The organism is Beijerinckia mobilis (assembly GCF_000745425.1).
Lineage (GTDB): Bacteria > Pseudomonadota > Alphaproteobacteria > Rhizobiales > Beijerinckiaceae > Beijerinckia > Beijerinckia mobilis.
The window spans coordinates 57672-115342 of sequence record NZ_JQJH01000013.1 but is presented as its reverse complement, the minus strand read 5'-3'; the positions used below and the strand labels follow the sequence as shown (position 1 = coordinate 115342).

Sequence of the window (57671 nt, the reverse complement as noted above, 5' to 3'; positions counted from 1 at the left end):
GCGCCGCCTCCGCCGCCGGCACCAAAGCCTCGACGGCATTGGGGTCGCTGAGATCGCAGGGCAGAACATGCACATTGGTCTCGAGTTCCGCCGCGAGGCTTTCGAGCTGCTCGCGGCGGGTGCCGGACAGAGCGACAACAGCCCCCTGACGATGCAGGGCGCGCGCTATGGCCTGCCCAAGGCCGCCGCTCGCCCCTGTGACGAGGGCCGTCTTGCCGGTGAGTTCGAACATGAAGGAATGGCTCCCCAAGCGTTCCGGATGTTTCCGGAACGCTTCACCAAAATAAGATAGAGCATTGTCAATAGCTTTGAATCGCGAAGCGATTCTCTTCTAATCGAAAATGCGCTGTTTTTTTGAGTAGAGCATTTCTGGACAGATCCGAAATGCTCTGAAAGGATAGGCAGCATTGATCTGCTTCGGGAAACGAAATCAATCAGGGCTTTTGCCACAAAAGCTGCTCAGAAAACGGCTAAATGGGTGCACGACGGAGGATAAAACCCACTTTTCTCTTCCAAGGCCGCCGGATTGAAAAGTGATCCTTAGGCGTCTGATTCGCGTCCCCGGTGAATGCTCCTCGTGAAGCACACATCAAGCGCCATAGGCCCATGGGGCAGCCCCGGCACACCGAAGCCGCTTCCACCTGGATCCCGGAAAGCGCCGGATTTACGACGCTTTCCTCAAGGTGACACGCAGGGCTTCGAAATCCGCCAACTGGCCGATCGACTGACCATGGACCTTCGGCGCAATGCGTTTCAAAAGGCCAGTCAGAACCTTGCCGCTACCGCATTCGATGAAAAGATCGACGCCCTGTTCGGCCATGAACAGAATGCTTTCACGCCAGCGCACAGTGCCGGTGACCTGGGTGACGAGCAGAGACCGAATCATTTCCGGATCCGTCACCGGCGCGGCGCTGACATTAGCGACGAGCGGGACGCGTGGTGGCAGGATGATTGTTTCAGCTAAAGCCTCGGCCATCACCCGGGCCGCCGGCTCCATCAGCGGGCAGTGGAAGGGTGCCGAGACTGACAGCAGCATCGACCGTTTGGCCCCCTTGGACTTGGCAATTTCCATCGCCCGGTCGACCGAGGCCTTGGTGCCCGAGGCAACCACCTGGCCGCCGCCATTGTCATTAGCCACGGCGCAGACGGCTCCGTGGCCACTCTCTTCCTGCGCCTGGCGGGTCACCGCCAGTCCGGTTTCATAATCGAGACCCAGAAGCGCGGCCATCGCGCCGACACCAACCGGCACCGCGTTCTGCATTGCCGCGCCGCGCCGGCGCAGCAGCCGCGCCGTATCGCGCAAGGTGAGGGAACCAGCCGCCGCAAGGGCCGAATATTCGCCGAGGGAGTGGCCGGCCACGTAGCGGGCATCACGGGCAAGATCGAGCCCCGTCTCATCCTCCAGCACGCGGATAACCGCCAGGCTGACTGCCATCAATGCCGGTTGCGCATTGGCAGTAAGGGTCAGCTCCGCTTCCGGACCCTCGAACATCAGGGTCGATAGCTTTTCCCCCAGTGCATCGTCGACTTCATCGAAAACCGCGCGTGCAGACGCGAAATTTTCGTACAAAGCCTTGCCCATGCCAACCGATTGCGATCCTTGACCAGGAAACACATATGCTTTGGACACGATTGGGTCGGTCTCCCGTTGATTTGAACGGGAGCGAGTGCCATTCCCGGCCCGTGAAGTCAAGCATCATTGCAAGAAAATGACAGGGGTGAGGCACGGAAGAGACAGGGATATTTTCCTTCCCGTCTCATTGAAGCGTCCGAAATAAAAAGCCGCCCCTACCCGCGTAGCGGTTCGCAACGCTCGATCCGCTGCAGACGAATGGCGACGAACAAAGCCAGCATCAGCAGAGCGCCGAGAAGGCCACACATGCCAGCCCAGCCTGCCCCGGCATAGAACCAGCCTCCGAGCGTGCCGATGAGGCTCGATCCCATATAATAACTGAACAGATAGAGCGCAGCCGCCTGCCCCCGGCCGATTTCCGCGCGACGCCCGACCCAGCCGCTCGCCACTGCATGGGCACCGAAAAAGCCGATGGTGATGAGGCCAATGCCGAAAATATTGACGATCAGCGCAGAGGTCAGCGTCAGCGAGAGGCCGAAAAACATCGAGACGAGGCCGATAATAATCATCCGGGAACGTTCCACCCGGCTCGCCAGACGCCCAAAGGTCGCCGAGGCCGGGCCGCCGAAAAGATAGACCAGAAAAATGGTTCCCGCTGGTCCCGGCGCGAGCGAAAATGGCGGCGCGATAAGCCGGTAGCTCGCGTAATTATAGACGGTGACGAAGGATCCCATCAAAAGGAACCCGGTCAGGAACAGCCAGCAAAGGCCCGGATCGCCGAAATGGCGCAAAAACGGCCGATGCAGGCCGCGCAGAGGCGGCCGGTCAATCGGAACGAAATGACGCGATGGCGGCAAGAGAAGCGTGAACCCAAGGGCCGTGGCGACGCCGAGAGAGCCGACGACGCCGAGCGCGACGCGCCAGGATTCGGTATGATCGACGATAAAACTGGTCAAAACCCGCCCGACCATGCCGCCATAGGCATTGCCGGCAATGTAGAGGCCCATGGCGCCGCCAAGATCGGCTGGATGAATTTCCTCTGCCAGATAGGCCATGGCGACCGCGGGCACGCCGCTGAGCAAAAGCCCTTCGAGCGCGCGGATGGCGAGAAGTTGCGGCCAGCTGGCGGCAAAAGCGGATAGAACGGTCAACAGACCGACACTGAACAGGCAAAAGGCCATCATCCCTTTGCGCCCACGCACATCGGAAATCTGTCCGGCGCCGAGTAGCGCGACGGCGAGCGTCGCGCTGGTGAGCGAAAGGGCGAGACTGGCCGCGCCGGGAGTCAATCCGAAATCACGCGAAAACACGGGGAGGAGCGGCTGCACGCAATAGAGAATCGCGAAAGTGGAGAATCCGGCCGCAGCCAGCGCCAGATTGACCCGACGATAGGCCGAACCGCCACGACGCAATTGTGTCGCCGGCGCCTCCGTCGATTCCATCACCATGGCGCCCTGGGACATTTCCGTGGCGTCAATCGTCTTGCTCATGATCCAGGCCCTGGGCGCTTCGCTATCCGGATATTCACGGCTTGGCGTATTCGTTTTGGAGAAGAAACCTCGAACCGGCCCGCCCGTAAATCGCGGCCATGATCCGGTTTGATACCCCAACCTTGTCAATGGAAGAGAATTTTCCCGAGCCACCCGGATTTTCACGTGCAAGTGAAAGGAACCGGAAGAAAACATCGACGCGTCCCCAAAGGACCGATCGGTGATCCCCCAGGCTGACCGCCTGCCGAGCCTCCCGGAACGGCTTGATGCGTGCAAAACCCTCTTGTTTTCCGGAGTAAAGCCGCTATAAAGCGCGCTTCGCTTCTTCGGCTGGGGGCTGAACGGAAACCGCCTCTCGTGGCTTCCCGTGTCTCCGCCTTCGCGTCTGCTCGGGCCTTTCAACAGGCTCGAAGGGCTCTGCGCCGAAGCCGCACCTCCGCAACAAAGAAAGGCTGGTCCATGGCTCTTTACGAGCATGTCTATCTGGCTCGCCAGGATATTTCCGCCCAGCAGGTGGAAGCCCTGACAGAGCAGTTGAAAGCTGTCATCGAATCCTTCGAAGGCAAGGTGACCAAGGTCGAATATTGGGGCGTCAAATCCCTCGCCTACCGAATCAAGAAGAATCGCAAGGCGCATTTCTCTCTTCTCAATATCGAAGCTCCTTCCGCCGCTCTCACGGAAATGGAACGGCAGATGGGCATCAATGAAGATGTCCTGCGCTTCATGACCCTGCGCGTCGAGGAACACGAGGCTGGTCCCTCCGCTATGATGCGCAAACGCGATGACGACGATCGCGGCGAACGTGGCGAGCGTCCCCGTGGCCCGCGCCCCGAACGTGGTGAAAAAGGCGACCGCGGCCCGCGCCGTCCGCGTGAAGATACTGCTGGCGAAGAAGGACTCTACTGATGACGACCCCCGCAGCTCCCCGCCGGCCGTTTTTCCGCCGCCGCAAGACCTGCCCCTTCTCTGGCCCGAATGCGCCGAAGATCGATTATAAGGATACGCGGCTTCTCTCCCGCTACATTTCCGAGCGTGGCAAGATCGTACCCTCGCGTATCACCGCCGTGTCGGCGAAGAAGCAGCGTGAACTGGCGCAGGCGATCAAGCGTGCCCGTTTCCTCGGCCTGCTGCCTTATGTGATTCGCTGAGCTGATCATCCTGCGGCCGGGCGCAAGACGTCCGGCTGTCGTCGGTCTTTGCCCGGAAACACCAGCCTCCCAACCGCCTGCACGCATTTCCCTTCAGAAACGCTTCAACGGTCAGGACCTTCCTTTCCGGCTGAGACAGACCATACCATTGATCTCATTCCGAACGCGTTTCGGAATGAACCCAGACAACGCATGAATTGGTCGAGGTACCGGCACCTCGATCGCCGGCCGCAAGCACAAAACGCTGGGCGCCGGAGGTTTCAACGAACCTGGAACGTTTCTTTGAGACGTTCTTGTGCTGGGGCGGGCTGCCGCGGCCCCGTCCCTAACCGCGGCTTTGCGGGACAGCAAGGTATGACGAAAAAACACACTCTCGAATTCGGCACGCCGCATGTCCTGGCACTCGGCGCGGGAATCGCCTCGGCCTTGCTGTTCAGTCTCGCTGGGCGCGGGACCTTTGCGGCCATGCTGCTTGCCTATCTTTCCCCGCTGCCACTGATGATCGCCGCCCTCGGATTCGGCACCGGCCTCATCTCCCTCGTTACCGGGGTGCTCGGCATCGCAATGCTCGGCGCACTCGCCTCGGTGAACCCTGGAGAGGGAGTCGATGTGAGTGAGCTGCGGCAACAGACGCTGGTGAATGTGGCGCAGATCGCCGCCATCTACTTCCTCAGTCTCGGCCTCCCCTCCTTTTGTCTTGGGCTACTCGGCCGCACCGATCAGCAATCGACGCTCGCGCCTCACGGATTTGCCCATTCCCTTGCATCCCTCTGGCACGGTCCTCACCAACCGGTGGCGCGCGCCACCGCTTTCGCCCTGTTTGTGTCGGCTCTGCTCGTGACCGCCGGATCGTTCTGGATCTGGTCACGCCACGGCGGATTTCACGCGGTTGTCGACAAGACCGTGGAAGAAATCCTTCCGCTGCTCTCGCAGGTTGAGACGAGCGGCGTGAAATGGCCGGCCGATTTCAAGACAGCGGATATCGCCCGCATCATCGTCCTCGCCTTCGGCCCCTTCATCGCAGCCTCGACCTTTCTCATGCTGGTCGTCAACCTTTGGCTCGCCGGACGCGTCGTCCAAGTCTCCGGCCTGTTGCCGCAACCCTGGCCGGATATTCCGCACAATCTGCGTCTGCCGCGGATCTTTGCTCCGCTCTTCATATTGGCCTGCGTTCTCACTTTTCTTGGCGGACCCAGTGGTTTTATCGCCCTCGTCTTCGCCGTGACCTTCGGTCTCGGCTTCGCTCTTCAGGGGCTTGGAGCGATCCATGATCTCACGCGCGGCCTGAGCTATCGCGTCCCGCTGCTGATCATCGTCTATCTGGCTTTCGTGCTTCTCATGCCCTGGCCGCTGACCCTGCTCGGTCTCGTCGACACGATCTTTCCGCTCGGCAAACGCCGGGACCTGACGAAACCGCGATCGGATGCCAGTCTCGGTTCCTGATTCCCCTTTGGATTATTGCAACCCATCGCGGCACAGCCGCGATCCAGCCGCGAAGGATTTTTTCAATGGACGTCATTCTCCTCGAACGCATCACCAAGCTCGGCCACATGGGCGATATTGTGCGCGTCAAGAACGGTTATGCCCGCAATTTCCTGCTGCCGGGCGGCAAGGCGCTGCGCGCCACCGAAGCCAACAAGAAACATTTCGAAAGCCAGCGCGTGCATCTCGAAACCCGCAACCAGGAAATGCGTGATTCCGCTGCGGCGATCGGCGAGCGTCTCGATGGCCAGAGCTTCATCATCATCCGCCAGGCAGGTGAAACCGGCCAGCTCTATGGTTCCGTGTCGCCGCGCGATATCGCCGATGTCGCGATCGCTGCCGGTTTCGATATTCATCGCAACCAGATCGCCCTGACCACGCCGATCAAGACCATCGGCCTGCATGAGGTCGAGGTGCATCTGCATCCCGAAGTGACAGTCAAGATTTCCGTCAACATCGCCCGTTCGCCGGCCGAGGCCGAACGTCAGGCCAAGGGCGAAGAAATCAATGTCGTCGAAGAGACCAATCTCGACGAACTCGGCCTCGAAATAGGCGCCGCCCTGGCCGATGCCGGCGGCAGCCTCGGCGATCGCTGATCGTTTCTGACTATCTGGTGTGTCCGGCGCCGCTGCAGCCGGACACACGGTTTCCTCCGGAATGGCGAATTTCTGAAAAGAAGACTCTGTTTCCGGCATCCAGCATGCGAAAATGGGGGTTCCGTTTCCACCATCGCAGCTGACGATCTGGGATTTGGCGCGCCCTTTGGCAGTCGCCACCCTTTCGATAGGCGCGGCATTTCAAATTAGGCCCATGGCGACAATCGACGACTATGCCACGCTAGACCTTGCGCCCACGCGGGCGCCGGCCTTTCGCACAGCGCCTCACAATATCGAGGCGGAGCAGGCCTTGCTCGGGGCGATTCTCGTCAATAACGATGCGTTTGACCGCGTCTCCGATTTTCTGCGTCCGGAACATTTCGCCGAAGAACTGCATCGGCGCATTTATGATATTGCCTCGCAGCTGATCCGCGCCGGCAAAATCGCCAAGCCCATTACCCTCAAAACCTATCTCGGCGATCATGATCTCGGCGGGATGAGCGTGCCGGAATATCTCGCCCGGCTCGCCGCCGAGGCGACATCGATCATCAATGCCGAGGATTACGGACGCACCATTCACGATCTCGCGGTGCGGCGGGAACTGATCGTCATCGGCGAGGAAATCGTCAATGCCGCCTATGACGCGCCTGTCGATGCAACACCGCGCGCGCAGATCGAGGAAGCCGAGCGCAAGCTCTTCTCAATCGCCGAGACAGGCCGCTACGACGGTGGTTTCCTACGGTTTTCGGATGCGCTGACGACGGCGGTCGATATGGCCGCCAAGGCCTTCGAACGCGACGGCCATCTCTCTGGCATAGCAACCGGCCTCAGCGATCTCGACCGTATGATGGGCGGCCTGCAGGCCTCCGATCTGGTGATCGTCGCAGGGCGCCCCGGCATGGGCAAGACGGCACTCGCCACCAATATCGCCTTCAACATCGCCAAAGCCTATGAATTCCACACGCGCCCGGACGGATCGGCGGAAACGGTGAATGGCGGCGTCGTCGGCTTCTTCTCGCTCGAAATGTCGTCGGAACAGCTCGCAACCCGCATCATCGCCGAACAGGCCGCGGTCGCCTCCTACAAGATCCGGCGCGGCGATATGACCGAGCAGGAATTTCACCGTATCGTCGAAGCGGCACGGGAGATGCAGTCCATTCCGTTTTACATCGACCAGACCGGCGGTCTGTCGATCGCCCAGCTCACAGCCCGTGCGCGCCGGCTGAAACGCCAGCGTGGCTTGGATGTACTCGTCGTCGATTATCTCCAATTGCTCGGCGGCTCCAAGACGCGCGGTGACAACCGCGTTCAGGAATTGACCGAGATCACCACCGGCCTCAAGGCGCTCGCCAAGGAATTGAACGTGCCGGTCGTCGCCCTTTCGCAATTGTCGCGTCAGGTCGAGTCGCGCGACGACAAACGGCCGCAATTATCCGATCTTCGTGAATCGGGCTCGATCGAACAGGACGCCGACGTCGTGATGTTTGTGTTCCGCGAGGAATATTACCTGAAGAACAAACAGCCACGCGAAGGCACCGAGGAATTCATCACCTGGCAGACCGATATGGAGCGTGTGCATGGGAAAGCCGAGGTGATCATCGGCAAGCAGCGCCACGGCCCGACCGGCACTGTCGAACTCGCCTTCGAGGCGGAAATGACCCGTTTCGCCAATCTGGCGCGCGAGGAAAACCTGCCGGAGCGGCTATGAACGAATTGCGCGAGGCCACTATCACCCAGCTCGAATCGGGCGCGACGCTCTCCATCGATCTCGCGGCGGTGGTGCGCAATTGGCGGACGCTGCAGGCGGTCTGTGGCGACGCCGAATGCGGCGCGGTGGTGAAGGCCGATGCTTATGGCCTGGGCCTTGAACCCGTCGTCCGCGCCTTGTCGGGTGCCGGCTGCAAGACCTATTTCGTCGCCCATGTCTTCGAGGGGCGGCGGCTTCGGGCGGTGGATTCCACCGCAACCGTCTATGTCCTCAATGGCCTCGTGCCTGGCACCGCGCCGGCCTATCTCGACCATAATCTGCGCCCCGTTCTCTGTTCTCTGCCGGAAATCGAGGAATGGCTGCAATTTTGCGCCCTTTTCGGCCGCCGCGATGTCGATGGTGGGACTTTGCCCGCCGCCCTGCAGCTCGATACTGGTCTCAACCGGCTTGGCCTCAAGCCGAACCAGATCGAAACCGCGAGCGAATTGACCGAGACCTTGAACATCACGCTCGTGCTGTCGCAATTCATCTGGTCGGGACAATCCAATCTCGCCCGCTGCGAGACCCAGGTCGCCCTGTTCGACTCCATGCGGGCCCCATGGAAAGAGGTCCCCGCCTCGATCGCCAATTCCGCCGGTATTTTTCTCGAACGGACCCCTCTTTATGAGATTGTCCGTCCCGGTTACGCGCTTTATGGCGGTAATCCGACGCCGGGACGTCCCAATCCGATGCAAGGTGTCTTGCGGCTCGAAGCGCGCATTTTGCAAGTCAATCATGTCGAACCGGGCGAAACGGTCGGCTATGACGGGCGCTACAACGCCAAATCGCCGCGCCGTCTGGCGACGATCGGCATTGGCTATGGCGACGGCATTCCCCGCGCCGCGCTCGGCAGCGAGGTGCATCCAGGCGGAGAAGTCATGGTGAAGGGGGCGCGTTGTCCCTTTGCCGGGCGTGTCTCGATGGATTTGATGGTCGTCGATATTACCGGCGCGCCGGAAACCAATCGCGGCGATTATGTCGAATTGATCGGCAAGGCGATTTCGATCGATGAACTCGCCAGCCGTTCACGGACGATCGGTTATGAAATCCTGACCAATCTCGGCACGCGCTTCTATCGCCGCTATACGACGCTGTAATCGCCAGCGCGTTTCGATTGTTTCCTAAACGTTCTGACGCCGCGCAGGAAATCAGGCGTCAGACGCTTGGATCCTCCGGCCAGTGCCAGCCAGCCGATGCATAATAGTTCCTGAGCTGGCGAACGATGGCGATCGACGTGTCGTGGACCGGCTTGTCGAGCGCATCCTTGAAACCGGTGGCGACGCGAATGCCGCCGCCGACCGCCAGCGGGATGATACTCGCACTCGCCAGCGCAACGCCGCCCGGGACGACGAGACCCGGCATGTGTCCACTATCGCTCGCGGTTTCGAAAGCGGTCATCGACGCCGCATCCACCCCATCACCACTCAGCAGTTCGGCGCGTGCATGCAATTCGGCGCGGCCGACACCAAAACCGATAATCATCCGGGTGACGACATTCCCCGCATCGGCTTCGGTAATCGCGACATGCAGTATAGCGGTATGAGCATGGCTCGCGCCCGGTACATAAGGAGCGGCGACGACTTTCGCCTGCTGCAGTTTCTTCACCAGATCGGCTTCGAGTTTTGCGGCTACCGTCGCGGCCAACTGCCGCTTCGCTGCATCGGGGAGAGGCGGCGCATCCACATGCACGAGGATCACCTCGGGTTGCGGTCCACGGGTGGAGGCTGCGGCGACATGAGTGATCCGCGCCCCGGCGCATCCAGCACAGAGCATCACGACGAAGCCGATGGACATGAGCCGCCACAGAAAACCCCGCCGCAGGACTTGCGGCAAGAGCCGCCTCAATAGCCACCTCAAGCCATCGTTCGATCCTGTATGCGGCATGTCGATTCCACCGGCAATGGCCATGTGCCAAACCGTCATCTTTTCCATGATGTTTCACCAAAGACTCGAAGGATATGCCGCCTGCGACCGGGAGGGTGCCGGAGCACCGGACCGTCATCGATCCGATGCTCCGGTCTTGCAACGCATACGGTCTCACACGACGCGAAAATTCACTGGCAGCTCGACCCATCAAGCGTGGATCTGTGTTGGCGTCAGGCTCAATGATGTGTCAGACCGCATTCGTCACAATGGCCATGAGAAAGGCCGGCGCCCCATCAGCGCACGTAATAAACCGGCCTCGGCGCATAAACGACAGCAGGCGGCGCGACATAAACAACCCTCGGCGGCGGCGGCGCATAGACGACCGCCGCTGGCGGCGCTGCGGGCCTTGCCGCGGCGGCTCCGATAGCCGCCCCGGCAGCGAGTCCGGCCACGGCTCCGGCCGCGACGGCACCGCCACTATAACAGCAGCCATGGTAGCCCGGATAAGGAGCGCGATAGGGAGTGGTGTGCCCCCATGCCGTGCCGCCATTGGGCCCGTGAGCAACCCATCCCCCCGCAATTGCGGGAGAGAAGGCGGTACTGCCAGCACAAGCGGCCAGCAAGGATGTCAGAATGAGTTTACGAACCATTGGCTGAACTCCTTGGCAATCAGTAAGGGAACGCCTGACGGAATGTCAGCCCGATCGGCTGCCAACAAGGGAGGCCGATCAAGCACCACTCCTGTCATCCTTACTGTAATAGCCATCAGGACATTGGCTATGACGAAGGAGGATAGCCCGGACTTGTCAGTGCCGCTTGAACGGCATGCATCGTTTTTTGGCGTTTTGTTCCCGGTCGTAACATTATGTAAAAAGGTGGTGACAACCGCAGGCGTCCCCACACGGTTCCAACAGGATGGAGCGACACATCAAGATTACCGGGTTCAAGAAGCCGGGAACTCATACAGCCTGCATGCCCGCTCCTCAGCGAGAGTCAGAAAACACTCTAATCGCCTTCCAGGATCACGCCAGGAATGACGTAACGCTCGTTTTCACCGATGGTAACGATGGTATTATCGTTCTCATGACGGGTCGTCAGGGAAACGCCTATCTCCGCTTCCACACGGCCTTTTGAAAAGTACAATGTCCGCTGAAATCCATCTGGAAAAGTAATATCGACAACTGTCGTGCCAGGATTGGAACGCACGACGCCAAAATGGCAGGAGAGAACAGGCGCATTGGCAGTGCGGCGGCATTGGACATTGCCGGTCGCGTGATAATGCGTGCCAGGAACCAGAGCATCCTTCAAGGGCGGCGGATTAAACGATTCCCTCAGATAGCGCGCCTCCACCCATCCGGTTACATTCGGATCTTCCGGAGAGACGACACGACACCATCGCGTGCCATGCTGGTCGTTACAGCCAAGATTACGCAATATCGCCCCCTCTGAAAAGGCAAGGATGATTGTCCCATTCAAGGCAGGCCGTTCATGCATTTTGAGTGAATCATTCGGTTTCAGGCCGGTGACTTGCCAGTAATCAGGACCGCCCGTAGTGCCATCGGAGAAATCCGGCTCCCTTGTCGCTCCATTCGGACCACCGGCGATCGTCATGGTGAGTGTGTAATGCGACATTTTCTTCCGACGCGCGGCAGAACGCGTCAAATAGACCTGAACCTTATAGATGCCATCAGACGGCAAGGCGCCGTTAAATTCAGCACCATCGGCCGCACCGCGATGGAGAGCCTCCGCACCATCCGGCGCCAGAAGGTTGAAAGAGGTGCTGGGATTGCTCGCCTTGAAGATGATGTGCATCTGTTGGCCTGCCCGCGCTTCAAGCCGATATTCAATTGTATGATCGCCTCTGACACTGTCTTTGAACGAAACGGAATGCGATCCTGCCGGAAAATGAACATTGATGGATTTGACATCATCAGCCGCATGCGACAGCCGATTAAACACAAGAAGTAAAAGGAAAAAACAGAAAAGGAATTTTGCAGGCCTCCCCATATTCCATCTCCTTCGTACAAGCTTGCGACACCGGTGAGATTACAGATTGTATCCTCCGGTTCGTCAGCATGGAAAATGCGCGGCATTGCAAAAGGTGCCGCTCTCAACTCACGATACGACGCATTGGACTTGAACGATCCAGCATTCTAAAAAGGCCGCTTCCTGACCCATTGTGGCGGCCACGGGTGGCGCGAGCGCCGCGAATGCGCACAGGCGGGATCGACGCATCCGGAAAGACCAGCCGAGGAATCGCATCGTCATGGCCAAGACCCGTACCAGCTATGTCTGCCAGGCCTGCGGCGCGGTCACACAGCGCTGGCAGGGCCGTTGTGATGCCTGCGGTGAATGGAATATGATCATCGAGGAGGCTGGCGATTCCGGCATCGGCGCACGCGCCGTTCCGTCACGGCGGAAGGGACGCATTTTTGCCCTTACCGGCCTCGGCGAGAAAGAACATGTTCCACCGCCGCGGCTTCTGACCGGCATGAGCGAACTCGACCGCGTCACCGGCGGCGGCTTCGTGCCCGGCTCCGTCCTGCTGCTCGGCGGCGAGCCGGGTATCGGCAAGTCCACGCTGCTCATCCAGGCCTGCGCCGCCTTGGCCAATGCTGGACACCGGGTGGCTTATATTTCCGGTGAGGAAGCCGTTGCCCAGGTGCGCCTCAGGGCCGAGCGGCTCGGACTCGGCGGCTCGGCCGTCGAACTCGCCTCGGAGACAGGCGTCGAGGATATTGTCGCGACACTCGGCGAGGGGCGCAAACCGGCGCTCGTGGTCATCGATTCGATCCAGACCATGTGGAGCGATGCAATCGAGGCGGCGCCCGGCACCGTAAGCCAGGTGCGTGGTTCGGCGCAGACGCTGATCCGCTTCGCCAAAACGCTCGGGGCGGTGGTGATCCTCGTCGGCCATGTCACTAAGGATGGGCAGATCGCCGGCCCCCGCGTCGTCGAACATATGGTCGATGCGGTGATCTCCTTCGAGGGCGAGAGCGGACGCGCCTTCCGCATTTTGCGCGCGGTGAAGAACCGCTTCGGCCCGACCGATGAAATCGGCGTGTTCGAAATGACCGGACGTGGTCTTGCCGAAGTCGCGAACCCTTCCGCTCTGTTTCTTTCCGGCCGCGACGCCGCAACGCCCGGGGCCGCCGTCTTCGCCGGCATGGAAGGCACGCGGCCGCTTCTTGTCGAAATCCAGGCGCTTGTCGCTCCGAGTTCGCTCGGCACGCCGCGTCGCGCCGTTGTTGGCTGGGATACGAGCCGCCTCGCCATGATCGTCGCCGTGCTTGAGGCCCATGCCAATGTGCGGCTCGGCCAATATGATCTTTATCTCAATGTCGCGGGCGGCTTGCGGATCAACGAGCCCGCCGCCGATCTCGCCGCCGCCGCCGCCCTCGTTTCCTCGCTCAGCGGCGTCAGCCTGCCAGTGGACCGTGTGTTTTTCGGCGAAATCGCGCTTTCTGGCGCTGTGCGGCCCGTCGCCCATGCTCTCGCCCGTCTGCGCGAGGCCGCCAAGCTCGGCTTTTCGAGCGCCGTTCTGCCGCCTTCCGCGCAGGAGAAAGCCGAGGGAACAAAGCCCCGGGAGAAAAAGCCCGTGCAGGAAGCGGCGCCCAGCGGATTGACGCTCACCCCTTGCGGCCATATCGGCGCGATCGTCGGTGCTATTTTGAAGGAGAGCCGCAATAGCGAGAAATCAACGCCGAAAAGTTCCGCACCACGGTGACGAAAGCTTAACCCTTATCTATAAGAAACGGCCAGGGGTTGCGGAACCGTCAGGAATTCCGCGCTTCCGCTTTGTCGGCTTCGCACGAGAGACCTTGAGACCATGCCATCCTATCTCGATCTGGGGCTGATCGTCGTCGTTCTCATTTCAGCCATTCTCGCCATGCTCCGCGGCTTCACCCGCGAGGTTCTGGCCATCGCCTCCTGGGGCGCGGCGGCATTGGCGGCGATCTATTTCTATCCCTTGGTCCTTCCCTATATAAAACCTTATATCGCGAAGGATGTGCTGGCCGAAGCCGCCTCCGCCGCCCTCGTCTTCTTCGTGACTTTGATTCTCGTTTCGATCGTCACGATCCAATTGTCCGATGTCATTCTCGATTCGAAGGTGGGCGCGCTCGATCGTTCCCTGGGCTTCGTTTTCGGTGCGGCGCGCGGCCTCTTGCTGTGTGTCATCGCCTTCATCTTCTTCAACTGGCTTGTTCCAGAGCAGAACCAGCCAGAATGGGTGAAGACCGCCCGTATGCGTCCGCTGCTGCAAGGCGCCGGAGCGCAATTGCTGAATGTTCTGCCCGATGATCCGGAAGGTTTCCTCGCGCGTCTGAAGAAGCCGAAAACCACGCCGGAGGAATCCGAGCCCGACAGTGATGCCCTTAAAAACGCGCCCGCGCCGGCCAATTGAGGAAGAAGAGCCAAGCCTTTGTCCCGAGGCCTGAAAAAGCAAGCGCATCGAGATTTTTCAGGCGTTCGCAGGGCGGTGGATCCAGAGCGTTTTCAAGTGGAGCAGTTCGGAAACATCCGAACATGCTCTAAGGGCATCTCATCCGCCCCGACCAATCAAACCAATTGAAATTGCACTTCTTCTTGATCGGGATCCGTTTGGAGGCGTCCAAACGGATCCCGCTTTCATTTCGAGCTCAGGAGCCACGAGACCTTCTCAGCAAGCTTCACGATAAAGTGAACAGATGCACATTCACAGCCAGCCAGCGACCCGCAACTCGGCAGGAAAAGAAGAGGCGCCGTCATGTACGCTTTTTGAGTGGATAAGCTGTTTCAACAGCGGCGTCTAAACCCATATTTAGGGTAAAATACAGCTATGGAGAGAGAAAATTGATCTCGATCATCCATGCCTCAAGAAAATAAATAGTCGATCTTTCCCGCGATTATGAATAAAAGCGCGAAAAGATCACGACCCTTTGGAAAGCCAATCCACCCCATCATGGTGAATGCTGATTCCAAGGCTATACAACTATCGTAATGCGTCAGAATGTCAGGAATATGACGCAGAAGCGGCTTAGCTTTTGCTTGAACAAACAAGACAAGCTGCGAGGAAGCGGCTTCGTGACTTCGGCGTTGTCCATCAACCCGCGAAAAAGAGAGTGGAAATCAGCCAGATGCGCTTTTTCCCGCTCCTGTTCTTGAGGAAATTCTGCTTGCCTCATGGCGTTATTCGTCGGCGTGCCTGGCCGCCGGCCGGAGGCATGCTTCTGTCTGTTGATCGGTCTGGACACAATCCAATGTCTTTTCCCCACAAACCCTTGTGGAGTTGGTTCCATGGATGAAGCAAGCTGCTCGCCGGAGAATTTCCGTTTCTCGCCTTCCGTGACGGAGCCTGACTCTACACCCGAATCCCTCGATCTTGAGGGGGATCGCCTGCGCGAGGAATGCGGCGTCTTCGGTATTTTTGGCCATCCCGATGCCGCCGCCATCACCGCGCTTGGTCTGCACGCGCTGCAACACCGCGGTCAGGAAGCCGCCGGCATCGTCACCTTTGACGGAACCCGCTTTTATTCGGAGCGCCGTCTGGGTCTCGTCGGTGATCATTTCTCCTCCGCCTCGACCATCAACCATCTGCCTGGCGCGGTCGCCATCGGACATGTCCGCTATTCGACCACCGGTGAGACGATCCTGCGCAATGTGCAGCCGCTCTTCGCCGAACTCAGTTCCGAAGATCACAATGCCGGCGGCTTTGCCGTCGCCCATAACGGCAATCTCACCAATGGATTGACGCTGCGCAGCCAACTCGTGCGCGAAGGCGCGATCTATCAGTCGACCTCCGATACTGAGGTGATCCTGCATCTCGTCGCGCGCAGCCGCAAGACCCGCCTGGTCCAGCGTTTCATCGAGGCAATCGGTACGATCGAGGGCGCTTATGCGCTTGTCGCTATCTCCAACAAGAAACTCATCGGCGCGCGCGATCCGCTCGGCATCCGGCCCCTCGTCATCGGCCAGCTCGATGGTCATTACATTCTCGCTTCGGAAACCTGCGCGCTCGACATCATCGGCGCGCGTTTCATTCGTGATGTCGAAAATGGTGAAGTGGTCGTCATTTCCGAAAAGGGAATCGAAAGTTTGAAGCCTTTCCCGGCGCGCCCAATGCGGCCCTGTATCTTCGAATATATCTATTTCGCCCGGCCGGATTCGATCGTCCAAGGCAAATCCGTCTATGCGGTACGCAAGGCCATGGGGATGGAACTTGCCCGTGAAAGCGCTGTGGATGCCGATGTCATCGTTCCGGTGCCGGATTCCGGCGTCCCGGCCGCTCTCGGCTTTTCCCAGCAGTCCGGCATTCCGTTCGAGCTCGGCATCATTCGCAATCATTATGTCGGCCGCACCTTCATTCAGCCGACCCAAACGGTGCGCGAACTCGGCGTCCGGCTCAAGCATAGTGTCAACCGCTCCGTCGTGGAGGGCAAAAGGATCGTCCTGCTCGATGACTCAATCGTGCGCGGCACGACATCAGTGAAAATCGTGCAGATGATGCGAGAGGCCGGCGCGCGCGAGGTGCATTTCCGCATTTCCTCGCCGCCGATCTCCTATCCCGATTATTACGGCATCGACACGCCGGAGCGGGAAAAGCTCCTTGCCGCCACCCATTCGCTGGAAGAAATGCGCGCCTATATCGGTTCGGATTCGCTGGCCTTCCTTTCCGTCGACGGCATCTATCGTGCCATGGGCGAACCAGGCCGCGATCCGGCACGGCCGCAATTCACCGACCATTGCTTTACCGGCGATTATCCGACGCCGCTGACCGATGTGATGGGTGAGGCCCGCAGCCAGCTTTCCCTGCTCGCCGAGGCGAGCTGAGCAAACCGCCACTTTCGTCGGAACCCGCCACCTTCCGGTTTCGGAACAGGCCTGGGAACGTTAGAAGGGAACTTCCGGGGAACCGGAGTTCCCTTTCGTTTTTGGCGAAGGCTTTCCCATGACCAAACCGCTCACCGGCCGCATTGCTCTCGTCACCGGCGCCTCGCGCGGCGTCGGCCGCGCCGTCGCGATTGATCTTGCCCGCGCGGGTGCCCATGTCATCGCTCTCGCCCGCACGCAAGGTGCGCTGGAAGATCTCGACGACGAGATTCGCGGCGCGGGAAGCGAAGCCACTCTCGTGCCCTGCGATCTCAAGGATTTTGATGCGCTTGACCGGCTTGGCCATGCGATTCACGGTCGTTGGGGCAAACTCGACATTCTCATAGGCAATGCTGGCCTTCTCGGACCGGTGAGCCCGCTCGCCCATGTTGAACCGAAGCAATGGGACGATGTCTTCGCCGTCAATGTCACCGCCAATTACCGGCTGATCCGTTCGCTTGATCCGCTCCTGCGCACATCCGATGCTGGCCGGGTCATCTTCATCACGTCAGGCGCCGGCCATCGCGCCGACTTCAAGCCCTATTGGGGTCCCTATGCAACCTCCAAGGCTGCGCTCGACGCACTAGCGCGCACTTATGCCGCCGAAACCGAGAATGTCTCTCCCGTCCGGGTAATGCTGGTCAATCCCGGTCCGCTGCGCACCGCCATGCGGGCCAAGGCCATGCCTGGCGAGGATCCAATGACGTTGCGCACACCGGAAGATTTAAGCCCGAAAATCCTCGCTTTATGCAACCCGAGCTGGACCAAGACCGGGGTGCTTTACGATTTTCCGCAAGACCGCGTCTTGAGCTTCCACAGGCCGGAATGATCCGGCCCAGTGAACCGGCCAAAGCCTATTGCCGCCCGAGCCCGAGCTCGGCAAACCATTCCTTCATATCCCTTTTCAGCCGCATGGCCGCCTGCCAGATCGCCGTCGAATGAACGAAACGCACCAGCTTGTCACGGTAATGGGTAAGCCATGACATGAGATGGTCGAACCATTCGATAAGCCGCAACTTGAAAGCCCCGGCCTGATAGATGCGGTCCACGACCAAAAGACTGATGAGATAGGCCCCGATCAGCGTCGCGACGCCCAAGACCATATGACCAGCGCCGATCAAATAGAGGGCGTAAAGTTTGGCCGGCTCGGCAATGACGAAGGGAATCGCCAGCAGAATGAGGATCGTATAGGGGGAAAGATCAGCGATCAGGCGTTCAAGGCGCTGGATCAGGGCCAATTCAGCAAACCAGCGGACGATCGGCTGGAACAGCGGCGCTAGGATGGCGTCGAGAACCAGATAGATGAAGACGACAGCTTGCGCCAGGCGCAGAAGCAGACGGCGCGGAAAGGAAAGGCCTTCGTCGGAATCGGACAATGCGGCTCTCTTTCTGATGGATTGAAGCGGCTGAAGGATCAAATTCGACGGGCCGCCGCCGCTTTATCTCCCCTGTAATAGGATCACACTCTTGGTGGCAAGGGTTTCGAAGCCTCGCTAAGCGGGCCTTGATAGAGAATTTCGCCGGACGATTTTTCCTTGAAAATCAGCGGCTGATCCTTGGCTGCCCCCCTCTCCACGCAGCGCCGGGCGACATGTTTGATAGCGGACCAGGCCTCCGCCTCGGTCGCCCAATTACGCTCCTCGCTATAATTCAGGACGGGAACCTCATAGAGATAATACGGCATGGCCTTCTCTCATTATCGATGCGTGAGGATGATCCTTTGCAAGCAACAGACGCGCCGAAATTCCAAAGGATCAATCCCGCGCATCAATCCTTTTACCCGGGATTTCGGACCTTAAGCGGGTGCCATCCTCGGCTCCCTTGAGATCGTCAAACCATGTCTTCCAAAGCGGGACCGCCGTCGCGAATGTGCCGCGGTGATTCGTGGCACCCGTCGAGACAGCCTCAACGGCATGATTACCGTTGCCCATGGCTTCCTGATAGCTCATGGCGAGTCTGCCGAGACCCACGGAAATGATTTCATCCGCCTCGCCATAATAATTGCGCACGGGCGTTTTTATAACCCAACGGTAAGCAGTCGCTTTGCCGTTCAGAAGCCGACCATAGGCCGAAGCCGCAAAGAAATAGGGCTTGAAATAATCCGCCCGGATGAGCTTGTGCAGATCGCCTGGAATCTGCGCGGCCCCGGCGGTTTGATGGTCGTAAAGCTTGCGGGACGCGTCGTAATATTCGTCATTGATGAGCGAGCGGGTAAGTCCCGGCACGTTATAATAATTCTCGAACGAAAAGGCCGAAAGGATAAACAGCGTCGAGACCCAGCTCGCGTCATTCGCACGAGGAAATTGCAAAAAACCATTCAGCCCGAGGAAAATATCGACCGGCGCGCTCGCCGTCGCGGCGCCAGCCACTGTTTCACCGGCATTTTCGAGCTTTTCAAGAAAAGCCATCGTCACGAAGCCGCCCTGCGACCATCCTCCCAGCAGCAGTTTACTGGTCGAGCGGTGCATATGCGCGAGCACCGCGCGGGCCGCGCGCAGCATGTCATAAGTGGCTTGCTGGTGGCTGGCCTTGACGAGATAGCCCTCTGGCTCCTGCGATAGTCCCATTCCGAAATAATCCGCGCCGATCACCACATAGCCTTGCCCGGCGAACTGGGCGAGAACGAGCTGGGTTTCAGGCGAGCGCTCCGGAAAGGATGGAACCTCATCTTTTCCATAGACAGTGCCATGCTGATAGGAAAGCATCGGCATCGTATCAGCAGCATTATCCGGTATGGCGAGAAGGCCAGAAGCCAGCGTCGGCTTGTTTCCCTGTTCGGGAATAACCGAAGGATAGGTGACGCGATAAAGGTTCACCGCGTTTCTCGCCGGAGCGTAGGAAGGTGAAACGCCAAAGACCTCCGGAGCATCAAGGCTGAGAATATGGTTCAGCTTTTCGACATCCCACTGGCCGATGAACCTGTAGCTTACGCCAGAGAGGACCTCATTGACGCAATCCTCGGTCGCTTCAGCCGCTGGCGCAATGCCCCATCGGCATGAGGCCAGCACCAGCACGATCCCAAAGGTGAGGAGGCGGCGAGACATTCGAACTCCTTCAGCTGTGCGGGAAAAGCCAGATGGCATAGTTACGCCGAGCATCGCACCAAATGTGTCAACACAAGACGAATGCCTTGGCTTGAAGCATTAAGTGTCAGCCCAATCCGACCACTCGGCGTCTATTTGCGTTTCCTTGTGGGAGCATAGGGATTGTCCGTAGTCTTTCGCGACAGACGGATCGGAACGCCCGGAAGGTCGAAGGTCTGGCGCAGGCCATTCACCAGAAAACGCTCATAGCTCTGCGGCAAGGCGTCCAGCTGATTGCCGAACAGAAGGAAATAGGGTGGCCGGGCGCGCAACTGGGTCATGTAACGGATCTTGATGCGGCGGCCCGACACCGCAGGCGGCGGGGTCTGTTCCAAAGCGCCTTCGAGCCAACGATTGAGCCGCGCGGTTGAAATCCGCTTGTTCCAGATAACATGCACCTTTTCGATCGCCGCCATCAGGCGATCGAGACCCTCTCCTGTCGTTGCCGACACCGGAACGACGGGCGTTCCCTTGACCTGTGGCAGAAGGCGCGCCGCTTCTTCGCGAAGGATGGCCAATCTCTCGCCGCGCTCGGCATCGTCGGCGCCGATCAGGTCCCATTTGTTGAGCGCAATCACCAGCGCCCGCCCTTCCCGTTCGACGAGATCGGCAATCGTCAAATCCTGTTTCTCGAAGGGGATTGTGGCATCAAGCAGCAGAACTACGACTTCCGCGAAACGCACGGCACGCAAGGCATCGGCGGCAGCCAGCTTTTCGAGCTTATCCTCGATTTTCGCCCGGCGGCGCAGACCCGCCGTGTCGAAAATCTTCATTTTGCGTCCGCGCCATTCGAGATCGAGCCCAATCGAATCGCGGGTCAATCCCGCCTCCGGTCCCGTCAGCAGGCGGTCCTCGCCAAGAATACGATTGAGCAAGGTGGACTTTCCCGCATTCGGTCGTCCAACGACTGCGATGCGCAAGGGCTTCGTCAGATCGAGCTCGGAGCCATCCTCGTTTTCATCGAATTGCGGACGTTTCTCGACCGCTTCATCCTCTTCGGAAAGTTCGGTTTCCGCCGGAAAAGCCTCACGCAAGGCGTCGTAAAGATCGGCCAGACCTTCGCCATGTTCCGCAGAGAAAGCGACGGGATCACCAAGCCCAAGGTCGAATCCTTCCATGGCGCCGGTCACGCCAGTGCGGCCCTCCGCCTTGTTGGCGATCAGGATCAAAGGCTTGCCTGCACGCCGGACAAGGCCGGCAAAGAAGCGATCTTCCGGCGTCAGTCCCGCACGGACATCGAACAGAAAGAATATGCCATCCGCCTGTTCGATCGCGGCTTCGGTCTGGGCTCGCATCCGGCCGGAAAGACTCGCCTCATTACCTTCCTCAAGTCCGGCGGTGTCGATGATCTTGAAGGTGAGATCACCGAGCTTAGCGTCTCCTTCACGCCGGTCACGCGTTACGCCAGGCCGATCATCGACCAGCGCGAGCTTCTTGCCGACAAGCCGGTTGAACAGCGTGGACTTACCGACGTTCGGACGTCCGATGATGGCAATGGTGAGCATCAGGGTTTAGGAGCCTCCGGATTGGTTTGTTCCTGCTGCGCGCCGGAAGCCTCCGCAGGCTTGTCGACGTTCCCCGATGGTGCTTCCGTACCCGTAGCCGGCTGCTCGCTAGAAGCCTTTGCGGCTTCGCCTTCCGGCTGCGATTGCACATCCGAGGAAGGCTCATCTTTATTGACCGGGGCGGTATTGTCCGATGCGGGCTCGGTAGCGGACTTGGTTTCGTCAACAGCTTTTGGCTCGATTGCAGCCTTGGGCTCGACGGTGGACTCCACCTTTGGAGTCGATTGAGGCTCTGCGGGAGGTTTGGTCTCTCCCGAAGGCTTCGACTGCGGAACAGGTTTAGGCTCCGGCGCAGGTTTCCCGGCTTGCACGAGGCCGAGAAAGGCGCTGGCCCGCTGGCGCATGGCCGCCGGCGCGCCGGGATCAACCACGATCTGGTCGAGCCAACGGCCCGCGGCATCAAAATCCTTGCGCTTGAGCGCGGCAAGCGCGAGCAGTTCACGCGCCGAATTGCGGAAGGCGAAATCTCCCTTTGCCAAGCTGGCCGCCCGCTCTTCAAACTGGTTCGGGTCCAGTTGATCCGCTTGCAGATACAAAGCCCGCACCCTGGCAATATCGCGCAGAGACTGCGGCAACTTTTGATCTTCGGCAAAAGCCATATAAGCGCCCGTGGCGGCGAGAGGGTCTTTGGTAACCTCCGCATCGATCGACCGCAGCTGCGCCAGTGCCTCATAACCCTTGGGGGCATTTTCGCCCAGGGCTTTGAGTGCAGCCAGAGCCTTGGTCTGATCCCCCGCCTGAGCAAGATCAAGTGCCGCCTGATAGTGCGCACCTGTCGCTTCGGCTTCGGCCAGACGATGGCTCATCGTCACACGCCAAGCCACCGCGCCGAAGATCACGAAAAGAATGACGCCCGCTAGCAGAAATCGATAGCGGCCAAGAAAATCAATGATGCGCTGGCGGCGGACATCCTCATCCACCTCACGAAAAAAATCACTCATATGTTACCTTGGCTAAGACTCTCGGGCTGACACTTTTGGGCTGAAATTCTCTGGCTGATATTCAAGAGATGAAACGTTCACGCCAAATTTTCGGGCTGCAGCTCTGATGGCGGCGGGTGGGGAATTTCGCCGCAACGACATACTGGCCATGCGAGATGGCTGGCGGCTCGCGCGAGAAATGGCAAAACCGCAGTCTGCGATTTCAGCGTACGACCAAGCCCAAACACGAAGCCTCGCTCCCACGGCTCTTCAATGGTCCTTGAGACCGATACCCGTCCCGCCTCTCGGTTTCAACCTGCCAGCAGAAAAATCGTTCTCAAGCATGAGGTGTGGCGAGCCGATGAAAAGAAAGAATTAATTAAGGTAAGCCTGTAAATTTCTCGCCACTTTTCTTGGTGAACTCCGTTTTTTCTCCACCCTTCGAAAGTCAACAAAAGCTCAGATCATTATCAATTGCTAATTTGATCCGGGCGAGCCTGTCCCATGGGTCTGTAAAATGAATTTTACAGACCCTCGTTTGCACCGGACGCTCGCTCCCCAAACGCGCCGAACATCGAAATCCTTACTTTCTTTCATCATGTTAGATTCGCATGGCTGGCTTGCACGAAGCTTTTCAGCGTCAAAGATAGCAGCAAAATACATTGACCCCTTTTTATTAGGACACTATCTAATAGCCATGGCTAGTGCTCGCTCCCTCCCCTCCGTTGCCCTATTCGGACAGATCGTCATCCGCGTCGGGCGCAACTGGCGGCGGGTTCTGGATCAGGTGCTTTCCACGGAAGGTCTTTCGCAATCGACCGCTTTGCCGCTCATCATTTTGCTGAGAAGCGGGGGTATGCGTCAGGGAGTGCTGGCAGATGAACTGGGCGTCGAGGGCCCCTCGCTCGTGCGGCTCATCGATATGCTGGAAGGCGACAAGCTCGTCACACGTCGCGAAGATTCGCGAGACCGCCGTGCCAAGCTGATCGATCTCACAGAAGCCGGACGGGAAAAGGCCGAACATATCGAGCATGTCGTGAAAAAAGTCCGGCAGGCCCTGTTAGGTAATATAGAGCCTGGCGACCTCGACGTCGCCATGCACGTTCTTGAAGTTCTCGATGCCGATCTGAGTGCGCTGCTCGCGCGCGAAGAATTGGATGCCTGACACGCAATTGCGATAGTCAATTCATCGCATTGCTCTGCGGCTTGCCGCCGAACGCCGTTGAATCCTTCCCCACCTGGTTCAATGGCGTTCAGAATAAAACAATTAATAGAGACAAATGAATAATAATCCGGAGCATCCGCTCGGTCGGATGGTCCAGACAGCCCCTTCGATCGACAATGGGACTTTTTTCAATGACTTTGAATCACATGGCGATTCCCCCCGCGAGGGATAGGCGTTAGCGCAATTTTCCTTTCAAACGAATCGCTCCCCGATTGAAGGCATCTGAAAATGCTCCACCTTATTGAGATGCCGCGTTTGGGAGGCTCAGAAGCGATCGACGCGACGAGGGTCGAGACAGCATCGCCTTGAGATCGAAGGATTCGCCTTCATACTCTTTTCCCATGGAACAGGACGGCGATCGACGCACCCTGCTCCGGGGAGGCCTCCGGCCTGAATAATCTCGCAAGTCCGGCGCTCCTGCCGGCAGGCCATCCGAATTTTCGCGGCAAGAGACGCAAGCCAAGACAAGAGCCAAGACCATGATGTCCCCATCGTTGTTGAAGGAGCTTAAAGACGCCGACTGGCTGTTTTCACTGAAAACCTTTTTCGCCGCGGTGCTCGCGCTTTATATCGCCTTCGCCTTCGATCTCGAGCGCCCCGCCTGGGCGATGGGCACGGTCTATCTCGTCTCCCAGCCGATCGCCGGTCAGGTCGCCTCGAAATCCTTTTTCCGCATCATCGGCACCCTGCTCGGCGCCGGCGTCGCCCTGTTGAGCATCCCGACGCTGCAAAGCGCGCCGGAGCTCCTCATCGTGCTGCTGGCCGGCTGGTGCGGCCTTTGTCTTTACATCTCGCTGCTCGACCGCACTCCGCGCTCCTATGTGTTCATGCTCGCAGGCTACACAGCCTCGATCATCGGCTTCTCATCCATCGACACGCCGGTAAACATCTTCGATGTTACAGTCGCGCGCGTTGAGGAAATCGTCATCGGCATCGTCTGCGGCACCATGATGAGCGAGCTCATTTTCGTGCGCCACATCGGCCCGCTTCTCGCCAAGCGAATCGACAATTGGTTTGTGATGCTGAATGAACTCAGCACTCACTCGCTGGAGAGTACTTCCCCGGAGAGCACTGCCCACGAGCAAGACCTCAAGCGGGAACGCAGCCGGCTGGCACGCGAAGTCTCGGATTCCTACGGACAGGTCACGCATCTCTATTACGAACATTCGACCTATCATACGCTGCGGCATTATATCCGCATTCTCCACCATCGCATCGTTCTACAGATCCCATTGCTGTTTAGCCTTGAACAGGCTGGCATTGCCCTGAAAGAACAAAGCGACGCCACGCAGACACCGACGGCACCCGATCTCCAGGAGATCGAGACCCGTATGGTCGAATCCCTGCATAAGGACGAGATACGGGAACAATCCGAGGCGATGAGCCGGCTCTATACCGCCGTCACGCGCCTTGAATCTCAGGAAGGGCCGATCAAAGACGTCGATGGCCTGTTGCGCAAAAACTTCCTGTCCCGCTTACGCCGCTTCCTCGACCATTTCCTGGCGAGTCTCACCTTATGGACCAATGCACGCGCGGGCCGCGCGCTGGGCCGCCCGCCGGGCAGCAACGCCTATCCACTGCACCGCGATCATGGGGCGGCTTTCCGCTCGGCACTCGGCGCCTTCTTCTCTGTGATCGTCTGCTGTATCTTCGCTATCTCCACGACTTGGCCCGGCGGCACCATCGCCGCGCAAATGGCGGCGCTCGGCGCCTCGATCGGAGCCTTGGGCGAGAATCCTACGTCGGCGATCCTTACATTCGCCAAGGCGACGATCGTTGCCGCCATAGCCGGGTTCATCGTGCTGTTCGGCTTGCTGCCGATGATCGACGGTTTCCCGCTTCTCGCCCTGTGTTTTGCGCCTTTCCTGCTGATCTTCGGCGCGATCGTCAGCATTCCGCGTCTATCGGTCTTCGGCGTTCTGTCCGCGCTTTTGCTGGGCATTCTGGTCAATCCGCAAAGCCGCTATCAAGCCGATCTCGCATCATTCACCAATAGCGTGTTGGCCATGCTCTTCGCCTTCACGATAACGCCCGCCATCGTCGGTCTCATCCGTCTGTTCGCCGTCGAGAAAACCGCGCAAAGACTGCTTGCTGCCGGCTGGACAGAAATCGCGGCCGTATCGCACAATCGTTGGATCACCAACGAACCGCTTTTCGCCTATCGCATGATGGACAGGCTTGGCCTTCTCGCACGCCGTCTCAATACATTCGGCGAGAAAATCCCGTCCTGGATCGCACCGACGCAGGAAACCGCCATCGGCCTCGATGTCGTCGAATTACGCCGCCTCGAACCCCTGCTTCCATTCGATATTGCGAGCCATCTCGCAGCGGTGCGCGAAAACATCGCCATCATCTTCGTCCACAAGGCCCATGGCGTCGATGGATCCGCGCCGCAAGCCGACTTCGATCAGCTTCTCTCGGCCATCGACATTGCCTTGCGCGAAGTCTTCGCGAGCGCTTTGTCCGATCGCCGCGACGAGACCCTGATTGCCTTGTTCGGCATCCGGCATACGTTCTTCCCGGGAAAGGCTTTGCCCGAATTGACGTTGCCCGAAACTCCGCGCGCACAAAACCCGCCCCCGGTATCATTAACGCTTTCCGCCCCCACATCCATCCCTTCAATGAAATGGAAACAGGCCGTATGAGAGTGCCTGGAGAATTCGACTTCTACGGCGTCTATGCGCCGCAATTGCTGGTGTTGGCATCGATCGCCTACATCCTCAGCAACCTTCTGTCGCGCCTTCTGAACTGGCTCGGTTTCTACCGATACGTCTGGTACCGGGCCCTGTTTGATGTCGCATTGTTTTTCATCACTCTTGGCGGCCTCAGCCAAGTTGCAAAAGGACTCTAGCTTCAATGTCGCGCTTCTTCGAATCATTCGGGCGCATTCTCATCACATTGGTCAGCGTCGTCATCGCCTTGTTCGCCGGATTCCATATCTGGGACTATTATATGGACGCGCCTTGGACACGTGATGCCCGTATCCGCGCCGATGTTGTCCAGGTCGCGCCCGACGTCTCCGGTATCGTCAGCAAGATCGAAGTGGAAGACAATGAACGCGTCAAAAAAGGCGATGTGATCTTCATCATCGATCAGGTGCGTTTCAAGATCGCCGTCGAGCAGGCCGAGGCCAATGTGAAAACCGCGAAGGCAGCACTCGACCAGGCGGAACGCGATCAAATTCGCTACTCGCAACTGACCTCGCGCGCCGTCTCGGATCAGAAGCGGGAGGAAATCCTCACGGCGCGTGATCAGGCGCTCGGCAATTACAAGCTGGCCCTCGCCAATCTGGACAAGGCAAAGCTTGACCTGGAACGCAGCGAAGTGCGCGCCAGGGTCAATGGCTATATGGCCAATTTCGAAATGCAGCCGGGCGTTTATGTCAGCGCAGGTAAGGGCGTCGCGGCCCTCGTCGACAGCGACAGTTTCTATATCATGGCCTATTTCGAGGAAACCAAATTGCCGCGCATCAATATCGGCGATGAGGCTCTCATTTATGTCATGGGTGAGACGAAGCCGATCCGTGGCGAGGTGGAAAGCATCGTCACCGGCATTGAGGACCGCGAGCGCGGCGCCAGCGAGTCACTGCTCGCCAATATCAACCCAACCTTCAACTGGGTTCGCCTCGCTCAACGCATTCCCGTTCGCATCGCGATGAAGGACATACCGGAAGGCATCAAGATCGTGTCCGGGCGTACGGCCACGGTTTATATCGAACACAAGGAAGGCAAGAATGAAAAGGAAGCGGCCTTCCCCTGGAATCTTTCGGAAAAGCTTTCCGCTTTATGGACCCGCGCGACGAACTGAAGCCTGTGTGCATGTATCCGCGCCGGTTCATCGAGCATTTCCGATACGATTGAATTGCTTCGAAAATGCTCCGATTCTTGAGTGGTGCATTTCGGACATATCCGAGATGCTTGAAAGAAGCCCTACTCCCAAAAATCGAGAGCCTTACCGTACATCCAGCGCAACCAAAGATACGCCGAGCCGGAAATCCATTCTCGCCACAGCCAACAAAAAACCTCGCTTATTCAGCGAGGTTTTTTGTTGGCCAGAAGTATGACCAAACGCCAATCCTGATGCACGTATTCCCATCAGAATCCAAACTTTGTTATTCAGCCTGCACCTTGGCATAAAAATCACGCGCATGGCGCGGCTGATGCGTCATCGATTGATCGCCGAAATCCTGCGGCGCCGGGCGCTGATAATTGAGGTTTTCTCCGCCAATCCGTTCCCGGAAGGAACGAGCAGGATCATAGACCTCACCGGCGATAGCGGTACTCGTAAGGGCAGCGAAAACGAGAAGGGCTCCAACACCAATCTTTTTCATGGCAGTACCTCCAAGATCCATGCAAGGCGTGGGAGAACCTTCATGGAAGGGTGCCGGTCATTCGAGGGTGTATTGATTTGCCCGGCTCACCGGTACATAGGCGGCTATCGGCACGATTGCAGCACCCAATTGTGCATTGCAGTAATGCATAAAGGGTATAAGTTCGGGCATACGTATTCCCTGTTGCCCATGCTCAAGCATGAACACTTTGCCAAATTCCATCGGCCAGCGTGTTGGGAAGGGCGCGATTCAGCTTGAAGGTCACCGCCTCCAAAGTGGCTTGGGGCGAGGTGAAATCCAAGTTTCAGCGGTCGATGTCTCGATGGCCGTTTTCATCAAGACCAGATATCCGACGCCGCTTGCCGATCTGAACGATTACAATGTGTTTTTAAAAATATATAGAAAGCTCATAAGTATATTGCGAGACCGTCTCGATAGGTGTCAGCGGATAAATAAAAATAGAAACTTCGAATTTTAACCTTCGGTTCAAGCTTTGAGAGCAAGCAAAACAGCGGAATATATTTCGCCTTTAAAATGCTCTCCGTTAAGCAGTACGAGTCTTGCTTATCCCAAGTCTCATTGATCCCGATCTGTTGGGCTCAATGAGGTCCGGTGGAAAACCGCCGGCCCGCATCCGCGGGGGCCAAATCGCAATGAATCATATTCATCGCTATTTGGTATTAGTCCTCTCACCGCTTTCCGCCCCAAACGAGCCTGACCGATATGGATGACATACTTGCAGCGAACGCTCTCTATTATAGCGCGTTTTCTTCCGGTGATTTTGCAAGGATGAGTGAGCTTTGGGCGGACGAGGATGTTTCCTGCGTTCATCCCGGCTGGCCGATTCTCATCGGCCGGCAAGCGGTCCTGGAATCCTATAAAAATATTCTGCGTAATCCCATGCAGGAAACAATCGTTGTGCGCGAAGAGGTCGCCATTGTTTCAGCGCGCGATGGCCGCGTCTGCTGTGTTGAAATGGCAGGTGACATGCCACTGGCAACAACCAACTGGTTTCGGCGTATTCATGGCATCTGGCGCATGATTCATCATCAAGCCAGCCCCATCGCCTCGATGGTTCAGGATAGCGAGCCGTTACGGCCGCATTCTCCCATCAAGCTCAATTGATCCACCGTGGCCCGACAGCGCACGGGCTCCTCTGGACATTCGATGAGAGTCCGTGTGTCCGGAAGCCGTCAGTCGTTCGTCCGGAAGATTCCGAACAAGCGCCCTTTAGAGCATTTTTCCATAAGCTTGAATCGCTTCGCGATTTTATTACTTTGAGAACACTCTAGTTTTTTGAGCAAAGCGTTTCGGATATATCCGAAACGCTCTCATCACACTGTCTTCTCAATCGAGCCCGATACGCTCTTCCGGAAGCGGCCCGACCACACGGTAGAGCAAGCCACCAATTATACCACCAAGCAACGGAGCCGCCCAGAACAGCCAAAGCTGTTCCAACGCCCATCCGCCGACAACCAGAGCCGGCCCGGTGCTACGCGCGGGATTGACCGAGGTATTGGTGATCGGAATGCTGATCAGGTGAATCAGCGTCAGGGCGAGGCCAATCGCCACACCGGCAAAACCCACTGGGGAGCGCGGATGGGTCGCACCCATGATGATATAGATGAAAGCGGCTGTCAGAACCGTTTCCGTAGTGAAAGCGGAAACGAGATTGTAATGCCCGGGCGAATGCGCATCATAGCCATTCGCGGCAAAGCCACCGGCAAGATCAAAACCCGGCGCTCCACTCGCAATGAAATAGAGGAGGAAAGAGCCGGCGATCGCACCCAGCACCTGGGCGATGACATAAGGAATGACGTCAGATACCGGGAAACGTCCGCCAGCCGTCAGACCCACGGTTACGGCAGGATTAAAATGGCCGAATGAAATGTGGCCAACCGCGAAAATCATCGACAGGACTGTGAGTCCAAAGGCGAAAGAGACGCCAAGAAGACCGATCCCTACATTCGGAAATGCAGCCGAAACGATGGCGGCGCCACAGCCGCCAAAGGTCAACCAGAAGGTTCCGATCAATTCAGCGAGATATCTTCTGAAATGCATTGTAAATACCCCCGATCATCAATGCGTGGATATAGCCGGAAGAATCCGCACCACCCGTTTCATAAAACGCAGTCTTGTCAATAACTTAAAAATGATGCGACGATTCTTCCAAAATCGCCGGAGAACGCGCGCGATCAGATACGCTCCATGCTTATACTTCCTGCGCGCGATCAGGCCCCAAAGGGACAATGGCCTTGATAATTTCGACCATGCCTGAGGTTAAGATCTATTTCTTGACGGTCAATCCTATTTGAGGATCTTTTCAAGATCTTCATCGCTCAAATCTACATCAAGAAAGAGATGATAGAAGCGCCGTGCTTCAGTCTTCACATCCAGGGGATAAAGATCAGGATAAAAGAGGTTGGCGAGCCATTGCACACCCAGCCCCTGCATGAAGCTCGGCGGCCGATCAATCCAGTTAAACGGCGTTTTCGGTACGACAGAGATCGCTCCCTGCCGGACAGCCTCGACTTGCCGCCATATCGGATCCTTCTGTGCTTCACGCGCGAACTCCCGCGATTGGGTAATGATGATTTCAGGCTTCCGCGCGATAATGTCTTCGATCCCAATCGCTTCCATTCCGCCGTGTGTCGATTGGTCACAATGATGGATATTGTCACCCCCGGCCAGCCGGATCGCGATTGTATGGAAGGAATGATCGCAATCCGTCGCCAGACCATCGCGTGACTCGGCGTAATAGACGCGCCGCCGTTCATCCTTGGGGACTTTCGCGACCGCAGCCCCAACCCGCTTCAGCACATCTTCAATATAGGCGGCCAAAGCCTCCGCCCGCTGCGGCTTGTCGAGCAGGCCTCCGAGGAAACGCAGGGTTTCCGGATAATCCTCTATACTGTCGGCCTTCACGAAGACGACAGGCAGACCAACCTTGCCGAATTGGCCGATGATCCGTTCATTATCGGTGAAACGGTCGAGCCAGACGAGAATGACATCGGGATGCAGGCCAAGAATCTCTTCCGGGTTCATCGCCGCGCCGTGCCCCATAATGGCGCCAATGACGGGCAGATCGAAGAGGGCTTTGGGCAGAAACGGGCGATCCTTCTCCGGCATTGGAAGATTGATGCCGACGAGACGTTCCGGCGCAAAAGCGTAGAGCAGGAAAGTAACAGGATGCGATACCGAATAAATCTTTCCGATGTGGTCGGGCACAGTGACTTTGCGGCCTGCCATATCGGTGATCTCTCGCGCCATGACCGGCGCAAGAGACAGGCAAAAAGCCAACGCATAAAGAATGAGACTACGCCGCGTGGGAAGAGACATCATCAGAAATCCATCGAAAGCCGGACAATGGCGGTCAAAGGCTGACCGGGATAGACGTAATTATAGCTGGCGGCCGTTGCCCAATAACGGGCATTGAACAGATTTTTGATGTTGACGCTGACCTTGGCCGGTCCGAACCGGTATGACGCCATCGCATCGAAGGTCGTGTAACCGCCGAGATAGGCGACAAGATTGGGATTGGCCTGGCTGATGAGATTTGTCGTGCGGCCGGAGGAAGTGGTCAGCCCCCCACCAATGGTAAAGCCTTGTGCCGGACCATCCTGGAATTCATACGTGCTCCAGAAACGGAACGTATCCTTGGGAACATTTGGAATCGGAGAACCGATGAGATAGCTGTTATCTTCTGAAATCCGCGCATTAATATGGGAATAAGAGGCCAGCAGGTTCCAACCCGGCAGAGGTTGAAGGGTCGCCTCGATCTCGCCCCCGCTCGAGCGCTGCTTGCCGGTCTGCACATCATAACCGAGCAGCGCCTTGGCCGGGTCCGGATCGGTTTCCGGGACATTCGACAAATTGATGTCGTAAAGCGCGGCGGAGACGCTCGCAAAATCAGCAATACTATACTTCAGACCGATCTCCTTCTGATCTCCTGTCTCGGGATCAAACGTCTGAATGATACCGTCGCTTGTCAAATTCGGGGCTTGTGGTGAGAAGGTCGTCGTATAGGATGCAAAAGCCGTCAATTCTGGCAGGATATCATACATGAGACCAACACGCCAACCGAGCCCATTTTTGTTATACTGCGTCGAGCCTTGCATCAAAGGATTTGAATTCATTCCCGACCGGGTGAATGTGCTATATTGCACATAATTAACACCCGCCGACAGCCTCAGGCGATCGGTAAAGGAAATGACATCGTTGAAATATTCATTGAACTGCTGGGAGTTGGAATAGCCATACATATATTGCGTCAGATTGCCGAACGGCACACCCCAATTCGGATTATAGGGATCCGTGAATGTGTAGGAACTGAACAGATTGGGGTTCGGCCGCCGCATATCCATCTTGTACCAGCTATTCGCATAGCGTACTCCCGCGACGATATCATGTTTGATACCGAGCGTATCAAAATGGCCGGTCAACATCTGATCCGTGTCAATGGAATAAACGGGCCCCATTTTGATATCGGAAAAGGCCTGCTTGTAAAGGGGCGTTCCGGAGGAAGTGAATGACGGCGTGGCATAGATCGATATCTGATCACGCTTTGTCATCGTATATTGGCTGGAGGATTTGAAGCTCCAATCCTTGTTGAATTCATGTTCGAAGCCCAGGCGGACATTGGTGCTGACAAAAGTTTGCGTCGCACGCGGATCGATGACGTTGAGATCACGGCCGAACCAGCCGAGTGACGCGAGATATTGATTGCTGCCGGCCCCCTTCGCCGCCATATAGGGCAGACCGCTATAAGGATGGGTCTTCTGCCAGCGGTATTCGAAAGCCGCCGTGACGGAATCCTGAGCGGAAAGACGCCCCTGAATGATTTCGGAAACAGCGGCCTTGGTATATTGGGAATTCTGATAGAAACTGTCGTACCCCCCGACGAGATAACTCGTCCGCGCCAGCCAATTGCCATCCGCGCTCAACGGAGTCGAAACATCGCCGGTCGTCACATGGGAGCCGAAATTGTCGATTTCCACCCCGACCCGTCCCGCGAAATAGGGCAAGGGCTTCTTGCTGACAACATTCACGATGCCGCCGATACCGCTGATATAGGCGCCATACATCAGTGCCGACGGCCCCTTCAGCACCTCGATATGATCGACGCTCGCCAGAGCCTGATTGCCGAAAGGTGCCGGATCCCACAGTCCATCGCGCAAAATCATACTGTTGGGAAAGCCACGGATCGTGACGGTATTATATTGGTCGAGTGGATAGTAGCCGGGATAGGAATTGTTCACGCCGGCGACATTGCTCAGGGCCTCGTTGACGGTGCGGACCGCCTGATCTTCCATCAGCTTACGCGGCACCGTGGTGATCGATTGCGGGACATAGGAATTCGGCAGACGAGCCTTGCTGCCCGTCGTCGAATGCGTGACGACGTAATTGCGTATTCCTTCCGCATCCGACTGTTCGCCGATGGGAATAAGATTATTACTCTCGATGAGAACCTGCGGCAGCTGCACATTATCGGCCGATTTTGCAGCCATGCCGGAAGCCCTGGCGCGGGTGGTCTTGGGATCGACGATCGGCCGATTTTCCTCGACCAATAATGTCGTTTGCGTGGCTTCCTGCGCATGGGCCCACCCGCAGCCGACGAGGAGGAATACGGCGGGGCAGACATGGGCGGTGGGATATTTTTCAGCCAGATTTTGCTGCTGATGTTTCTTTTGTTTGAACGGACGAACCAAAGCAAAAGCTCCTCGATTTGCCTGCACGTGGCCAGCCCGTCCCGGGCTCCGAGATGGTTCCGATCGAACAAGCAATATTATTATTAATATAGGTTATTAGCTTGAGCTTTACTGTTCAACAAAAAAGTCACAATCCGCTGAGCGAAACTTTTTATTATTTTCAATGAGATCGTCGTAAAATCGAAGTTCAGAACGAACCTCTTCGAAAGCCTCCAGCCCATAATGGCATTTCAATGAAATATAGAAATCATCATCATTTGTGCGGCATTCTCGGCCGAATTTGACGCCGCCGTGGCAAAAAGGTGGAACGGCCTTCCGGTCCATCGAGACGTAACACGTCAACACCATAGAGACGCAGAATAGCGTCGGGCGTCAGCACATCTTCCGGCGGTCCGTCGGCCTCGATCCGTCCATCCCGCAGAAGGATGACACGGGTCGCGGACCAGAGCGCATGTTCGGGATGATGCGTGCTCATGATCAGGCAACGCCCCTCGCGGGACAATCGTTCGAGATGATCGATCAGGCGGATCTGATAACCGTAATCGAGGCCCGTCAGGGGCTCATCCATCACAAGGATCGGTGTCGCCTGGGCAAGCGCCCTGGCGATCATCGCAAGCTGTCGTTCACCACCCGAGATCTCGCTATAGGGCCGATCGGCAAGATGACCGATACCGATCTCCTCGAGAATTGTTTGCGCCAGGGTACGATCATCGTCGCTTGGCGCATGCAGAAGCCCGTTTTGCGGCAGGCGGCCGAGCAGCACGACATCGCGTACGCTATAGGGAAAAGCGATTGTATGCACCTGCGCGACATAAGCGAGCCGCCGGGCTGCCACCCGTGCCGAAAGCGTCGACAACACCTCCCCTTCAAGGCGGATTGCACCCGCCGAAGGTTTCAGAAATCCCATGAGAAGCCGCAGGAGCGTCGTCTTGCCCGCGCCATTGGCACCCAGCAAGGCGACGATTTCACCGTGACGGATCGTCAGGTCGATTCCGTGCAGGATCGCCCGCGCTCCCCGCGAAAAGGCAAGCCGCTCGGCAACGAGCAAAGGCGGCGAAGAAGGAGAAAGGTTGGGGTCCGGCCGTAGGTTCATGCCCAACCCTTGCGCGCCCGATAGACGACGACGAGAAAGGCAGGAATACCAAATAATTCGGTCATGATGCCGACAGGGATTTCGGCACGCCAGAGATTACGGGCAAAGCCGTCGGCGATGATGAGAAAGATCGCGCCCAAAGCCGCGCTCGCCGGCAAAAGGCGCTCATTGCCAGGACCGACGATGACACGGGCGAAATGCGGCATGACGAGGCCGATCCAGCCGATCATTCCCGCAAAGGAAACTGAAATGGAGGAAATGAATGTCGCAAGGGCAATGACGCCATAGCGCAAGGGGAGGACAGGCACGCCGAGCGAACGCGCTTCATCCTCCCCCATCGCAAGCGCATCGAGCCCGCGGCCGAGCAGTGACAACAGGATTGAGCCGATCAGCACGAAGGGCGCCAACACAAAAATATCCTTGAGTTCGATACCGCCGAGATGCCCCATCAGCCAATAGACGATGGCTGGCAATTGATCATAAGGGTCGGCTGTATATTTAATGATTGACAGTGCGGCGGTGAAAAAGGCGCCGCTGATCATACCACCGAGGATCAAGGTGATCATTGTCGCCGAACCAAACAGATTGGCGATGACGACACCGAGCAGCACGGCGCCAAGACCGAAGCCGAAAGCCAGAACCTGGACGAGCCACCAATGGCTGGCGACGAGCATACCGAGCGCCGCACCGAAACTCGCACCGGCGAGAACGCCCATGAGCCCCGGAGACACGAGCGGATTGCGAAACACCGCCTGATAGGCACCACCGGAAATCGACAAAGCGGCGCCGATCAGACCTGCGGCGAGCACACGCGGCAATCTGATTTCGATGATGAGATTATACAAAAGATCGAAACGCGCTGCCTCCATCGGCTTGAGATGCAGCATCGCTAGACAGAATTCGGCAATATCACCGAGTGTCAGCGGATAGCGGCCGATCGTCAGAGCCGTGGCGATGGTGATCACCAGCAGAAGAGTGATCACGGGCGTCTGCCACAAAGGCTCCCGCCTTATCGGCTGATCAGTGCAGGAGAGCGTTGACATCATGATCGCTCAAAGACACGCCGAAAAAGAGGCTGTGGAAAGTTCTCAGTTCGGACCGCAGATCGAGAGGAAATTTATCGGGGTAGAAGCGGTTGGCGAGCCATTGAATGGCCAGGGCCCGCATGAAGCTCGGCGGACGGTCGATCCAGTTATAGGGCAGATGCGGCACCACGATGACGTGGTTTTTTCCCTTCACCTGCGCCCAGGCCGGATCGCCAGCGACGCGTTTTGCGAAATCCGGGTCTTGCACAAGAAGGATATCCGGCCTGTCGGCGACGATCTGTTCGAGCGTCACGCGTTCGAGCCCCATGAGTGTCGTCTGCGGGCAATGTTCGACATTGATACCGCCTGCGACATCGATCGACTCGGAATGAAACGAGCCCGCGCAATCGGTGGCGAGGCCATCGCGGCCCTCCGCATAATAAACGCGCGGTCTTTGCCCCTCCGGCACGGATGCGACCACTTTCGCCACCTTTTCCTGAGCCTTTTCAATATAGGTGGCGAGCTCTTCGGCGCGGGCCTCGCGGCCGAGCAGATGCCCGACAAAACGCAGCGCCGCCGGATAATCAGCCAGATTGGTCAATTTCACGAAAACGATCGGAAGATCGGATCCGGTAATGGGATGCACCACCTTCTGCGTATCCCCCATGGGATCGACCCAGGCCAGCAAAAGATCAGGATGTTTAGCCATGATCTCTTCCGGATTCATACCATGGTGAGGCCCCATGCCCATCATGGCGCCAATCGCCGGAAGCCGCGTCACCACATCCGGCAAATAGGGCTTTGCCGCATCCGCAATGGGAAAATTAGCGGCAACGAGAAGATCCGGAGCCAGAGCGTAAAGAAGAACCGTCAGAGGATAGGACAGCGAAAAGAGTCTTTGCGGATGCTCCGGCACCTCGACGCTGCGGCCGGTCATGTCGGCAATCTCACGCGCCCGCCCTTCACCATGCAAGGAAATGATGAAAAGACAAAGGGCAATCAGCACTGAGGAAAACAGGCGGCGAAACGGAAAAGCAAAAAAGACAGAAAGCATGGCAGGATCGACTTCTCTGGAGGCCCTTCCCGAAGGATCGGATTCCGGCAGGAGGGAACGGCACTGCGCTGCGAGCCAGCAGTCGCGGCGGCAATCTATATATTTTTAGATATAGTACAATTCCTATGCCGTTTCCTGTAAAACCATGCAAGCGCGCTTTTCAAGCGCCCCCTGTCGAGAAAGGATAATGCATGGACACAATTGCCCCGGAACGCTCCGAAGCCGAGCTGCAAAAGACCGAGAAGGCCATCGCCGATTGCGTGGCCGATTTTTACGGCAAGGCGCGCAAGGACGATCTGCTCGGCCCGGTCTTCAACGCCGCGGTCGACGATTGGGATGTCCATCTACGCGTCGTGGCCAATTTCTGGTCCCATGTGATCCTGAAAACGGACCGCTACAAGGGCCATCCCTATGTGGTGCATGTCCATCAACCGATCGAGCCCCAACATTTTCCGCGCTGGCTCGCCTTGTTTGAGGAAAGCGCACGCAAATTTCTGAGCCCTGCGGAAGCCGATATAGCGCTTGGAAAGGCGCGACATATGGCAGAAAGTTTCAAGGCGGGGCTCTTTCCCTTCCGCGACAAGGACGGCAATCCCGCAAAACATCCAGGCTGATACCCCGGCCTGCGCGATGGAAGGGTCTTTTCGCCGCATGGGCCCTTCCGTCACACATTTCTGGCTGGTTCCGATCCTCCGGCAAATTGCGCAACACCATGGATTCCCAGGGGTCCACAGGCTGCGCCGGAAAAGCAGCGGAAAGCCGAGATTATTTGCCCGGCGAGCACGAAGGCGCTGTCAACAGAGAGGGTGGCAATGAAAACGCCGCTCTCCGAACCCGTTCGGCAGCGGCGTCATGGTCTTTGTAGAATTAGGCTTCAGGGAAGCAATACCCATCGACCCGATGGCGCATTCATAACGGCTGCAAGACGAAAATTTGCAGGGGTTCCGCAAGCAAGGGACCAGCCGTTTTCACGAATGCCTGGAAATGCTCCGTCTTTTCATGTTCTTCAAGGCCCGCGCGGCTTGCCCAGCGCTCGACGAAAACGAAACGGGCGGGATTATCGAGATCACGATGCGGGACATAGGACAGATTAACCGCTTCCGCGCGGGACGCTTCCGCCACCTTACGGATTGCGGCTTCGACCTCCGCCTCACTCCCCGGTTTTACGACGACAATGGCAACGAGACTGATTTCTTCGGACATAATCACTCCTTGAATTGTTTCCCATCATACGCGGCAATCCTTGCCGCTCACCGCGTATGTTCCTTTTGAGATCCAGTCCTGGCGTTCCATCGCGACTGCCCCTCACAGAGCCTTTCGGATCCATCCGGAAACACTTCACGCAAAAACAAAAGCATTTTCAGAACAATGGAATCGCGAAGCAATTCAATGTTATCAGTAAATGCTCCGGCAACGGATGCTGCCGCTGCTTGGCGTCGAATCTAGGACCTCTTGTTAACGGAAATGTTTCCATTAACGGCGGGGTCAATCAAGAGATGAAATTCTGCTCCTGGCACAAAATCCGTTGATTATCCGATAAATGTCTGTGAACTCATCAGAATCGGGAATGATGTCGCATAATGAGCGACTACATGCGGAATGTATCGTTTTGCATCATTCCAGTGGAGCAAAACGATAGAGCCGAGACAAATTCCAGATTCCGAAATGTCAGGGATTTGGCCCCGGCGGCTCCCGTCGCGTCTGATTGCGATAGGGTCCCATCCCTTCCCGAGCCAAGGCGTCGGCACGCTCATTCAGCGGATCGCCGGCATGTCCTTTGACCCAATGCCAGGTGACGTCATGGCGGGCGGCCGCCGCATCCAGCTCCTGCCAGAGTTCGACATTTTTCACCGGTTTCTTGTCGGCGGTCCGCCAATTATTGCGTTTCCATCCGGCAAGCCAGCCGGTGATCCCTCCGCGCACATAATTGGAATCAGTATAGAGATCGACAACACAAGGCCGTGTCAGCGCTTCGAGTGCGCGAATGGCCGCGGTGAGTTCCATCCGATTATTCGTCGTCAAAGCCTCGCCGCCGCTGAATTCCTTGCGATGCGGACCGAAGAGCAGAATGGCGCCCCAGCCGCCGGGGCCCGGATTGCCGGAACAGGCGCCATCCGTATAGATGGTGACGCGCCCGCTCATCGCAAAAGCCCCAGAGCCCGCGCGTCGGCGACCTGCTGATGAAAGGCGAGTTTGCCAATATATTCGAGCGGATTTTTCGGATTCACCATCGCGCCTTGCGGCACGTTCAGCCAATCGACGAGACGCGTCAGGGCAAAGCGTAAGGCGGCGCCCCGCGCCAGTACAGGCAAGGCCTCTACCTCCGCCTCAGTCAGCTTGCGCCGGTGCTCATAACCGGTGAAAAAGGCCAATCCCTTGCCGATATTGAATGTCAGATCCGGCTCGAAACACCAGGCGTTGAGGCAGACCGCAATATCATAGGCATAAGCATCAACACAGGCGAAGTAGAAATCGATCAGGCCCGACAATGCGTCACCCACAAACAGGACATTATCGGGAAAGAGATCGGCGTGGATAATCCCTTGCGGCAAACCCCGCGGCCAATGCATTTCGACAAAGCGCAATTCCCGCTCAATCGTCTCGCAAAGTCCCTCAGCAACCTTGTCGGCGCGCGCACTCACTCCGGCGAAAAGGCCTGGCCAAGCGGCGGGTCCCAGGGCATTGACACGCGTGCCAGCGAAATCAGCGCCGGCCAGATGGAGACGCGCAAGCGCTTCGCCTACGGCCGCGCAACGCCGTGCGTCCGGTGTGTCCGTCCCAACCCCCTCAAGAAAGGTAACGATTGCGGCAGGTCTTCCTGCCAGCCGGCCAAGCGCGGCACCGGTGCGATTACGAACCGGCTGCGGGCAATTAAGACCATGGCAGGCTAGATGTTCCATCAGGCCGAGAAAGAACGGGAGGTCTTTTTCTTCCACCCGCTTTTCATAAAGGGTCAGAATGAAACGGCCACGTTCGGTCTGCAGGAAGAAATTGGAATTTTCGACCCCTTCAGCGATTCCCTTGAGGCTGAGTGCCTGCCCGATCTCATAGGCATCAAGGAAGATCTCCAGATCCGTTCCAGTAATTTCAGTATAGACGGCCATTGCGTCCGGAAGTCCTGCGGATCGATCACAGGCTCGAGGGCTCTGCCTCTGAGGCCATAATCGTGGTGGGTCAAGGAACCATGGTCCTGCAACAAAACCTCGTCGCGGTCCATTGGAAATCGTGGCGCGGGAATCGGCCAGAGAGATTCACACGATGGCAGGAAACTAGAGCATTTTGAACTTTGGTTGAATCGCTCCGCGATTTCATTTGCCCGGAAATGTTCTGGTTCCCTTAGCCGGACCACATCCGGATGAATCCGAAACGCTCTGTCTGCGCTCAATTGCTCGACAAGGGCCACCCAAAGAGGAAAGCGCTAAGACCCGAAGCCGCGGACAGGCGGCAGGGCCATCCTCCGATGGTCAGAATTAAAGCATCTGACAATCTCTTGACCATTGGAATTTGCCTGACACAACGGTTGCACGATTCGTAGCCAAACCGTGTACCCAATGGTACGGTTTCATACAACAAATTGAAAAATATTACTTTCTTGCTCCACCTTCTGGATCTTCTATCCACCGATCATCTTTTTAGCGAGCAAATTAATTCAAAATCGTTGAAGAATTTGAGGTTAAAAATAAGGCATGCATGGCCACGCCAATTAAAATTTGCGTTCTTTTTACGTGACATTGTCGTACGCTTACGATAATAATCATTTCAAGCCATTAAGGCGATGCTGGCATCAACCGGTATGGAAGTCCAAGTCGTGGGAGGACGCTTTTCCGTCTGGTTCTGTGCTGTGGGAGGCACACCTTGGCAAAAAGGAAGAACCAGAGCCGGAAGGGTTCAAGGACTGAGGCTCAAGAGGGGTAGGATCCGTGGGAAGATCCTGCCCCTCTTCGTTTTGAGCCAAAGCCATTCTCCGTACATGCGTTCCCTCAGGTGCGGAACAGAGTAGGAATGATAGACTGCCGAGCGGCTCAGTCTAATCCACTCTCGCTTTCTCCCCTTCCCGCCAGCGCGCTTCCGTCTCCACCTCGAAATCGGCAAACCTTTTCTCCGTGATCGCCGCGCGCATGCCGGCCATCAGCTCCTGATAATAGGCGAGATTGATCGTCGTCAGCAGCACCATGCCGAGTATCTCACCCGCCTTCACGAGATGATGCAGATAGGCGCGCGAATAGATTCGCGCCGCCGGGCAGGAGGATTCCGGATCGATCGGCGCCGGATCATCGGCATGGCGTGCGTTACGCAGGTTGAGACGGCCGTGGCGCGTATAGGCAAGGCCGTGGCGCCCTGCCCTTGTCGGCATGACGCAATCAAACATGTCGATCCCGCGCTTGACGCTGCGCAGCAGATCATCAGGCGTCCCTACACCCATCAGATAATGCGGCCTGTCTTCCGGCAGATGCGGGATGACGGTCTCGATCATGTCGAGCATGACGGCCTGCGGTTCTCCCACAGCAAGGCCGCCGAGCGCATAACCATCGAAATTCATGTCAACAAGAGCGCGTGCACTCTCGCGCCGCAACGCCTTGTCATCCGCGCCCTGAACAATGCCGAAGAGGGCTCGGCCGGGTTTCTCCGCAAGGGCGCGGCGGCTGCGCTCCGCCCAGCGCAGCGAAAGCCGCATCGCCCGTTCCGCCTCTGTATGCTCGCAGGGCAAGCGCACACATTCATCGAATTGCATCACAATATCGGAGCCCAGAAGATCTTGTATCTCCATCGAGCGTTCCGGCGTCAGCACATGCCGCGCACCATCGATATGCGATTGGAAAGTGACTCCCTGTTCGTCGAGCTTGCGCAATTTAGCCAGCGACATGACCTGAAAGCCACCGGAATCGGTGAGGATCGGATGCGGCCAGTTCATGAACCGGTGCAAGCCGCCCAAAGCCGCGATCCGCTCGGCGCCGGGGCGCAGCATCAGATGGTATGTATTCGAGAGCACGATATCGGCGCCAAGCGCCCGCACGGCTTCCGGCTGCATGGCCTTAACCGTGGCCGCAGTTCCAACCGGCATGAAAGCAGGCGTACGGATCATCCCACGCGGTGTGTCGATCAGACCCGTCCGGGCATCACCGTCACGATGGAGGAGCGTGAACCGAAACGCCGTCTCAGAAGGGACAGGGGTCATCACGTTTCACTTTCCTCCGTGCGAAACAGCAGGCAGGCATCACCATAACTGTAGAAACGATAGTGTGTGTCTATGGCATGCAAATAGGCGCGCTTCATTCTATCGAGCCCGGCGAAAGCGCAGACCAGCATGAACAAGGTCGAGCGCGGCAAATGAAAATTGGTGAGAAGCATGTCGACGGCGCGAAAATGAAATCCTGGCGTGATGAAAATCGACGTTTCGCCTCGATATGGATGGATAGATCCATGCTCATCGGCAGCAGATTCCAACACGCGCAAACTCGTCGTACCGGCGGCGACAATACGATGCCCCCGCGCATGCGCCTCGTTCAGAAGAGTGGCCGCCTCTTCGCTGACTTCTCCCCATTCCGCATGCATGCGATGCGCATCCGTATCCTCCGCCTTGACCGGCAGGAAAGTGGCCGCCCCCACATGCAAGGTCACACGGCAGAGGCGCACACCGCGCGCCTCGATAGCGGCGATCAAGGCCGGTGTGAAATGCAGGCTGGCGGTCGGCGCCGCAACTGCCCCGCTGCGATTTGCGAAAACGGTCTGATAATCATCAAGATCACGCGTATCAGGCGCTCTTTTACCGGCAATATAGGGTGGAAGCGGCATTTCGCCAAAAAGATGCAACGCGGCTTCAAGCGCATCCCCGCTCTGGTCGAAATCGAGAATGACCTCGCCCTCTTCCGCTTTTTCCAGAACCCGGGCGCTCAGCGAGGAGATTTCGGCCGGTTCTTCGGATTGGGAGGATGAAGGTTCACTTTGCGGGAGCGTAGCTTCGAACAGGATGGTTTCGCCAGCCCGCAGCTTTTTCGCCGGTTTCACGAAAGCGCGCCAGGTGCTTTCGCTTTCACGCTTGTGCAGGGTGACCTCGATCCTGGCGCGGGCGTCGCCGCGCTCACGAAACCCATGGAGGCGCGCGGGAATGACCTTCGTGTCATTGACGACGAGAATATCGCCTTGCTGCAGGAATCCAGGCAGATCCCTGATGATGTGATCGGACAAATCCCGGCTGCCGGGACGGATCACGAGGAGCCGTGCTTCATCGCGCGGCTCAACCGGGCGCAAGGCGATGCGCTCCGGAGGCAATTCGAAATCGAAAAGATCAACACGCATGGCAGGCAGGGTTCACCCATGAGAGCATTTTCCGATACCATTGAATCGCTTCGCGATTCCATCGTTTTGAAAAGGCTCTGATTTTCTCGTGGAGTGTTTCGGATATATCCGAAACACTCTGGGTGAACCGCAGGCAGAACTCTCAGCTGATCGTGGCGGAAATGATTTTATCAGGATCACGCACAGGCTCGCCGCGCTTGATCTTGTCGACATTCTCCATGCCGGAGACCACCTTGCCCCAGACAGTATAGTTCTTGTCGAGGAAGCGCGCGTCGGCAAAGCAGATGAAGAATTGCGAATTGGCGGAATCCGGGTCGGCGGCGCGAGCCATGGAAACGGTGCCACGCACATGCGGTTCGGCGTTGAATTCCTGCTTCAAATTCGGATATTTGGAGCCGCCGGTGCCGGTGCCATGGGGACAGCCGGTCTGCGCCATGAAGCCGTCAATGACACGGTGGAACACGATCCCGTCGTAGAACTTTTCGTTCACGAGCTTCTTGATATGCGCGACATGGTTGGGCGCGAGATCGGGACGCATCTCGATCACCACGGGTCCCTTGGTGGTTTCAAGGGTCAGCGTATTGCCGGCTTCCGCCATCGGGAACTCCTGCGTTTGGCATCAACTCGCGCCTGCAATAGCCGATGCATGGAAGAAGGTAAACCTGAACCCTAGAGGTTTTTGCCGACAATCGCTTATGGCCCGACAGATTTCAAAGGCGGCGTCAGATTGGACCAAGGCCGAGCTCGGCCTCCAGAGCCGCTATGACCATTGCATGGTCTTCCTTTTGCGGCAGACCGGAAACCGTCACCGCACCGATACATCCGGTTCCTGCCAGAATAATCGGAACACTGCCTCCATGGGGAGCGTAATCCGTTTCCGGCAGGCCATAGCGTTCGGTAAAACCCACACCCAGTTCCGCGAGGGCGAGGCGGATCTGATAAGAGCTTTTCCAGAAACGTAAAGCGACATTGCGTTTGCGGCGGACCCATTCGGCATTGTCGGGCACGGACCCTTCAAGCGCATTGTGGAAGAGTGTCCGTCCAGCGCAAAACACGTCAATGACGACAGGGGCAGCCACCTCCATCGCCATCCCACGCAGCCGAGTGCCGAGAGACCAGGCTTCGTCCGGACCGAAACGCACAAAGCGCAAACGCTGTTCCTGCCGCCGAATCTCGTCCAGATTCGGATCATGCACAAGCTCGGTCATTGCCTTGTCCACCTGCTTTCTGCGGAGGGCAGCACTGCCCGCCCTCCCCTTCTGATTGTGTCCGTCATTTCACCTGATCGGCCATACGCATCCGGATGATCTTATCGGGATTGCTGACCGTGCCATTATTGGCGGAAGATCCCTTCTTGATCTTGTCGACGACATCCATGCCCGACACGACCTGGCCGACAACCGTATATTGATTGTTCAGGAAATCACCGTCCTTGAACATAATGAAGAATTGCGAATTGCCCGAATTGGGATCCTGCGACCGCGCCATCCCGACCGTCCCGCGCTGGAACGGCGTCGAGGTGAATTCGGCGGGAACATTCGGCAGATCCGATTTCCCCATGCCGGTGCCGGTGGGGTCCCCGGTCTGCGCCATGAATCCATCGATCACGCGATGAAAGACGATACCGTCATAGAAACCACGCCGCGTCAGCGTCTCGATCTGCGCGACAGTTTTCGGTGCGAGATCAGGGCGAAGCTGAATGGTGACGCGGCCATCCTTGGTGTCGAGATAGACCGTGTGATGGGGATCATTAGCGGGAGCAGCCTGGACCGGAGCGGCTTCAATCGTCATATTGGCGATCGCCATACCGGCGAATGGCAGGAAGCCCGCAAGGAGAGTGCAAAGCATCCGCCGGGAAAACAGTCTGGATGTAGACATAATTTCGAGCATCCTCATTAATGCAAGGCTCAGGAAGATAATTTGGTTTTCTGGACAAGCGCCGCCGCGACTTCCGGCGGCACGAAGGGCGAGGCATCGCCGCCCATGGTCGCAACCTGACGCACCAGCGTCGCGGTAATATGGCGCACGGCTGGGGCAGCGGGAAAAAACACGGTCTGTATGTCCGGCGCCATGACACGATTCATCGATGCCATCTGCATTTCATAATCGAGATCGGTCGAGTCACGCAAACCGCGCACGAGAAGCTTCGCCCCCGCCTCATGTGCCGCATGGATCGCAAGGCCGGAGAAAGTCCGCACGGATAATCGGCAGGAATGTACCGCAAGCAAAGGACGGCAAGCAGCCTCGATCAAGGCGATCCGTTCCTGCGCCGTGAAGAAAGGTGTCTTTGCCGGATTGACGCCAAGCGCGATAACGAGCTCATCACACAGCACAGCCGCATTGCCGATGACATCCATATGTCCAAGCGTCAGAGGATCGAACGAGCCTGTATAGAGCGCGATAAGTGTCATGCTGCGCATTCACTTCTGACGAGACGGGAAAACGAAGGCGGAGTGCAGGATCGATTGTGTCAGTTGACACCCAGCTTCTTTTGCAGATTCGAAGACGATGTCGTGTATTGAAAGACCAACCGCTTGTCAGGATAGACATAACGATGCGCTTTTTGGGCAGCAAGCGCGCCTTCGTGAAAACCGGAAAGAATGAGCTTCACTTTACCGGGATAGGTATTGATATCGCCGATGGCGAAGATGCCGGGAATGCTGGTTTCGAATTTCTCCGTATCCACCGGGATCAGATTCTCATGCAGGTTGAGTCCCCAATCGGCGATGGGTCCCAGTTTCATCGTGAGGCCGAAGAAAGGGATCAGCCTTTCGCAGGCAATTTCCATCGCTCCCTCCCCGTCATTCAGCACGATGGAAGACAATTCACCCGCCTCCCCGTTCAAACCAGTGATCTGGCCGAGCCGGAGATCCATCTTGCCCGCTGCGACCAGATCCCGCATGGCGTTGACCGAATGCGGCGCCGCCCGAAAATCATCACGGCGATGCACCAGTGTCAGCCGGCGCGCGATCGGCTGCAGGTTCAGCGTCCAGTCCAGGGCGGAATCACCCCCCCCAACAATCACGATATTCTTGTCGCGAAAAGCATCCATCTTGCGCACGGCATAGAAGACCGACTTCTGCTCAAAGGCCTCGATGCCCGCTATCGGCGGCTTCTTCGGCTGAAACGACCCACCACCCGCCGCTACGATCACGACCTTGGCCTCGACGATCTCACCGCCGCTGGTGCCCAGGCGAAAAGCGGGCGCTTCCGGCGTGCCAAGCACCTCGAGCGTCTCCACCATCTCCCCGAAATGAAAGGTCGGGTGAAAGGGCTCGATTTGCGCCAGAAGGTGATCGACAAGTTCCTGACCGCTGATCTTTGGATGTGCCGGTATGTCATAGATCGGCTTTTCGGGATAAAGCTCGGCGCATTGACCACCGGGTTTTGCCAAGACATCGATGAGATGGCATTTGATGTCGAGAAGCCCAAGCTCGAAAACAGCGAACAGCCCCGCTGGTCCGGCGCCGATAATGGCGACATCGGTCACAATGGCTTCACCCATGCCTTTCCTCCCTCACCGATGGCTTGACGTTGAGCCAAACCCGCTTTCGATCAGACAGCCGGATCCCGCGGCGGCACAGCAAGACCTTATCGCGTCAAGGACAGCACGCCATGAAAGAAACGTTGTGCAACGATGGCAGCTTCCTGTACCGCGCCATCAGCAACCGACCGAGCAATTTCGTTTTATAAACGCCCGGTAAAGTGAAAATCGCGGGACACGGCCGTTGCTTTTCTAGAGCATTCTCAAACGATCTTGAATCGCCTCGCGATTCCATAGCTTTGAGAATACTCTAGTTTTTTGAGCGGAGCGTTTCGGATATATCAGAAACGCTCTAGCCTTGCCTTTCAGGTGTCGTCACGATCAGGCCGTCAAGTTCTGGCCGAACCTTGATCTGGCAGGAGAGACGGGAATTGGGCTGCACTTTATAGGCGAAATCCAGCATGTCTTCTTCCTTCTCGGAAGGCTTGCCGGTTTTTTCGAGAAAAGCCTCATCGACATAGACATGGCAGGTCGCGCAGGCGCATCCGCCGCCGCATTCCGCGACAATCTCCGGAATGCCGTTACGAATGGCGTTTTCCATGACGGTTGTCCCCTCTTCGGCCTCAACCGTCCGATGCTCGCCATGGGAATCAATAAAGGTGATCTTGACCATTTAGGAAATGCGCTTTCTCTGACCAGAGAAGACATCAAACCTTGGCTTGTCGTTTGGTGTCTTTTCGAAATTTCAACGACGATAGAGGGTCGCTTCAATCAGCATGCCTTTGCCACCGGTTTTGCCCCGCGCAGCGTTTCAGTTTACGGGCCGGGAGTGCACCCGCTGAGACCAGCCTCCACCCAGATACCGACATTCTGGCATCTTCCACCTCGAAAAACCGAAAATGCGAACGAACCGCCGATTCACCTCGAACCAAAGAGCGATCTCGATGAGAAGCGCCAGAGTGAGGACAAAGATCGGCAGCCAAATCTCCGGGCGTTCGGATCAGCAGGGAAAATGCCCCCGAGCTTTACCATTCCATCGATGAGGATTTAATGAATTCGTCTGGGGAAGGATAGGGAATTTTTGGTTCTCTGAACAGGAGGGTTCCCCGCTTCATCCCTGGCCCTTCGCGTCTCATCGGCAGGAGGAGATCAAAGAGGTCCAATAGCCAGCTATGGTGGCTAAGATGCGGTCGCGCCTCACCAATTCGAGGCGCATGCCCTGACAATGCTCAAGAACAAAGAAAATATTGTTTTTCGAGGCGATTGGGCGCGGATGCGGCTGAAAGGTCACCTGTTCAAATTTGGGCGGCCGATATTTGCCACCCAGCCTCGCGCGGCGAAAAGGCAATATGGCATTACAGGAAAGCTACGCGTCAATACGGATGAGGGAAAAGCATAGTCCCACGCGAAGCACCGCTGGCCTTGCTATTTTTACCGTCGTCTCCCTCCCATCAAATTTTAGGAACGGACTGACGATTCATCAAAAATTTGATCGATCGCCTCAATTGTCGCGTGCAAGGTTTCTTTGAGCTCTGCTGCAGCATCTGGCTGATCGTTCAGATCATTATGGCCATTTCGTTCGCTTGCTTGCTCGAAATGCCCGATACGCGAAGCCAGCGCCCGTGCACCGATAACATTGGCGGCCCCTTTCAAGGCAGACATCATAGACTTCAAGGAAAGATCGGTTTGCTCCTTATGAGCATCCATCTGACGCAGGATCTGTCGGGCCTGACGGCGAAACAACAGCAGCATTTCCCGATCGCGGGTTTCATTACCCATCGTCTGACGAGCAAGATGGGCAAGATCGAGAAGCGGCTGCCGCTGATCGGCCTGAACGGCCGGTTCGGAAAACGATAAAGCTCTGGCACTTAAAACCATCGTTAAAACTCCCATCTTACGCACCGCCGTTCCACCCTCTGGATGCGACCCGTCCATCGCTCATCAGCGGCGTCCAATGACTTGCTCTAACCATCCGGCGCTATGACCTGGCCCAATTGCTATGGGCCGCCCTTTCGAGACCGTCCTTCCGGCCCTCGCCGCCGCCGGCATCCTTTCATCGGCGAAACCATTGTCTCATATTATCGAGGCGGGCCCGATAATCATCGGAACACATTTCGTTACAGCCTTGAAAAAACTTTAGCTTTTCTCAGCAAGCCGAACAGGGCCGGTCGGCGCTCCTGGATACGGCAGAACGCCTGATCATTCCTGCTCCATTCATTGGAACATATGGGTCGTCAGTTCCGCCGCTACCACCTGCTGCAAGAATAATCTCTTTATTTATCTGTACCTTAAGACACAAGAATACCGGACCGACCGGCGCAGCATCGCATCATCTGCAATGATCATCATGCAGAATCACGGGGTCGATGAAGCCATCGTCGCCGAACGGCCCTAAATATTTGCTGAATTTAAGCGAGGCGGCGGCGAGATTCCGCAATCACTGGCCGGTGTGCTATGATTAAACTACTGTCCAGCCCAAGCCGGAATCGACCACATGGATCGAACTGAGCAATTCCGGTAAAAAAGGCGGCACCAATCCAACGCCTTCCAAAATTGCTTTAAACTTAATTCTATTTGATTCTATTAAGGTTACAGGTCTGTTAACGACGTTTCCATAAACGAACGGGCTGCGGTTTTATTCACGCCCGAGTGATTGTAAAGTAGGAAATCATTAACGGTATTGCACGTGGGCAATGCGAAATGCTTGAGGTGACGAATTCCGGTTCCCAAAAACGTCGCTCCGACGTCATTGCGTGAAACCCATGCAAGACTAGGATGACACTGGAAGGCACTCAAGCTTTTGGATCCCTTGCCGAGGGAGAGGCAAAACGAAACGTGACCGAAACGTCCCGTCGAAACGGTTTCAGTTAATATTGCTCGGGATCATTGCAAGGTTGAGGCAAGCTTACAGTGCATACTGGCCTGGTCGAGGTTCGGCGACTGACGTCAAGCAACCGAGACATCCAGCGTGAAAACGCCGAAATCTCATTGCATGATAGGGTCAAAGGCCAAAGGCAATCCTGCCGGAAAGTCGCGCTCTCTTGTCCATCGTGAAGGGCATGATCTTATGTTTCGAGAAACAATCGACAGAGCCTGGTCCCGGTAGATTGCTTGCACCATCGTTGAAAGTCGTTGAAAATACTTCATTTCTCGACGGGAGACGTTCGCAGACAGTCGAACGGTCCGGGGAGTGGAGCTGGATTTCGAAGGCTTTCAAGGGTGATGCAAAACACCTGAGCTTGAATGCTCCTGTTTCGCGAATGCATCGACATCCGTCCTAGCGAGGGGATGCCGATCTTGAATAAGCTTAAGATTTCGTCGGCAGAACCGGCGCATTTTGATCGAAGAGGCAAATCCATGGCCAGTTCCAACAAGGCTCAAGATCCGGCGGCGGCAGCCCTGCTGGCGATCGAAGAAGCGTTGAATCTCGCCCATGGGGATCTCAACGCCGACAAGGATTTCCGCTCGGAGCTCACCAGGGCGGAAACGAAAAGCGCCGAAAATTCCGGTACGAAGAAAACACGTAAGGTCGATTGGTCCTCCGACCTCGAATCCTCGTCTCGCCTTGCCCCGGAAGCCCCGCTTTCAGCCCATGCCCCAGGCGGCAAGAACGCATCGAGCCGATCGGCCGAATCGAGGCCGACGGACAGGGGCACAGACAAGGCATCAGAAAAAGGCTTTGACTTGAAGGCACCGACGCCAAGACCCGCGGCTCCCGCCGCCGAACGCCCGACGAAAATCACTCCGGCCAGTCTGCCCGCCAATGACGACCGCCATGGCGCGGGAGAAGTTTTGCGCGCGCTCCACGTGCAGTCCAGCCGGTTACCGACGATTCTGGCGACGCTCGCTTCCCTGATCTGGATCGGCTTGGTCGCAGCCTATATTCTCCTCAATCGTGAAGCCCTTCTGGAAATCCCTTCGGCGAATCTTCTGCCACAGGCAGCCTTGTTTCTTCTCGCCGCGGTGGCGCCTGTCGTATTCTTCTTCGTCGCCGCGACAATGACCCGCCGCAGTCAGGAAATGCGCCTGACGACGCGCTCGATGACGGATGTGGCGCTGCGCCTCGCGGAGCCGGAGATCGTCGCCACCGAACAGATGGTGACATTGTCGCAAACAATCCGCCGCGAGATCGCCTCCATGGGAGATGGGATCGAACGGGCCCTTGCGCGCGCCGGCGAGCTCGAAACCCTCGTGCGGTCCGAAGTTTCCAATCTCGAACGCTCCTATTCCGATAACGAACGCCGCATTCGCGCCCTCATCGATGAACTGGCGCATGAGCGCGAAGCGGTCATGACCAATGCCGATCGCGTTCACAAAAGTCTCGCCAGCGCCCAGGAGACCCTCGCGCAGGATATCGAAAGCGCTTCGGCCCGGTTTGCCGAAAGCGCAGCGGAAGCCGCCAATCGCGTCACTGTGGCCCTCAGCGGCAAGGGTGAGGAAATTAAATCGGCGCTTGGTGGGGCTGGAGAAACACTCGTCACGCAATTATCGGAACGCGGCGGCGAACTTCTCGAACGGTTGGCTCAAGCCGGCCGGGAAGCCACCCAGCAGATTGCGACTTCGAGTGACGCCGTTTCCCAGAATATCGCCGTGCAACTTGCGGACCTTGACACACGCTTCAAGGCGATCGGCGAAACCTTCGCCCAAGATCTCGGTATGCGCGGAACCGAGCTCGCGACGCGGCTCGACGCAACAGCGACGCAGATCACCGAAAATATCGCCGAACGCGGCAACACCTTGTCGGCTCGGCTCGCGGAGACCGGCGACCGCTTGAATGAAGTCGTCAGCGTCCAGGGCGAAACCCTGCACGCCAATCTCAACGAGATCAGCAATCGCATCGCCGATGTCATCACCGAGCGGACCACAACCGCCCACGATTCTTTCGAGGTCGCGACGCAACGGCTGGTGACTCTCTTCGACGAAAACTACACCCGGCTGCATGAGCAATTCGAGCAGGATGGCAATGAATTGCACCTGCGCTTTGCGACGACGACGCAGGAAACCGCCACGGCGCTTTCAAGCCACACCGACGCGCTGCAGCAACATATTTCCACGACGATCAGCGAAAATCTCGATGCCTTGATGGGTCATTCTGAGCAATTGCGTGAGCATATGAATGTATCCGCCCATGAGATGCTCCAATCGATCGGCCTGCATGCGGCAACATTGAACGATCATCTGTCATCGATGTTCGGCACGACTTTCAGTGCCGTCGAGAACCATGGCGCCCATCTGGCTCATCGCATCGAAACCACTGCGGAAGAAACCTTGAACGCGCTTTCGGATCAGACGGAAGCTTTGCGTTCCAAAATGGCTTCGACGCTGGATGAAACGCTGAGCACACTCACCAGCCAGACGGAAGGTCTCCACGAACGTCTGCTCACCACGGCGCAGGAAACAGTCCATCTCCTCACCGAGCAGGGTGAAACCCAACGGCAGCAACTGGCCACGACGCTCGAGTCGACTGTCTCCGCTATCAATGAGCATTCAACGCTCATGGGCGAACATCTTGAGACGGCCGCGCAGACGGCTGTCTCCGCCTTTTCCAGCCAGACGGAAACTCTGAATGAACGCCTGGGAACGGCGCTCACGGCGCTGACGCAGCAATCCGATCAGATCAACGAACGTCTGACCGTAAGCTCGGAGCATATGACGAAAGCGCTCGAAGGGCTCGAGGTTCACGCGGCTGCATTGCATGGGACATTGTCCACGTCATTGGACGAGACGGTGAGCGCTCTCGCCGAGCATACGAACCAGCTGAACGAGAAGCTGCAAGGTGGCAGCCGCGAGACCCTCGCCACGCTGCAGAGCTACAGCGACACGCTGCAGGCGCGTCTTGCCGCTTCGCTCGCGGAAACTTTCGCTGGGATGGAACAGCATACACGTCAGCTCACCGACCATTTCGACACAAATACGCAGCAGAGCCTCGGCAATTTCGAACAGCAGACTCAGGCGCTACATGATCATCTGACCGCCATGTTGAGCGATACGTTCAGCGCGCTTCAGACGCATTCAGACAGCATGAGCAATCACCTTTTGGCCACGGCACAGGACGCAGCCACCGTCCTCGCAGACCAGACACAAGCCCTACAGACCTATTTCGAGACGGCGGCTCAGGATACGATTGCGGCCTTCTCTCATCACGCGGGCCTGCTGCGGGACGAATTCACGGAAACCGCGACCGAAACCGTCAATGCGATCGCAATGCATGGCGGCAGGATCAACGAAACGCTTTCGGAGCGGCTTGCCGCCTTCGAAACCAGCGTCGTCGATCATGGCGGCTCGGTTGCCGCCAGGGTCAGCGAACAGGCCGAACGCTTTACCGCAACATTAGCCGACCGCCTCAATGCCATCGAGACGACGCTCACCGTTCAAGGTGGCGGCCTGAACGACAGGCTCGCCTCGCATACGAAAGATGCTGCGGAAACGATGGCGACCCAGTTGCAGCTTTTCGAAACCCAATCCGGCACAAAGACTAAGGAGATCAAGCAAGCGCTGGGGAGTGTGATTGCCGACATCGGGCAAATGCTCGAAGAACGAGCGCAAACCCTCACCGAAGCGCTATCGAGCCAGGCCGGCGACATTGCCAGGATTTTGCAGGAAGGCGGTCATGGCGCCCTGCAAGCGCTTGACACGAAGGCCCAAGCGGTGAATACGAGCCTCACCTCGCAGACGGCGGCTCTAACGGATTTGCTGGAAACGAAGACCGCTGCGATCGACGCAACCTTCGGGCACCGCGCCGAGGAAATTGCCGCGCGGCTGGACACTCATGTCCATCATTTCGAAGACGATATCCTGAACCGGCTCGGTACTCTCTCGGAACGGATCAATATCAGCGGACGCGACGTGGCGGAAACGCTCAGCACACATGCCGCCTCCTTCGAGGAAGTCATCAGCACCCATGTCGGCACGCTCAACGCGACCCTCGATGGGGAAACCGGTCATTTGCGGCAGATTTTCGAGGATCACGCAGACACGATCCGTAACGTCGTCACCGATGCAAATACGGCACTCGACGCAAGCGGACATAGCCTGGCGGATACGGTGAAGGCCCAGACGGAGGCTCTTCAACAGGCTATCGGCGAGCATGTCGCCGCCTTCAACGCAGCTCTGGACGGAGAGACCGGTCAACTCAGACATCTGCTCGAAGGCCACGCGCAAGCTGTCCGCACAGCCGTTGCCGAGGCAGGTACCGCGCTCGACGCCAATGGCCAGTCGATCACAGATACGATCAAGGCGCATACGGCCACCGTCGAACAGGCGATCGGCACCCAGGTTGAGGCACTCAACCAGGTACTCGGGGGAGAAACGAACACGCTCAGGCACCTCCTCGAGGGCCACGCGCAAACTGTCCGCGCCACCGTTGCCGAAGCTGGTACCACTTTCGACGCCAATGGCCAGTCGATCACAGATACGATCAAGGCGCATACGGCCACCGTCGAACAGGCGATCGGCACCCAGGTCGAAGCGCTCAACCAGGTACTCGGGGGAGAGACGAACGCGCTACGGCACCTCCTCGAGGACCATGCGCAAGCCGTCCGCTCCGCTGTTGCCGAAGCTGGTACCACTTTCGACGTCAATGGCCAGTCGATCACGGAAACGATCAGAAGCCATGCGGCCACGGTCGAACAAGCGATCGGGTCCCAGGTCGAAGCACTCAGCCACGTGCTCGAGGGGGAAACGAACACGCTCCGGCAGGTGCTCGAAGGCCATGCGCAAACCGTCCACAATGCCGTCACCGAAGCGGGCACGACCCTTGGCCGCAGCGGCGAGGCGGTCTCCGAAACATTGAAGACACAGACCACGACACTCGAGCACGCTATCAATGCTCATGTCGAGGCGTTCAATGCGCTGCTCAATGGAGAAAATGGGCAGCTTGATAAAATTCTCGAAGGACGGGCACTCGAAATCAAGGAGACCGTGTCGCAGGCCATTGAGGATCTCGATACGACGCTCGCCGGCCGCACCGGGGAGATCGGCCAGGTCCTTGCCGGACGCGTCAATGAAATCGGCATGACGCTCGCCAGCCGCCTCGGCGAGTTCGAGTCGATCTTCAAGGCCCGCAGCCAGGATCTGCGGGAAGTCGTCAAACTCTGCACAAACGACCTTGCCGAGGTCTTCGACAAGAAGTCAGGCGACCTCGTTGGCTTGATGACGACGCGCGGAGAATCAATCACCCGGGATTTGACCGGCTTCGGCGACCGTCTCAATGCAGTGCTTGCCGGACAGGAATCCGTGCTGGGCGACTATTTTGCCGGTAAACAGGCCGAATTCGCCAAAACTCTGGAAGATGCCTCCACGCAATTGCGTGTGACGATCGATGATTATGCAACGAAACTCCGCGATGATATGGCGGAGGGAATGAATACATCGGTCACTCTCCTCACCGAGACGGATCGGCAGATGCGCGGCGACATGACCAATCTTCTCGAGAGATTGACGGAAAGCAGCCGCGTTCTGCGCGAGATCAGCGCAACGGCGCATGGCAATTTCGGTGCGGTGGAACGCTCGCTCGGCGAACGTCTGCAGGAATTCGGCACCCTGCTGACGAGCGTCACCCGCGAAGTCTCCGCATTGAAGACCTCCACGAGCGCGACGCTCGGGGAAGCCGATGCACTGACATCGAAACTCGCAGAACAGCATAATGCACTGGCCGCGACCGCGACCGCCTTCGTGCAGTCCCAGGAAACGCTGGAAGAAATGATTGCCGGCCGAAAGGTGGCCCTCGAAAAGCTGATCGAAAGCCTCGATGCGAAGCGCAGCGCTTTCGTCGACACGATGGAGACCTTTGCGAGCACCATGGAGACCGCTTTCTCCCAGGTGGAAACACACGGTCAGACGCTGACGAGTTCACTGAACGAAGCCACTCAGCTCAATGTCGAAACGATTTCCACGCGCTATGGCGAATTGCGTGATCTGATGAATGGCGAGCGCGCACGCATGGCCGCGGCTCTGCGCGGCGCTTTCGAGGAAGCGGAATCGGAGCTCGAGCGCATCTTCAACCGGACCAAACAGCAGTTCCAGGAAGCGACCAAGGAATTGCATTCGGTCTCCAGCGAGATTCGTCAGGATCTCGAGGCGACGCGCGAGGATATGCGCCGCAGCGCCATCGAACTGCCGCGCGAAACAGCCGAGCAGGCCGCCGCCCTGCGCAAGATCGTCGGCGAGGAAGTCAAGGCGCTCGAAACCTTGACCAATATCGTGTCCCGCTCCAGCCGAGCCCTCGATATTGCCGAACCCGCCGCCGCCCGTGCCGCTGTCAGCGGGATTTCCAATGCGCTCAACGCACTGGAGCCTCCGGCCGAAAAGCAACCGGCGTCGGATCTCGGCAGTTCCCTCCGCTCCGCGGCAAAGAATACGTTCGGACGCCTGGCATCTCCCCAGAACCCGGCGAGCGCCGGCTGGCTCTCCGATCTCCTCGCCCGGGCGTCGAACGAAGAGCCCGCGCATCAGGAAGTGCCCGAACGCGAAGTTACACCGACATCGAACAAGCCTCTCGATTCACTTTTTGCCGATATTGCCGGCATGATCGATCAACGGGCTCTCGTCGATGCCTGGGAGCGTTATCGCCAGGGGGATGCCAAAGCCTTCTCGCATTCCATCTACAAAGGAACGGGACAACAGACCTTCGAAGCAATCCGCCGCAAGTACCGGCTCGACCCCACCTTCCAGGCGACGATCGACCGGTCGATCCAGGAATTCGAGAAACATCTCGTGCAGCTCGGCCGCGGTGGACAGGATGAAAAGCAGCAGATCCATTATCTGCTCTCGGACGCGGGTAAGGTCTATACGATGCTGGCCCATGCGGCGGGACGGCTGAAATAAGCCGATCCCAATTGCTTGAAATCGAAAGGCCGGGGGGTTCCCCCGGCCTTTCGATTTTCATTCACTGTTTTATAAAGCCAGCCGGCCTGTAAGCCGGGTTCTGTATGGCGGGCGGCGAACCACCCGCGTGATAGCCATTCCTCTGGGACGACTGTTGCCAGTCGCCTCGAGCAACCAACCCGGGTGACGATCTGAAGACGGATTTGCACGCCCCGCACTGCGGGACCGCGCGTGTCACCCCTATTCGGTTTTGCTCCCGGTGGGGCTTGCCATGCCGTTCCTGTTGCCAGGAACGCGGTGCGCTCTTACCGCACCCTTTCACCCTTACCTCGACGCTCAGGCGCCGTGCGGCGCCTCGCGAGGCGGTTTCCTTTCTGTGGCGCTTTCCCTGAGGTCACCCTCGCCGGACATTATCCGGCACCGTGTCTCCATGGAGCCCGGACTTTCCTCCGCCGGAGCGGCGGCCATCCGACCGGCTGACAGGATCGGATAACGCGCAAAACCTCCCTTCGTCAATCGGACGTTAAGGTCGCCGCTTTTAAATTCACCCACGATCAAAGTCCGCCCCCATGCCACAGACGCGTCATGCTTGACGGGCGGATACGAAAGGTTTCCTCCGGCATGATCGCTGCTTCCTCTCGCCCATGATTTTGCTTGAATCGGCGTCCATCACGCCCACGTCAGCCGGTCCGATCAAGGGAGCTTCCCGAAATCCGTCCCGATGCCGTCAAATTGGAACCATCTGGGTGGCTATGTTTATTTGCGACGATCCTTTCAGAGGGGTTTCGATCAGAGCGAAAATGCTCTCTTCCGATCCTGTCCAATGATCGCACATTATGGCATTGCCTGAAACGACAGGCCGAAAAACGTGGGGAAATAATGAGGAATTTCATATCCATGACGGCGGGAGCCTTGGCCGTCCTGGTTTTAGCGGGATGTGGTTATACACCTGAACAGCGCGCGCTCAGCGGCGCAGCACTCGGTGGAGCTTCAGGCGCGGCAATTGGTGCGGCGGCTGGCAACAGCCCGGGTGCCGCGGTGGCAGGCGGCTTGCTCGGCGCGGCGACCGGTGGGCTGGTCGGCGCGGCCACCGCTCCGCCGCCACCGCCGCCACCGCCTTGCCGGCGTTATGCTTATGATGAATATGGCAGGCCGTTCTGCGTCGCCTCGCGTGGTTATGACCGCGGCGGATACGGGTATTGACAGGTGTCCCATCCATGACATCGAAATCTATGCAGGATGACGGAGCAAAACAGCCGGAAACTTTCACGGGCGACAGTCCGCTCGTGAAGGAGGTCAGGCCCTCGCCCA

Annotated in this window: 51 protein-coding genes and 1 other RNA gene (2 of these 52 cut by a window edge); 20 read left to right on the top strand and 32 right to left on the bottom strand. The window is 57.6% G+C overall.

Going from position 1 to position 57671, the window contains the following annotated elements:
• The 3 genes from fabG to DL88_RS11785 form a co-directional block, all read right to left on the bottom strand.
• Positions 1–232 carry the 5' portion of a 3-oxoacyl-[acyl-carrier-protein] reductase gene (gene fabG / locus DL88_RS11795; protein ID WP_034996263.1) on the bottom strand. Its footprint begins 506 nt before the window's first position, so the window shows 232 of its 738 coding nt (coding positions 1–232); the start codon lies at positions 230–232; its stop codon lies beyond the left edge, outside the window.
• A gap of 432 nt (positions 233–664) precedes the next feature.
• Positions 665–1630: an ACP S-malonyltransferase gene (fabD, locus tag DL88_RS11790; RefSeq protein ID WP_034996261.1), complete on the bottom strand. Its 966-nt coding sequence runs from the start codon at positions 1628–1630 to the stop codon at positions 665–667.
• A 158-nt stretch (positions 1631–1788) separates the two neighbouring features.
• Positions 1789–3015, bottom strand: a complete 1227-nt coding sequence (locus DL88_RS11785; protein WP_156971069.1) for an MFS transporter — start codon at positions 3013–3015, stop codon at positions 1789–1791.
• A 507-nt stretch (positions 3016–3522) separates the two neighbouring features.
• Here DL88_RS11785 and rpsF point away from each other — a divergent pair.
• The 6 genes from rpsF to alr all read left to right on the top strand — a co-directional run bounded on the left by rpsF (position 3523) and on the right by alr (position 9133).
• Positions 3523–3969: a 30S ribosomal protein S6 gene (gene rpsF / locus DL88_RS11780; protein WP_034996258.1), complete on the top strand. Its 447-nt coding sequence runs from the start codon at positions 3523–3525 to the stop codon at positions 3967–3969.
• The gene (gene rpsR, locus DL88_RS11775; protein WP_012385270.1) at positions 3969–4211 is read left to right on the top strand and encodes a 30S ribosomal protein S18; all 243 of its coding nucleotides are present in this window, start codon (positions 3969–3971) and stop codon (positions 4209–4211) included. Before rpsF ends, rpsR begins: the two co-directional genes overlap by 1 nt.
• 354 nt (positions 4212–4565) lie before the next feature.
• Positions 4566–5654, top strand: coding sequence for a YybS family protein (locus DL88_RS11770; protein ID WP_034996253.1), 1089 nt, complete (start codon positions 4566–4568; stop codon positions 5652–5654).
• A gap of 65 nt (positions 5655–5719) precedes the next feature.
• On the top strand, positions 5720–6289 hold the full coding sequence (rplI, locus tag DL88_RS11765) for a 50S ribosomal protein L9 (protein ID WP_034996251.1): 570 nt from the start codon (positions 5720–5722) through the stop codon (positions 6287–6289).
• A gap of 214 nt (positions 6290–6503) precedes the next feature.
• Positions 6504–7997 carry a replicative DNA helicase gene (locus DL88_RS11760; RefSeq protein ID WP_034996317.1) on the top strand — a complete coding sequence of 498 codons (1494 nt, stop codon included), beginning with the start codon at positions 6504–6506 and terminating at the stop codon, positions 7995–7997.
• Positions 7994–9133 (top strand): alanine racemase, encoded by a 1140-nt coding sequence (alr, locus tag DL88_RS11755; protein WP_051955914.1) that lies wholly within the window; start codon positions 7994–7996, stop codon positions 9131–9133. Before DL88_RS11760 ends, alr begins: the two co-directional genes overlap by 4 nt.
• A gap of 58 nt (positions 9134–9191) precedes the next feature.
• On the opposite strand, the gene DL88_RS11750 is transcribed toward alr, so the two are convergent.
• The 3 genes from DL88_RS11750 to DL88_RS19420 form a co-directional block, all read right to left on the bottom strand.
• Positions 9192–9959 (bottom strand): DUF4410 domain-containing protein, encoded by a 768-nt coding sequence (locus tag DL88_RS11750; protein ID WP_169741568.1) that lies wholly within the window; start codon positions 9957–9959, stop codon positions 9192–9194.
• 236 nt (positions 9960–10195) lie between these two features.
• Positions 10196–10552 (bottom strand): hypothetical protein, encoded by a 357-nt coding sequence (locus DL88_RS11745; RefSeq protein ID WP_051955913.1) that lies wholly within the window; start codon positions 10550–10552, stop codon positions 10196–10198.
• Positions 10553–10907: 355 nt separating this feature from the next.
• Entirely contained in the window at positions 10908–11714 is an 807-nt protein-coding gene (locus DL88_RS19420) for an SH3 domain-containing protein (protein ID WP_156971067.1), read from the bottom strand.
• Positions 11715–12168: 454 nt separating this feature from the next.
• Between DL88_RS19420 and radA the strand changes: the two genes are divergently transcribed.
• Complete coding sequence (gene radA, locus DL88_RS11735; RefSeq protein ID WP_051955911.1) at positions 12169–13629, top strand: DNA repair protein RadA; 1461 nt, start codon at positions 12169–12171, stop codon at positions 13627–13629.
• A gap of 102 nt (positions 13630–13731) precedes the next feature.
• On the top strand, positions 13732–14307 hold the full coding sequence (locus tag DL88_RS11730; RefSeq protein WP_034996244.1) for a CvpA family protein: 576 nt from the start codon (positions 13732–13734) through the stop codon (positions 14305–14307).
• A 580-nt stretch (positions 14308–14887) separates the two neighbouring features.
• Here DL88_RS11730 and DL88_RS11725 read toward each other — a convergent pair.
• On the bottom strand, positions 14888–15067 hold the full coding sequence (locus DL88_RS11725) for a hypothetical protein (RefSeq protein ID WP_034996241.1): 180 nt from the start codon (positions 15065–15067) through the stop codon (positions 14888–14890).
• Between the two features lie 112 nt (positions 15068–15179).
• On the opposite strand from DL88_RS11725, the gene purF reads away from it, so the two are divergent.
• Together purF and DL88_RS11715 are read left to right on the top strand one after the other, a co-directional pair.
• Positions 15180–16712, top strand: coding sequence for an amidophosphoribosyltransferase (gene purF, locus DL88_RS11720; RefSeq protein WP_034996312.1), 1533 nt, complete (start codon positions 15180–15182; stop codon positions 16710–16712).
• 118 nt (positions 16713–16830) lie between these two features.
• On the top strand, positions 16831–17580 hold the full coding sequence (locus DL88_RS11715; protein WP_034996238.1) for an SDR family NAD(P)-dependent oxidoreductase: 750 nt from the start codon (positions 16831–16833) through the stop codon (positions 17578–17580).
• 25 nt (positions 17581–17605) lie between these two features.
• On the opposite strand, the gene DL88_RS11710 is transcribed toward DL88_RS11715, so the two are convergent.
• The 5 genes from DL88_RS11710 to DL88_RS11690 form a co-directional block, all read right to left on the bottom strand.
• Positions 17606–18127, bottom strand: a complete 522-nt coding sequence (locus DL88_RS11710; protein WP_034996311.1) for a hypothetical protein — start codon at positions 18125–18127, stop codon at positions 17606–17608.
• An 83-nt stretch (positions 18128–18210) separates the two neighbouring features.
• A complete protein-coding gene (locus DL88_RS11705) occupies positions 18211–18435 on the bottom strand; it encodes a hypothetical protein (RefSeq protein WP_034996236.1) in 225 nt (74 codons plus the stop codon).
• Positions 18436–18505: 70 nt separating this feature from the next.
• Positions 18506–19795: an alpha/beta hydrolase gene (locus DL88_RS11700; RefSeq protein WP_156971066.1), complete on the bottom strand. Its 1290-nt coding sequence runs from the start codon at positions 19793–19795 to the stop codon at positions 18506–18508.
• Between the two features lie 131 nt (positions 19796–19926).
• Positions 19927–21339 (bottom strand): ribosome biogenesis GTPase Der, encoded by a 1413-nt coding sequence (gene der, locus DL88_RS11695; RefSeq protein WP_034996233.1) that lies wholly within the window; start codon positions 21337–21339, stop codon positions 19927–19929.
• Positions 21339–22340 (bottom strand): tetratricopeptide repeat protein, encoded by a 1002-nt coding sequence (locus DL88_RS11690; protein WP_084705142.1) that lies wholly within the window; start codon positions 22338–22340, stop codon positions 21339–21341. Before DL88_RS11690 ends, der begins: the two co-directional genes overlap by 1 nt.
• A gap of 676 nt (positions 22341–23016) precedes the next feature.
• On the opposite strand from DL88_RS11690, the gene DL88_RS11685 reads away from it, so the two are divergent.
• From DL88_RS11685 to DL88_RS11670, 4 genes are all read left to right on the top strand, one after another.
• Positions 23017–23484, top strand: coding sequence for a MarR family winged helix-turn-helix transcriptional regulator (locus tag DL88_RS11685; protein ID WP_034996232.1), 468 nt, complete (start codon positions 23017–23019; stop codon positions 23482–23484).
• 539 nt (positions 23485–24023) lie between these two features.
• On the top strand, positions 24024–26189 hold the full coding sequence (locus DL88_RS11680; protein ID WP_084705141.1) for an FUSC family protein: 2166 nt from the start codon (positions 24024–24026) through the stop codon (positions 26187–26189).
• Positions 26186–26395, top strand: a complete 210-nt coding sequence (locus DL88_RS11675) for a DUF1656 domain-containing protein (protein WP_370736392.1) — start codon at positions 26186–26188, stop codon at positions 26393–26395. The genes DL88_RS11680 and DL88_RS11675 overlap by 4 nt, the downstream gene beginning before the upstream one ends.
• A 5-nt stretch (positions 26396–26400) precedes the next feature.
• Entirely contained in the window at positions 26401–27351 is a 951-nt protein-coding gene (locus DL88_RS11670; protein ID WP_034996224.1) for an efflux RND transporter periplasmic adaptor subunit, read from the top strand.
• 304 nt (positions 27352–27655) lie between these two features.
• Here DL88_RS11670 and DL88_RS11665 read toward each other — a convergent pair whose 3' ends face one another.
• Positions 27656–27874: a hypothetical protein gene (locus DL88_RS11665; RefSeq protein WP_034996221.1), complete on the bottom strand. Its 219-nt coding sequence runs from the start codon at positions 27872–27874 to the stop codon at positions 27656–27658.
• 723 nt (positions 27875–28597) lie between these two features.
• Here DL88_RS11665 and DL88_RS11655 point away from each other — a divergent pair.
• Positions 28598–28999 carry a nuclear transport factor 2 family protein gene (locus DL88_RS11655; protein WP_034996215.1) on the top strand — a complete coding sequence of 134 codons (402 nt, stop codon included), beginning with the start codon at positions 28598–28600 and terminating at the stop codon, positions 28997–28999.
• A 222-nt stretch (positions 29000–29221) separates the two neighbouring features.
• On the opposite strand, the gene aqpZ is transcribed toward DL88_RS11655, so the two are convergent.
• The 6 genes from aqpZ to DL88_RS11625 all read right to left on the bottom strand — a co-directional run bounded on the left by aqpZ (position 29222) and on the right by DL88_RS11625 (position 36754).
• The gene (aqpZ, locus tag DL88_RS11650; RefSeq protein WP_034996212.1) at positions 29222–29935 is read right to left on the bottom strand and encodes an aquaporin Z; all 714 of its coding nucleotides are present in this window, start codon (positions 29933–29935) and stop codon (positions 29222–29224) included.
• Between the two features lie 246 nt (positions 29936–30181).
• Positions 30182–31216 carry an ABC transporter substrate-binding protein gene (locus DL88_RS11645; RefSeq protein ID WP_084705140.1) on the bottom strand — a complete coding sequence of 345 codons (1035 nt, stop codon included), beginning with the start codon at positions 31214–31216 and terminating at the stop codon, positions 30182–30184.
• Positions 31216–33582, bottom strand: coding sequence for a TonB-dependent siderophore receptor (locus DL88_RS11640; protein ID WP_034996207.1), 2367 nt, complete (start codon positions 33580–33582; stop codon positions 31216–31218). The genes DL88_RS11645 and DL88_RS11640 overlap by 1 nt, the downstream gene beginning before the upstream one ends.
• A 253-nt stretch (positions 33583–33835) precedes the next feature.
• Entirely contained in the window at positions 33836–34675 is an 840-nt protein-coding gene (locus DL88_RS11635) for an ABC transporter ATP-binding protein (protein ID WP_051955910.1), read from the bottom strand.
• A complete protein-coding gene (locus DL88_RS11630) occupies positions 34672–35718 on the bottom strand; it encodes a FecCD family ABC transporter permease (RefSeq protein WP_051955909.1) in 1047 nt (348 codons plus the stop codon). Before DL88_RS11630 ends, DL88_RS11635 begins: the two co-directional genes overlap by 4 nt.
• Positions 35696–36754, bottom strand: coding sequence for an ABC transporter substrate-binding protein (locus DL88_RS11625; protein WP_051955908.1), 1059 nt, complete (start codon positions 36752–36754; stop codon positions 35696–35698). Before DL88_RS11625 ends, DL88_RS11630 begins: the two co-directional genes overlap by 23 nt.
• A gap of 191 nt (positions 36755–36945) precedes the next feature.
• Here DL88_RS11625 and DL88_RS11620 point away from each other — a divergent pair, with 191 nt between their 5' ends.
• Positions 36946–37368, top strand: a complete 423-nt coding sequence (locus DL88_RS11620; RefSeq protein ID WP_034996202.1) for a group III truncated hemoglobin — start codon at positions 36946–36948, stop codon at positions 37366–37368.
• A gap of 295 nt (positions 37369–37663) precedes the next feature.
• On the opposite strand, the gene DL88_RS11615 is transcribed toward DL88_RS11620, so the two are convergent.
• From DL88_RS11615 to DL88_RS11565, 11 genes are all read right to left on the bottom strand, one after another.
• Entirely contained in the window at positions 37664–37957 is a 294-nt protein-coding gene (locus tag DL88_RS11615; RefSeq protein ID WP_034996200.1) for a putative quinol monooxygenase, read from the bottom strand.
• A gap of 465 nt (positions 37958–38422) precedes the next feature.
• Entirely contained in the window at positions 38423–38896 is a 474-nt protein-coding gene (rnhA, locus tag DL88_RS11610; RefSeq protein ID WP_034996198.1) for a ribonuclease HI, read from the bottom strand.
• Positions 38893–39858, bottom strand: a complete 966-nt coding sequence (locus DL88_RS11605) for a homoserine kinase (protein ID WP_034996196.1) — start codon at positions 39856–39858, stop codon at positions 38893–38895. The genes rnhA and DL88_RS11605 overlap by 4 nt, the downstream gene beginning before the upstream one ends.
• 923 nt (positions 39859–40781) lie before the next feature.
• The gene (gene tgt, locus DL88_RS11600; protein WP_034996194.1) at positions 40782–41930 is read right to left on the bottom strand and encodes a tRNA guanosine(34) transglycosylase Tgt; all 1149 of its coding nucleotides are present in this window, start codon (positions 41928–41930) and stop codon (positions 40782–40784) included.
• Positions 41930–43051 carry a tRNA preQ1(34) S-adenosylmethionine ribosyltransferase-isomerase QueA gene (gene queA / locus DL88_RS11595; protein ID WP_034996191.1) on the bottom strand — a complete coding sequence of 374 codons (1122 nt, stop codon included), beginning with the start codon at positions 43049–43051 and terminating at the stop codon, positions 41930–41932. The genes tgt and queA overlap by 1 nt, the downstream gene beginning before the upstream one ends.
• A 142-nt stretch (positions 43052–43193) precedes the next feature.
• Positions 43194–43649, bottom strand: coding sequence for a peptidylprolyl isomerase (locus DL88_RS11590; protein WP_034996190.1), 456 nt, complete (start codon positions 43647–43649; stop codon positions 43194–43196).
• Positions 43650–43773: 124 nt separating this feature from the next.
• Entirely contained in the window at positions 43774–44259 is a 486-nt protein-coding gene (locus DL88_RS11585; RefSeq protein ID WP_034996303.1) for a heme-degrading domain-containing protein, read from the bottom strand.
• A gap of 64 nt (positions 44260–44323) precedes the next feature.
• Entirely contained in the window at positions 44324–44857 is a 534-nt protein-coding gene (locus DL88_RS11580; protein ID WP_034996302.1) for a peptidylprolyl isomerase, read from the bottom strand.
• Positions 44858–44958: 101 nt separating this feature from the next.
• Positions 44959–45462 carry a pantetheine-phosphate adenylyltransferase gene (gene coaD, locus DL88_RS11575; RefSeq protein ID WP_034996189.1) on the bottom strand — a complete coding sequence of 168 codons (504 nt, stop codon included), beginning with the start codon at positions 45460–45462 and terminating at the stop codon, positions 44959–44961.
• Positions 45463–45521: 59 nt separating this feature from the next.
• Positions 45522–46556, bottom strand: coding sequence for an NAD(P)/FAD-dependent oxidoreductase (locus DL88_RS11570; protein WP_034996187.1), 1035 nt, complete (start codon positions 46554–46556; stop codon positions 45522–45524).
• A gap of 331 nt (positions 46557–46887) precedes the next feature.
• The gene (locus tag DL88_RS11565; RefSeq protein ID WP_034996185.1) at positions 46888–47208 is read right to left on the bottom strand and encodes a 2Fe-2S iron-sulfur cluster-binding protein; all 321 of its coding nucleotides are present in this window, start codon (positions 47206–47208) and stop codon (positions 46888–46890) included.
• Here DL88_RS11565 and DL88_RS20555 point away from each other — a divergent pair.
• Positions 47179–47586: a hypothetical protein gene (locus DL88_RS20555; protein ID WP_034996183.1), complete on the top strand. Its 408-nt coding sequence runs from the start codon at positions 47179–47181 to the stop codon at positions 47584–47586. The genes DL88_RS11565 and DL88_RS20555 overlap by 30 nt on opposite strands.
• A gap of 407 nt (positions 47587–47993) precedes the next feature.
• On the opposite strand, the gene DL88_RS20340 is transcribed toward DL88_RS20555, so the two are convergent.
• A complete protein-coding gene (locus DL88_RS20340) occupies positions 47994–48470 on the bottom strand; it encodes a hypothetical protein (protein ID WP_156971064.1) in 477 nt (158 codons plus the stop codon).
• A gap of 1422 nt (positions 48471–49892) precedes the next feature.
• Between DL88_RS20340 and DL88_RS11550 the strand changes: the two genes are divergently transcribed.
• On the top strand, positions 49893–56360 hold the full coding sequence (locus DL88_RS11550) for an apolipoprotein A-IV repeat region-like domain-containing protein (protein ID WP_169741567.1): 6468 nt from the start codon (positions 49893–49895) through the stop codon (positions 56358–56360).
• A gap of 73 nt (positions 56361–56433) precedes the next feature.
• On the opposite strand, the gene rnpB is transcribed toward DL88_RS11550, so the two are convergent.
• Positions 56434–56840: RNase P RNA component class A (rnpB, locus tag DL88_RS19430), an RNA gene on the bottom strand.
• Between the two features lie 417 nt (positions 56841–57257).
• Here rnpB and DL88_RS11540 point away from each other — a divergent pair.
• Complete coding sequence (locus DL88_RS11540; RefSeq protein WP_305953017.1) at positions 57258–57563, top strand: YMGG-like glycine zipper-containing protein; 306 nt, start codon at positions 57258–57260, stop codon at positions 57561–57563.
• Positions 57564–57577: 14 nt separating this feature from the next.
• A protein-coding gene (locus tag DL88_RS11535) for an N-acetylmuramoyl-L-alanine amidase (protein ID WP_084705139.1) crosses the window boundary here: on the top strand, positions 57578–57671 show its beginning. It continues 818 nt past the right edge of the window; the window shows 94 of its 912 coding nt (coding positions 1–94); it begins with the start codon at positions 57578–57580; its stop codon lies off the right edge, out of view.

Excerpts from the sequence above, each read along its gene's own strand:
- DL88_RS11615 (WP_034996200.1), bottom strand. The coding sequence starts at position 37,957 with ATGTCCGAAGAAATCAGTCTCGTTGCCATTGTCGTCGTAAAACCGGGG.
- rpsF (WP_034996258.1), top strand. The coding sequence starts at position 3,523 with ATGGCTCTTTACGAGCATGTCTATCTGGCTCGCCAGGATATTTCCGCC.
- DL88_RS11655 (WP_034996215.1), top strand. The coding sequence starts at position 28,598 with ATGGATGACATACTTGCAGCGAACGCTCTCTATTATAGCGCGTTTTCT.
- tgt (WP_034996194.1), bottom strand. The coding sequence starts at position 41,930 with ATGACCCCTGTCCCTTCTGAGACGGCGTTTCGGTTCACGCTCCTCCAT.
- DL88_RS11690 (WP_084705142.1), bottom strand. The coding sequence starts at position 22,340 with ATGAGTGATTTTTTTCGTGAGGTGGATGAGGATGTCCGCCGCCAGCGC.
- DL88_RS11680 (WP_084705141.1), top strand. The coding sequence starts at position 24,024 with ATGATGTCCCCATCGTTGTTGAAGGAGCTTAAAGACGCCGACTGGCTG.
- purF (WP_034996312.1), top strand. The coding sequence starts at position 15,180 with ATGGATGAAGCAAGCTGCTCGCCGGAGAATTTCCGTTTCTCGCCTTCC.
- DL88_RS11685 (WP_034996232.1), top strand. The coding sequence starts at position 23,017 with ATGGCTAGTGCTCGCTCCCTCCCCTCCGTTGCCCTATTCGGACAGATC.
- alr (WP_051955914.1), top strand. The coding sequence starts at position 7,994 with ATGAACGAATTGCGCGAGGCCACTATCACCCAGCTCGAATCGGGCGCG.
- DL88_RS11620 (WP_034996202.1), top strand. The coding sequence starts at position 36,946 with ATGGACACAATTGCCCCGGAACGCTCCGAAGCCGAGCTGCAAAAGACC.
- DL88_RS11770 (WP_034996253.1), top strand. The coding sequence starts at position 4,566 with ATGACGAAAAAACACACTCTCGAATTCGGCACGCCGCATGTCCTGGCA.
- DL88_RS11565 (WP_034996185.1), bottom strand. The coding sequence starts at position 47,208 with ATGGTCAAGATCACCTTTATTGATTCCCATGGCGAGCATCGGACGGTT.
- DL88_RS11625 (WP_051955908.1), bottom strand. The coding sequence starts at position 36,754 with ATGCTTTCTGTCTTTTTTGCTTTTCCGTTTCGCCGCCTGTTTTCCTCA.
- DL88_RS19420 (WP_156971067.1), bottom strand. The coding sequence starts at position 11,714 with ATGCACATCATCTTCAAGGCGAGCAATCCCAGCACCTCTTTCAACCTT.
- DL88_RS11725 (WP_034996241.1), bottom strand. The coding sequence starts at position 15,067 with ATGAGGCAAGCAGAATTTCCTCAAGAACAGGAGCGGGAAAAAGCGCAT.
- radA (WP_051955911.1), top strand. The coding sequence starts at position 12,169 with ATGGCCAAGACCCGTACCAGCTATGTCTGCCAGGCCTGCGGCGCGGTC.
- DL88_RS11630 (WP_051955909.1), bottom strand. The coding sequence starts at position 35,718 with ATGTCAACGCTCTCCTGCACTGATCAGCCGATAAGGCGGGAGCCTTTG.
- DL88_RS11750 (WP_169741568.1), bottom strand. The coding sequence starts at position 9,959 with ATGACGGTTTGGCACATGGCCATTGCCGGTGGAATCGACATGCCGCAT.
- DL88_RS11550 (WP_169741567.1), top strand. The coding sequence starts at position 49,893 with ATGGCCAGTTCCAACAAGGCTCAAGATCCGGCGGCGGCAGCCCTGCTG.
- der (WP_034996233.1), bottom strand. The coding sequence starts at position 21,339 with ATGCTCACCATTGCCATCATCGGACGTCCGAACGTCGGTAAGTCCACG.
- DL88_RS11540 (WP_305953017.1), top strand. The coding sequence starts at position 57,258 with ATGACGGCGGGAGCCTTGGCCGTCCTGGTTTTAGCGGGATGTGGTTAT.
- rplI (WP_034996251.1), top strand. The coding sequence starts at position 5,720 with ATGGACGTCATTCTCCTCGAACGCATCACCAAGCTCGGCCACATGGGC.
- aqpZ (WP_034996212.1), bottom strand. The coding sequence starts at position 29,935 with ATGCATTTCAGAAGATATCTCGCTGAATTGATCGGAACCTTCTGGTTG.
- DL88_RS11760 (WP_034996317.1), top strand. The coding sequence starts at position 6,504 with ATGGCGACAATCGACGACTATGCCACGCTAGACCTTGCGCCCACGCGG.
- DL88_RS11570 (WP_034996187.1), bottom strand. The coding sequence starts at position 46,556 with ATGGGTGAAGCCATTGTGACCGATGTCGCCATTATCGGCGCCGGACCA.
- rpsR (WP_012385270.1), top strand. The coding sequence starts at position 3,969 with ATGACGACCCCCGCAGCTCCCCGCCGGCCGTTTTTCCGCCGCCGCAAG.
- DL88_RS11700 (WP_156971066.1), bottom strand. The coding sequence starts at position 19,795 with ATGTCTCGCCGCCTCCTCACCTTTGGGATCGTGCTGGTGCTGGCCTCA.
- DL88_RS11590 (WP_034996190.1), bottom strand. The coding sequence starts at position 43,649 with ATGGCGGAAGCCGGCAATACGCTGACCCTTGAAACCACCAAGGGACCC.
- DL88_RS11635 (WP_051955910.1), bottom strand. The coding sequence starts at position 34,675 with ATGAACCTACGGCCGGACCCCAACCTTTCTCCTTCTTCGCCGCCTTTG.
- DL88_RS11705 (WP_034996236.1), bottom strand. The coding sequence starts at position 18,435 with ATGCCGTATTATCTCTATGAGGTTCCCGTCCTGAATTATAGCGAGGAG.
- DL88_RS11785 (WP_156971069.1), bottom strand. The coding sequence starts at position 3,015 with ATGGAATCGACGGAGGCGCCGGCGACACAATTGCGTCGTGGCGGTTCG.
- queA (WP_034996191.1), bottom strand. The coding sequence starts at position 43,051 with ATGCGTGTTGATCTTTTCGATTTCGAATTGCCTCCGGAGCGCATCGCC.
- DL88_RS11645 (WP_084705140.1), bottom strand. The coding sequence starts at position 31,216 with ATGATGTCTCTTCCCACGCGGCGTAGTCTCATTCTTTATGCGTTGGCT.
- DL88_RS11730 (WP_034996244.1), top strand. The coding sequence starts at position 13,732 with ATGCCATCCTATCTCGATCTGGGGCTGATCGTCGTCGTTCTCATTTCA.
- DL88_RS11675 (WP_370736392.1), top strand. The coding sequence starts at position 26,186 with ATGAGAGTGCCTGGAGAATTCGACTTCTACGGCGTCTATGCGCCGCAA.
- DL88_RS11585 (WP_034996303.1), bottom strand. The coding sequence starts at position 44,259 with ATGACCGAGCTTGTGCATGATCCGAATCTGGACGAGATTCGGCGGCAG.
- rnhA (WP_034996198.1), bottom strand. The coding sequence starts at position 38,896 with ATGAGCGGGCGCGTCACCATCTATACGGATGGCGCCTGTTCCGGCAAT.
- coaD (WP_034996189.1), bottom strand. The coding sequence starts at position 45,462 with ATGACACTTATCGCGCTCTATACAGGCTCGTTCGATCCTCTGACGCTT.
- DL88_RS20555 (WP_034996183.1), top strand. The coding sequence starts at position 47,179 with ATGGGAATCAATAAAGGTGATCTTGACCATTTAGGAAATGCGCTTTCT.
- DL88_RS11715 (WP_034996238.1), top strand. The coding sequence starts at position 16,831 with ATGACCAAACCGCTCACCGGCCGCATTGCTCTCGTCACCGGCGCCTCG.
- DL88_RS11670 (WP_034996224.1), top strand. The coding sequence starts at position 26,401 with ATGTCGCGCTTCTTCGAATCATTCGGGCGCATTCTCATCACATTGGTC.
- DL88_RS11605 (WP_034996196.1), bottom strand. The coding sequence starts at position 39,858 with ATGGCCGTCTATACTGAAATTACTGGAACGGATCTGGAGATCTTCCTT.
- DL88_RS11580 (WP_034996302.1), bottom strand. The coding sequence starts at position 44,857 with ATGGCGATCGCCAATATGACGATTGAAGCCGCTCCGGTCCAGGCTGCT.
- DL88_RS20340 (WP_156971064.1), bottom strand. The coding sequence starts at position 48,470 with ATGGACGGGTCGCATCCAGAGGGTGGAACGGCGGTGCGTAAGATGGGA.
- DL88_RS11745 (WP_051955913.1), bottom strand. The coding sequence starts at position 10,552 with ATGGTTCGTAAACTCATTCTGACATCCTTGCTGGCCGCTTGTGCTGGC.
- DL88_RS11665 (WP_034996221.1), bottom strand. The coding sequence starts at position 27,874 with ATGAAAAAGATTGGTGTTGGAGCCCTTCTCGTTTTCGCTGCCCTTACG.